The sequence below is a fragment of the Paenibacillus glycinis genome (assembly GCF_009909185.1).
Lineage (GTDB): Bacteria > Bacillota > Bacilli > Paenibacillales > Paenibacillaceae > Paenibacillus_Z > Paenibacillus_Z glycinis.
In genome coordinates, this window is sequence record NZ_JAAAMV010000037.1 from 1 (window position 1) to 57,671 (window position 57,671).

The 57,671-nt window shown below is 50.2% G+C and carries 47 protein-coding genes and 1 pseudogene (1 of these 48 running past the window's edge); 40 read left to right on the plus strand and 8 right to left on the minus strand.

Translation table 11 applies throughout. The features are described 5' to 3' along the window. The first annotated feature begins 547 nt into the window (after nt 1-547). From GT019_RS30320 to GT019_RS30330, 3 genes are all read left to right on the plus strand, one after another. Nucleotides 548-4,975, plus strand: a complete 4,428-nt coding sequence (locus tag GT019_RS30320; RefSeq protein ID WP_161747201.1) for an S-layer homology domain-containing protein — start codon at nt 548-550, stop codon at nt 4,973-4,975. A gap of 275 nt (nt 4,976-5,250) precedes the next feature. Beyond that, nucleotides 5,251-6,207: a 3'-5' exoribonuclease YhaM family protein gene (locus tag GT019_RS30325; RefSeq protein ID WP_161747202.1), complete on the plus strand. Its 957-nt coding sequence runs from the start codon at nt 5,251-5,253 to the stop codon at nt 6,205-6,207. 78 nt (nt 6,208-6,285) lie between these two features. Continuing rightward, a complete protein-coding gene (locus GT019_RS30330) occupies nt 6,286-7,269 on the plus strand; it encodes a Gfo/Idh/MocA family protein (protein ID WP_161747203.1) in 984 nt (327 codons plus the stop codon). Between the two features lie 236 nt (nt 7,270-7,505). On the opposite strand, the gene GT019_RS30335 is transcribed toward GT019_RS30330, so the two are convergent. Then, nucleotides 7,506-8,366, minus strand: a complete 861-nt coding sequence (locus tag GT019_RS30335) for a helix-turn-helix transcriptional regulator (protein ID WP_161747204.1) — start codon at nt 8,364-8,366, stop codon at nt 7,506-7,508. A 165-nt stretch (nt 8,367-8,531) separates the two neighbouring features. Between GT019_RS30335 and GT019_RS30340 the strand changes: the two genes are divergently transcribed. The 12 genes and pseudogenes from GT019_RS30340 (at nt 8,532) to GT019_RS32760 (ending at nt 17,547) form a co-directional block, all read left to right on the plus strand. Further along, nucleotides 8,532-8,855, plus strand: a complete 324-nt coding sequence (locus GT019_RS30340) for a UxaA family hydrolase (RefSeq protein WP_161747205.1) — start codon at nt 8,532-8,534, stop codon at nt 8,853-8,855. A gap of 1 nt (nt 8,856) precedes the next feature. Further along, complete coding sequence (locus tag GT019_RS30345; protein WP_161747206.1) at nt 8,857-10,020, plus strand: UxaA family hydrolase; 1,164 nt, start codon at nt 8,857-8,859, stop codon at nt 10,018-10,020. 24 nt (nt 10,021-10,044) lie between these two features. Further along, a complete protein-coding gene (locus GT019_RS30350; RefSeq protein ID WP_161747207.1) occupies nt 10,045-11,151 on the plus strand; it encodes a Gfo/Idh/MocA family protein in 1,107 nt (368 codons plus the stop codon). A 225-nt stretch (nt 11,152-11,376) separates the two neighbouring features. Next, nucleotides 11,377-12,132, plus strand: a complete 756-nt coding sequence (locus GT019_RS30355) for a YjgB family protein (protein ID WP_161747208.1) — start codon at nt 11,377-11,379, stop codon at nt 12,130-12,132. A 515-nt stretch (nt 12,133-12,647) separates the two neighbouring features. Further along, nucleotides 12,648-12,887, plus strand: coding sequence for a hypothetical protein (locus GT019_RS32185; RefSeq protein WP_328804080.1), 240 nt, complete (start codon nt 12,648-12,650; stop codon nt 12,885-12,887). 113 nt (nt 12,888-13,000) lie between these two features. Then, nucleotides 13,001-13,681, plus strand: coding sequence for a class I SAM-dependent methyltransferase (locus tag GT019_RS30360; RefSeq protein WP_161747209.1), 681 nt, complete (start codon nt 13,001-13,003; stop codon nt 13,679-13,681). A 95-nt stretch (nt 13,682-13,776) separates the two neighbouring features. Beyond that, nucleotides 13,777-14,130 carry an NUDIX hydrolase gene (locus tag GT019_RS30365; RefSeq protein WP_328804081.1) on the plus strand — a complete coding sequence of 118 codons (354 nt, stop codon included), beginning with the start codon at nt 13,777-13,779 and terminating at the stop codon, nt 14,128-14,130. A gap of 189 nt (nt 14,131-14,319) precedes the next feature. Continuing rightward, complete coding sequence (locus GT019_RS30370; protein ID WP_161747210.1) at nt 14,320-15,087, plus strand: hypothetical protein; 768 nt, start codon at nt 14,320-14,322, stop codon at nt 15,085-15,087. Beyond that, complete coding sequence (locus GT019_RS30375) at nt 15,044-15,520, plus strand: hypothetical protein (protein ID WP_161747211.1); 477 nt, start codon at nt 15,044-15,046, stop codon at nt 15,518-15,520. Before GT019_RS30370 ends, GT019_RS30375 begins: the two co-directional genes overlap by 44 nt. A gap of 125 nt (nt 15,521-15,645) precedes the next feature. Next, nucleotides 15,646-15,795: an NUDIX hydrolase gene (locus tag GT019_RS30380; protein WP_161747212.1), complete on the plus strand. Its 150-nt coding sequence runs from the start codon at nt 15,646-15,648 to the stop codon at nt 15,793-15,795. A 75-nt stretch (nt 15,796-15,870) separates the two neighbouring features. Further along, entirely contained in the window at nt 15,871-16,374 is a 504-nt protein-coding gene (locus GT019_RS30385) for an RDD family protein (RefSeq protein ID WP_161747213.1), read from the plus strand. A 688-nt stretch (nt 16,375-17,062) separates the two neighbouring features. After that, a pseudogene (locus GT019_RS32760) lies at nt 17,063-17,547 on the plus strand (GNAT family N-acetyltransferase). 245 nt (nt 17,548-17,792) lie between these two features. On the opposite strand, the gene GT019_RS30395 reads toward GT019_RS32760, so the two are convergent. Continuing rightward, on the minus strand, nt 17,793-18,056 hold the full coding sequence (locus GT019_RS30395) for a hypothetical protein (RefSeq protein WP_161747214.1): 264 nt from the start codon (nt 18,054-18,056) through the stop codon (nt 17,793-17,795). 245 nt (nt 18,057-18,301) lie between these two features. Here GT019_RS30395 and GT019_RS30400 point away from each other — a divergent pair, with 245 nt between their 5' ends. The 10 genes from GT019_RS30400 (at nt 18,302) to sigK (ending at nt 24,872) form a co-directional block, all read left to right on the plus strand. Then, nucleotides 18,302-18,508, plus strand: a complete 207-nt coding sequence (locus GT019_RS30400; protein ID WP_161747215.1) for a DUF4259 domain-containing protein — start codon at nt 18,302-18,304, stop codon at nt 18,506-18,508. Between the two features lie 181 nt (nt 18,509-18,689). Further along, nucleotides 18,690-19,451 (plus strand): DUF3891 family protein, encoded by a 762-nt coding sequence (locus GT019_RS30405; protein ID WP_161747216.1) that lies wholly within the window; start codon nt 18,690-18,692, stop codon nt 19,449-19,451. 17 nt (nt 19,452-19,468) lie between these two features. Further along, nucleotides 19,469-19,918, plus strand: a complete 450-nt coding sequence (locus GT019_RS30410; RefSeq protein ID WP_161747217.1) for a GNAT family N-acetyltransferase — start codon at nt 19,469-19,471, stop codon at nt 19,916-19,918. Further along, nucleotides 19,908-20,570 (plus strand): ribose-5-phosphate isomerase RpiA, encoded by a 663-nt coding sequence (gene rpiA, locus GT019_RS30415; protein ID WP_161747218.1) that lies wholly within the window; start codon nt 19,908-19,910, stop codon nt 20,568-20,570. The genes GT019_RS30410 and rpiA overlap by 11 nt, the downstream gene beginning before the upstream one ends. Before the next feature lie 37 nt (nt 20,571-20,607). After that, nucleotides 20,608-21,363, plus strand: coding sequence for a methyltransferase domain-containing protein (locus GT019_RS30420; protein WP_161747219.1), 756 nt, complete (start codon nt 20,608-20,610; stop codon nt 21,361-21,363). A 128-nt stretch (nt 21,364-21,491) separates the two neighbouring features. Continuing rightward, nucleotides 21,492-22,025 (plus strand): nucleotidyltransferase domain-containing protein, encoded by a 534-nt coding sequence (locus GT019_RS30425; RefSeq protein WP_235949612.1) that lies wholly within the window; start codon nt 21,492-21,494, stop codon nt 22,023-22,025. Then, nucleotides 21,995-22,267: an aminoglycoside adenylyltransferase domain-containing protein gene (locus tag GT019_RS32200; protein WP_328804082.1), complete on the plus strand. Its 273-nt coding sequence runs from the start codon at nt 21,995-21,997 to the stop codon at nt 22,265-22,267. Before GT019_RS30425 ends, GT019_RS32200 begins: the two co-directional genes overlap by 31 nt. Continuing rightward, on the plus strand, nt 22,264-23,142 hold the full coding sequence (locus tag GT019_RS30430; RefSeq protein ID WP_161747220.1) for a methyltransferase domain-containing protein: 879 nt from the start codon (nt 22,264-22,266) through the stop codon (nt 23,140-23,142). Before GT019_RS32200 ends, GT019_RS30430 begins: the two co-directional genes overlap by 4 nt. Nucleotides 23,143-23,147: 5 nt before the next feature. Next, nucleotides 23,148-23,960, plus strand: coding sequence for a class I SAM-dependent methyltransferase (locus GT019_RS30435; RefSeq protein WP_161747221.1), 813 nt, complete (start codon nt 23,148-23,150; stop codon nt 23,958-23,960). A 210-nt stretch (nt 23,961-24,170) separates the two neighbouring features. Further along, nucleotides 24,171-24,872: an RNA polymerase sporulation sigma factor SigK gene (gene sigK / locus GT019_RS30440; protein ID WP_161747249.1), complete on the plus strand. Its 702-nt coding sequence runs from the start codon at nt 24,171-24,173 to the stop codon at nt 24,870-24,872. A 111-nt stretch (nt 24,873-24,983) separates the two neighbouring features. Here the strand turns inward: sigK and GT019_RS30445 are convergent, their stop codons facing one another. After that, nucleotides 24,984-25,841, minus strand: a complete 858-nt coding sequence (locus GT019_RS30445) for an AraC family transcriptional regulator (RefSeq protein WP_161747222.1) — start codon at nt 25,839-25,841, stop codon at nt 24,984-24,986. A 118-nt stretch (nt 25,842-25,959) separates the two neighbouring features. On the opposite strand from GT019_RS30445, the gene GT019_RS30450 reads away from it, so the two are divergent. Further along, on the plus strand, nt 25,960-27,882 hold the full coding sequence (locus GT019_RS30450; RefSeq protein WP_201755659.1) for a beta-L-arabinofuranosidase domain-containing protein: 1,923 nt from the start codon (nt 25,960-25,962) through the stop codon (nt 27,880-27,882). Between the two features lie 195 nt (nt 27,883-28,077). Here the strand turns inward: GT019_RS30450 and GT019_RS30455 are convergent, their stop codons facing one another. Then, nucleotides 28,078-28,968, minus strand: a complete 891-nt coding sequence (locus GT019_RS30455; RefSeq protein ID WP_161747223.1) for an AraC family transcriptional regulator — start codon at nt 28,966-28,968, stop codon at nt 28,078-28,080. Nucleotides 28,969-29,347: 379 nt separating this feature from the next. Here GT019_RS30455 and GT019_RS30460 point away from each other — a divergent pair, with 379 nt between their 5' ends. The 6 genes from GT019_RS30460 to GT019_RS30485 all read left to right on the plus strand — a co-directional run bounded on the left by GT019_RS30460 (nt 29,348) and on the right by GT019_RS30485 (nt 40,789). Further along, complete coding sequence (locus tag GT019_RS30460) at nt 29,348-31,702, plus strand: peptide-binding protein (RefSeq protein WP_161747224.1); 2,355 nt, start codon at nt 29,348-29,350, stop codon at nt 31,700-31,702. Between the two features lie 66 nt (nt 31,703-31,768). Then, on the plus strand, nt 31,769-32,632 hold the full coding sequence (locus tag GT019_RS30465) for a sugar phosphate isomerase/epimerase family protein (RefSeq protein WP_161747251.1): 864 nt from the start codon (nt 31,769-31,771) through the stop codon (nt 32,630-32,632). Between the two features lie 17 nt (nt 32,633-32,649). Beyond that, complete coding sequence (locus tag GT019_RS30470) at nt 32,650-33,681, plus strand: Gfo/Idh/MocA family protein (protein ID WP_161747225.1); 1,032 nt, start codon at nt 32,650-32,652, stop codon at nt 33,679-33,681. Between the two features lie 422 nt (nt 33,682-34,103). Beyond that, nucleotides 34,104-38,894: a glycosyl hydrolase family 95 catalytic domain-containing protein gene (locus tag GT019_RS30475; RefSeq protein WP_161747226.1), complete on the plus strand. Its 4,791-nt coding sequence runs from the start codon at nt 34,104-34,106 to the stop codon at nt 38,892-38,894. Between the two features lie 93 nt (nt 38,895-38,987). Beyond that, nucleotides 38,988-39,488, plus strand: a complete 501-nt coding sequence (locus tag GT019_RS30480; protein WP_161747227.1) for a carboxypeptidase-like regulatory domain-containing protein — start codon at nt 38,988-38,990, stop codon at nt 39,486-39,488. 17 nt (nt 39,489-39,505) lie between these two features. After that, nucleotides 39,506-40,789 (plus strand): glycosyltransferase family 2 protein, encoded by a 1,284-nt coding sequence (locus tag GT019_RS30485; RefSeq protein WP_161747228.1) that lies wholly within the window; start codon nt 39,506-39,508, stop codon nt 40,787-40,789. Between the two features lie 140 nt (nt 40,790-40,929). Here the strand turns inward: GT019_RS30485 and GT019_RS30490 are convergent, their stop codons facing one another. Both GT019_RS30490 and GT019_RS30495 read right to left on the minus strand, forming a co-directional pair. Beyond that, nucleotides 40,930-41,691, minus strand: a complete 762-nt coding sequence (locus tag GT019_RS30490; RefSeq protein WP_161747229.1) for a response regulator transcription factor — start codon at nt 41,689-41,691, stop codon at nt 40,930-40,932. Between the two features lie 4 nt (nt 41,692-41,695). Then, nucleotides 41,696-43,549, minus strand: coding sequence for a sensor histidine kinase (locus tag GT019_RS30495; protein WP_161747230.1), 1,854 nt, complete (start codon nt 43,547-43,549; stop codon nt 41,696-41,698). Nucleotides 43,550-43,761: 212 nt separating this feature from the next. Here GT019_RS30495 and GT019_RS30500 point away from each other — a divergent pair, with 212 nt between their 5' ends. The 3 genes from GT019_RS30500 to GT019_RS30510 all read left to right on the plus strand — a co-directional run bounded on the left by GT019_RS30500 (nt 43,762) and on the right by GT019_RS30510 (nt 46,919). Next, nucleotides 43,762-45,138, plus strand: coding sequence for an ABC transporter substrate-binding protein (locus GT019_RS30500; RefSeq protein ID WP_161747231.1), 1,377 nt, complete (start codon nt 43,762-43,764; stop codon nt 45,136-45,138). Nucleotides 45,139-45,225: 87 nt separating this feature from the next. Continuing rightward, nucleotides 45,226-46,098 (plus strand): carbohydrate ABC transporter permease, encoded by an 873-nt coding sequence (locus GT019_RS30505; protein WP_161747232.1) that lies wholly within the window; start codon nt 45,226-45,228, stop codon nt 46,096-46,098. After that, a complete protein-coding gene (locus GT019_RS30510; protein WP_328804079.1) occupies nt 46,095-46,919 on the plus strand; it encodes a carbohydrate ABC transporter permease in 825 nt (274 codons plus the stop codon). Before GT019_RS30505 ends, GT019_RS30510 begins: the two co-directional genes overlap by 4 nt. A gap of 238 nt (nt 46,920-47,157) precedes the next feature. Here the strand turns inward: GT019_RS30510 and GT019_RS30515 are convergent, their stop codons facing one another. Together GT019_RS30515 and GT019_RS30520 are read right to left on the minus strand one after the other, a co-directional pair. After that, complete coding sequence (locus GT019_RS30515; RefSeq protein WP_161747233.1) at nt 47,158-48,597, minus strand: alpha-L-fucosidase; 1,440 nt, start codon at nt 48,595-48,597, stop codon at nt 47,158-47,160. After that, nucleotides 48,594-50,687 (minus strand): beta-galactosidase, encoded by a 2,094-nt coding sequence (locus GT019_RS30520; RefSeq protein WP_328804083.1) that lies wholly within the window; start codon nt 50,685-50,687, stop codon nt 48,594-48,596. Before GT019_RS30520 ends, GT019_RS30515 begins: the two co-directional genes overlap by 4 nt. Nucleotides 50,688-50,856: 169 nt before the next feature. Between GT019_RS30520 and GT019_RS30525 the strand changes: the two genes are divergently transcribed. The 5 genes from GT019_RS30525 to GT019_RS30545 all read left to right on the plus strand — a co-directional run. Continuing rightward, nucleotides 50,857-52,506, plus strand: a complete 1,650-nt coding sequence (locus tag GT019_RS30525; RefSeq protein ID WP_161747235.1) for an extracellular solute-binding protein — start codon at nt 50,857-50,859, stop codon at nt 52,504-52,506. Nucleotides 52,507-52,593: 87 nt separating this feature from the next. Then, nucleotides 52,594-53,505, plus strand: a complete 912-nt coding sequence (locus GT019_RS30530; RefSeq protein WP_235949614.1) for an ABC transporter permease — start codon at nt 52,594-52,596, stop codon at nt 53,503-53,505. A gap of 18 nt (nt 53,506-53,523) precedes the next feature. After that, a complete protein-coding gene (locus GT019_RS30535; RefSeq protein WP_161747236.1) occupies nt 53,524-54,393 on the plus strand; it encodes a carbohydrate ABC transporter permease in 870 nt (289 codons plus the stop codon). A gap of 30 nt (nt 54,394-54,423) precedes the next feature. After that, nucleotides 54,424-56,178 carry a cache domain-containing sensor histidine kinase gene (locus tag GT019_RS30540; protein ID WP_161747237.1) on the plus strand — a complete coding sequence of 585 codons (1,755 nt, stop codon included), beginning with the start codon at nt 54,424-54,426 and terminating at the stop codon, nt 56,176-56,178. After that, a protein-coding gene (locus GT019_RS30545; protein WP_161747238.1) for a response regulator transcription factor crosses the window boundary here: on the plus strand, nt 56,159-57,671 show its 5' portion. 65 nt of this gene lie beyond the right edge of the window; 1,513 of the gene's 1,578 nt are visible here — the first part of the coding sequence; its start codon is at nt 56,159-56,161; the stop codon falls past the right edge of the window. The genes GT019_RS30540 and GT019_RS30545 overlap by 20 nt, the downstream gene beginning before the upstream one ends.

The window sequence follows — 57,671 nt, forward strand, 5'->3', positions numbered from 1 at the left end:
GAAGCGCGGCAACGTGTGGAGCTGACGAATACTAATCGGTCGAGGGCTTATCCAAAGACATGCGTAACATCAGCTAAGCAAGACACCTTTCGCAAAGGTTCGTATCCAGTTTTCAGGGTGGAAATGCATCGGTAAAAAGGAAGACCAACGGGTTTATTAACCGTTGGTCTTCCTTTTTTTCGTGGAATCAAACGCGTACTAGACGCATTGCATTGAGACATAGCGGCGCCAAGAAGTCTGTGAAAAAATACCTATTTTTATGAAGCGAAACTAGTCCTTTCGTAGTTACTTTTGTAGTTTTGGTAAAAATTTCTGCAGCATTCGTTGAAAAATTCTTAACAATCAAGTAAAATCAAGCTCGATTATAATTCTGAAAATTTATTGTATTCCGTCTAAGATATTTTTTTAAACTTATGTATTACTAATTAAATCTTACATACTACTAAGTAATAATATGAAGCTATCTGCAAATGTTATGAAGCTATCTGTATATGAGCATTTTTTGAAAATGTTTTCATATAACTAAAATCTCTCTAGGAGGTAAGTCATGTATTTTCGCCAGGTTGCCAGAAAAATTTTCGCCTTATCGCTCGGAATCATCGTACTCCTTTGTTCGTTATTCGGCAGCCTGACCTATGCTTCACCAGATTCGGGCTTGAATACCGAGCCTGCGATCACCAAAGCAAATTCGGTCGAACAAGACGCAGCAACAGCTCAGTTCGATACGGTGACGCCAAGCGAGAAGAACGTTACGTTCGCCTTGTCGGAAGCAAATCATGCGTTAACGGTAGAAGCGAAATACAAAGACGGATCAACGAAAGACGTGACGACGCAAGGCGTATGGACGTCGCTGAATCCCCAGATCGCCGCGGTGGAACGCGGCATCATTACGGCAAAAGCCGCCGGTTCGACAGAGGTGCGTTTGAACCTTGGCGATGCCGTCGTCAATGTGCCCGTCACGGTTACCTCCGCGCCTGGTGCGCCGGCAGCGGCGGAACCGACGGAACCGACGCTCGTTACGTTCCTCCTCTCCACGCTGAACGTATTCGTGGAAGCGGACACGAACTATCCGGTTCATCTACAAGGAACGTTCTCGGATGGAGCAACGCGGGATATCACGACCGAAGCCTCTTGGAGCACGGACGACCCTGAAGTCGCGACCGTGTCGCATGGCATGATCAAGGGCGTCAAGGCCGGTGCATCGACATTCATCAAAGTGAAATACGGCGACCTGCCTACGCTGTCGATCGCGGTTACCGTTCAGAAGGACCCGATTCCGCTCCAAACCTTCGGCCTCCTGCTTTCGGAAGACGTGTTGAAGATTATGGAGACCGACGCCCCGCACAAGATGTACGCGGATCTGGAATATCCCGATCAGGATCGGTACGAAGTGACGAATCTGGGCAAATGGTATTCGAGTGACGAATCCATCGCCACCGTCGACCAGAACGGCAACATTTCGCCGGTCGGCAAAGGCATGGCGTATATTTATTTTGAGTATAAGTACACGGCTCCGAGCGGCAATGAAGGCGAGGATGGCTACGATGACGGATTGCTCGTCACGAGCGTACAGGTCTTCGTCGGCGGCCCGTTCAAGCTGGAGCGCTTCACGCCGGACATGATGGAGCAGTTGGAACTTGACTCCCCTCTCACGCTCTCCCCGAGGAGCTATCAGGAAATTACGATCATGGGCGTCTACTCCGAGGATCCTAGGTCCGGCCAGAATTATAACGCGGACGACGTTACGGGCGATATCGAATGGACCGTCGGGGATAAATCCATCGCGACGATCAACGATTCCGGCCGCGTCTTCTCGGGCGACAAGGAAGGCACGACGACGATTACCGGCCGTTATTTGTCGCTCGAACCGTTCACGTTTGAAGTGACGGTCACGAAGGAAGCGGCCGCAAGCGCGATTCTGAATTTGGTGGCAGATCCGGCCTTCGTGGAAATAGCGGACGGAAAGCCCGTTCAGGCACCGGCCATTAAAGCGATTTACAATGACGGCACGGTCAAAGACGTCACCTCCGAAATCGCCAATGCGGATTGGCTCGCGTCCGATGCATCGGTAGCCTATCGGAGCGATAACGGAACCATCGTCGCGGAATCCGTAGGCTCGGCCGTAATCGGCGCGATCTACAACGATGAAATCGCCATTATTCCGGTCATCGTGAAGCAAGCGGCTCCGAAGACGGCGACCTCCATCGCCGTTACGCCGGGTTCGCTGAACTTGCAAATCGGAAAGCGCGAATCGCTGACGGTCGAAGCGGTGATGGAAGACGGAGAGAAGGCAGATAAAACGCTGGCCGCTTCGTATCGCTCGGCCAACCCGCAAGTGGTCTCCGTCAACCGGAAAGGGGAGATCGCGGCAGTCGGAAAAGGAACGGCAGCCATCGAGGTCTCGTACGGCGGTCAGCGGCAATCGGTAACGATCGAGGTGGGTGCAGCCGAAGGCATGCCGACCGATCAGCCGGAGACGCCGAAGCAGATCACGGGCGTAACCGTAAGCGAGCCGCAAATTACGCTTGACGTGACGGCTGGTCCTCGCGCGGTTTCCGTGCAGGCTGCCTATAATGACGGCACGAGCGCGGATGTGACGGCGCAGGGCAAGTGGTCGACGCAGGATGCCGGCGTGGTAACGGTCAAGGATGGCGTTTTGACGCCGGTAGCCCCAGGTTCGACCCGCGTGCATCTGGTGCTGGACGGCGCTGTCGTCGCCGTACTGGTAACGGTTAAGGAAGGCGACTACTCCTCCAACGTCAGAGTGGCGGATGAAGGCGCGGCAGCGGAACCGACGGTCGATGCGCTGCTGTTGTCGACGACGAAGATTATCGTGGCAAAAGGCGCTCAATACCCGGTTCAACTCCTTGCCGTCAAGAGCGACGGCACAACGGAGGACGTGAGCGATCAAGCGCAATGGTCGGTGTACGATACGGAAATTGCCGACGTCGTGAAAGACAACGGCGCGGTCAGCATTCTAGGGAAATCGACCGGAAACGAGAATCCGGAAGGCGGCTATCAGAAATTCGGCAGAACGACCCTCACCGTCGCTTACGGCGATTTTACGCCGACGATCGTGAATGTCTCGGTAACCGAGAAGCCGGGTGAGCCCGACGTGCTCGACATCGGCTTCCGGACATCCGAATATGACTGGTACTTCGACGGAGCATCGTTCAGGTTGTACAAAGGGCAAAACCCGTATGAGCTGAAGCCGTTCGCGTTGGATACGACGGGCGAAACCTTCCCAACGGAAGGCGGCGCATGGACGTTCTCGCAGCCGGGCGTCGTTGACGTCAATGCGGACAGCGCCTTTGAAGCCTTAGGAACCGGCGAAACCGATGCAGTGTTCACCTATGAGCGTTTCGGCATTGCATACACGCGCACGCTGCACTTCGAGGTCGTAGATCTGCAAGGCATCGAAGCCGATGCGGATCAAGTGGACGATGCCTATCAGGTCGACGTTCATCCGCAGGGCTCGTCGCTCGTCGCGTTGAATGAAACTTATACGGATAAAGAAGGCCAATCGCATACCAAGCCTATATCCGGGTTCGTCAATTGGCAGATCGACGATCCTGATCTCGTCGCCGTGTACGATGAGCAGCCCTACGTTCGCTTTGTCGCCGGGACGAAGGAAGGCACGACGCGGGTGACCGGCGAGTACTTCGGCCATACGATCGCCTTCGACGTGACCGTGACCAAGAATCCGATCAAGCCGAAAATCATGACGCTTGTCGCGGATCCGACGTATTACGTATTCGATGACGCCGACGATCAGCCGGTCGTTCCGGTCATTAAAGCGATCTATAGCGATGCAACCGTACAGACGCTGAATAATGCGGAGCTTGAATGGTTTAGCGGCGACCCGACGATCGCCGATCTTACGGAAGACGGCAAAATTGCGCGGACGAACCGCAAAGGCGGAACCAACGTCATCGGTCAGTATAAAGGAGTGCCGGTTAAAGTACCGGTCATCGCGACCTATTCGGATGCGACCCCGGTGGCTACCGATTTGAACATTACGCCGAATCTGACGTCCTTGACGGCCGGCAGCACGCAGCAATTAACGGCAACGGCGACCATGAGCGATCTGAGCAAACCTGACGTGACGAATCTCGCGATGTTCGAATCGAAGAATCCGGACGTCGCGACCGTAAGCAAGGAAGGTCTCGTCACGGCCGTCAAGCCGGGTACGGCAAAATTGCGCGTCTACTATTGGGGCTTCAACGAGTACCTGACGATTACAGTTACGCAGGCGAGTTCGGGCGGAGGTTCGGGGCCGATCGTTACGCCGCCGGCGCCTCCGGTTACCGATCCGGATCAGGATAAGCCTCCGGTCATCACTCCGACGCCGGGAACGCCGGTGCTGGATGCTTCCGTGGACGGGGCAGCGGTGAAAGCGAACCTCGCCAAGGCATTGGCGGATACGACGCCCGTGACCTTCAGCGACGTTCCGGCAAACTCGTGGAGCGCTTCGGCAATTGCTCTGGCCGCCAAGGCCGGATTCGTGAAAGGTTATGCGGACGGATCATTCTTGCCGAAGAAGAACGTGACGCGCGCGGAGTTTGCTTCGATGCTCGCGAAAGCGCTGGGCCTGAGCGATGCGAACCAGGCAGCATTCACGGACGTGAAAGGCGATCATTGGGCGCATGGCGCGATCAGCGCTTTGGGATCGCTGGGCTTCATTAATGGCTACGGCGACGGCAGCTTCAAGCCGAACCAGTCCATCACGCGCGCGGAAATGATCACGATTCTGGCGCGGGTTATCGATTTCGGCAAAGCCGCAGGCACAAGTCCGTTCACGGACGCGAACGGCCACTGGGCAGCCCCGGCAATCGCGGCCTTGACGGAAGCCGGCGTCGTGCAGGGTAAAGGGCCGCATATCTTCGCGCCGAACGCGAACGCGACGCGTGAAGAGGCGGTAGTCCTCATTTTGCGGGCGCTGGAAGCGAGCTTGGATTTGGAGCTTGTCGAATAAACTAGCGGTTGCGCCGCATTTGCTCCCGCTCATGAGCGGAAGCGGCCGAGCTTGACGGCCTTATCTTGACAACATGGTCGTCAAGTCAGGCTATGGCCGAGAGTGCGGCAATTGCAATCGAATAGGCGTGCTCGCGCATGCCCGATTTTTCGGAAGATTCCCCTGACGGTAGACAGCGCCGAAAGAGTTCATGGTATGATGGACTCAGCGCTGCCATCCGCAGGGGATTTTTTCATAGTGTCTATTGAGCGAGGAAGAATCGGGAGGGATTACCTATGACACGTATAATAGAGTTGAGCGATGGCGACGATTTTGTCGGTTATTATTTGATCAAGGAAAGCGAAGTCAAGCAGACGAACACGACGCCGCCGAAGGAATTCATGAATTTGACGTTGTCCGATTCCAGCGGTCAAGTGCCCGCGAAGCTATGGGATGCCGCAGAGAGCGACAAGGAAAACTTCAAAGCGCTGACGCTCGTGAAGGTGCAGGGGATCGTCCAGCTGTACCGGGAGAAATTGCAGGTCAAGATCAACCGCATTCGGAAAACGACGGAAGCGGACGGCGTATCGCTGACCGATTTCGTTCGCGCGGCGCCGGTCGGTCCGGAGTCGCTCGTTGCGCGCATTCATGACGTGAAAGATAGCATCGCGGATACCGATATTCGTACGATCGTGGCGTATTGCCTGGATAAGGCAGGCGATCGGCTGATCCATTCGCCGGCGGCGAAATCGCATCATCACGCGTATTATGCCGGGCTGGCGTACCACATCGTGCGGATGCTCGAGCTCGGGGAATTTATTTGCGCGCAGCGGCCTTTCCTGAATGCGGATCTGGTCAAAGCGGGCATCATCCTGCATGACATCGCGAAGCCGGAGGAAATGGTGTCCGAGCTCGGGATCGTCTCGGATTACAGCATCACGGGGAAATTGATCGGACATATCTCGCTCGCATCGCTTTGGATCGCGGAAGCGGCCATCCATGCCGGCATCGCGACGGATTCGGAGCGCGTCATGGCGCTCCAGCATCTGGTCCTGTCGCATCACAACTTGGGCGAATGGGGCAGTCCGGTTCAGCCGCAGATCGCGGAGGCGGTCGCGCTTCATTATATCGATTCCCTGGACGCGAAGCTGCAGATGATCGAGGACGCGCTAGACACGACGGCGGACCACGAGGAATGGACGACGCCTGTCCGGGGGTTGGAGAACAAGGCGTTTTATCGGCTTAAGCTATGATCGGGTAAGCGCCGGACATGCCGTTGCCCCCGGCACGATAAAAGGGTAAAATGGATTCCGACGAAAGGGGAGTATGGCATGATACGATTCGGCATCATCGGAACGAACTGGATCACGGACCAATTTATCGAGGCGGCGCGGGAAACGCAAGCATTCGCGCTGGCTGCCGTGTACTCGCGGACCTCGGAGCGAGCGGAAGCTTTTGCGTCCAAGCACGGCATCCCGCTGACCTTTACGGATATCGGGGAGATGGCGGCAAGCAGCGAAGTAGATGCGGTCTATATCGCTTCGCCGACGTCGCTCCATGCGGAGCAGGCGATGATCTGCATGAACGCGGGCAAGCACGTGCTGTGCGAGAAGCCGGCCGCATCGAATTCGCGCGAGCTGGAAGCGGTGATCAAGACGGCTCGCGAGCAGGGCGTCGTCTTCATGGAAGCGATGAAGAGCTCGTTTATGCCGGGCTTCGAAGCGATTCGGGAGCTGCTGCCGTCGCTTGGACCGGTCCGCCGTTACACGGCCAGCTACTGCCAATATTCTTCGCGCTACGACAAGTACAAGGCCGGCGAGGTCTTGAACGCGTTCAAGCCGGAATTCTCCAATGGCGCGCTGATGGATCTCGGCGTGTACTGCCTGTATCCGCTTATCCTGCTGTTCGGCAAACCGGAGCGCATTGCCGCCAGCGGCACGATGCTGGCGTCGGGCGTGGATGGGCAGGGCAGCATGATCGCGAGCTACAAGGAGATGGAGGCGACGATAACCTACTCTAAAATCTCCAATTCCGCGCTGCCCGCGGAAATTCAAGGCGAAGACGGGACGATGACGATCGACGCCATCAATTTGCCGCGCAAGCTGACGATTCGTTACCGCGACGGACGGGTGGAAGAAGTCGACGCGCCGGAACAGGGACTCGTCATGAGCTACGAGACGCGGGCATTCATTGCGGCAATCGAAGAAGGGGCAGGGGAGTCGTCGATCAATACGCTCGCCAACTCGCTGGCCGTCATGAACGTACTGGACGAAGCGAGAAGGCAGCAGGGACTTGTATTCCCGGCAGACCGCTAATTCGGGCGTTCGGCTTGGGCAGGGCGCGAGCGTATAACTGGCATGGGTTAAATGAAAAGGGTTCGAAAGACACAAAACGCTGCAGCTGCGCGGAATCGATTCCGACGCGATTGCAGCGTTTTTGCATGCCATTCATTAGGGAGCGAGCGCGGAGTGCCGATAATTCGTTCGCGCGTTAGTGGTTGAATTTGCGGCGAGTGCTTATGGGCCGCGAGCCGGGTCTTCCGAGGAGACAATCACTGTTCCCGCTTGGAGCGGGCTGGCGTGCCTCCGGCGAATTTCTTGAACATGCGGTAGAAATGCGGCAGGCTCTCGAAGCCGCAGGAGGCGGCAATTTCCGCGACGGTGCGGTCGGACTCGGCCAGCAGCTCCTTGGCATGCATGATGCGTTTGGCGATGATGTATTCAGTGACGCCAAGTCCGGTGTACTGCTTGAACATCCGGGAGAAGTACGAAGGGCTGACGGAGGCAAGGGCAGCCAAGGACGTTAAGCTGATCGTGTCGGCCAGACGGCGGTCGATTTCATGCAGCGCGTTCTGGAGCCAGACCGGCCGGGAATCGCTGTGCGCTTGGTTCATCACGCCAGGGTTGATGTTGCGGTTCATGTGCAGCAGGATGGTTTGCAGCAGTAGCAGGATGGCTTGCCGGAATCCCGGTTGTTTGGCCGCAATCTCCGCCTGCATGTCGTCGAAGATCCCCTCGAGCCGCGCGCGTTCCGCCGGGAGAAGTTCCAGTCTGTAGCTGCGGTTCGTTCTCGCCGTATCGAAGCATTGCAGGAAGGAGAAGGAATCCATGCCGATCGCGGATGCCTGCACGTACTGGCCGCTGAAGAACACGACCGAGGACGTAATAGGCGCGTCGGGATGCGGGAGCGTCTTATGGATCGTATTGCCGGGAATGAGATAGAGGTCGCCCGCCTGCATTTCGTAGAACGATTGGTTAATGAAGAAAGAGCCGGCGCCGCCATGGACGTAAATGATCTCGTGCCAGTCGTGCAAATGGTCGGGGAGCTCCGCCTGGAGGTTCTTCGTGTTGCGCAGCGCGAGCTCGATCGGAAGCGCGGCGTCGGAGGCGAATTGCTTGCGCATGGGATCCATTCGGTGCACTTCCTTTTTATCTTGGTAAACGCCTCAATATGTGCAAGAAAAGGTATACTTTCAGCGAAAACCGCAATGTAGATTCTGTTTTTTACGATCTATAATGAAACTATAAGGGACAGCCATTCGAATGTCCATACGTTGAACGAAGGATAGGTGAACAGGGTGGATCATATCATCACTACCGGAGCGGACGCGCTTTATATGGATGAACGCGATCATGTGGTGACGGCGCTTCGGGAAATCATGGCAGGCGAGACGATCACATACCGGAATGGGGCGGGCAGTCAAAACGTCACCGTATCGAACGATATTCCGTTCGGTCACAAAGTAGCGGTCGCGGCGGTCGAGATCGGCGCGGACGTGCGCAAATACGGCGAAGTCATCGGACGCGCCGTGACGCCGATCGCGGTCGGGCAGCATGTGCATGTGCATAATATCGAAGGCATCCGCGGACGCGGCGACCTCGGCGCGAAGGAGAAGAACTAATATGGCACGTACATTCATGGGCTATGAACGGGCGAACGGCGATATCGGAATCCGCAACCATCTGCTTATCATTCCGACGGTCATCTGTTCCAATCAAGTGTGCAGCCGCATCATGCAGCTGGTGCCGGGCGCGGTGGCGATTCCCCATCAGCACGGCTGCAGCCAGATCGGCTCGGACAAAGCCCGGACGTTCGACATGTTGGCAGGCACCGGGAAAAACCCGAACGTAGGCGCGGTTCTTATCATCAGCCTAGGCTGCGAGGTCGTGGATCCTATCGCGCTTGCGGAAGAGATCCGGTCGACGGGCAAACCGGTCGAAGTGTTCGACATCCAGTCCGTCGGCGGCTCGGTGAAAGCGATCTCGCATGGCGCGGAGCTGGCAAAACGATTAATGGCGGATCTCGCGAAGCAGGAAAAGGTGCCGGTACCGTTGAATAAATTGAAGGTTGCCGTGAAATGCGGCGGCTCGGATGCGACTTCTGGCCTCGCTTCCAATCCGGCGCTCGGCGCGGCCGCGGATTCGCTGATCGCGGCAGGCGGCTCCATCGTCATCGGCGAAACGACGGAAATCATCGGTGCCGAGCATCTGCTGGCGGAGCGCTGCGTCACGGCGGAAATTTCCGATAAACTCTATTACATCGTCGACCGTTTCGAGAAAGAAGTCGAGCGGATGGGGGCGGATATGCGCGGCGGCAATCCAAGTCCGGGGAACATCGCGGGCGGCTTGTCCACCATCGAGGAGAAGTCGCTTGGCTGCATCAGCAAATGCGGCAAAGCGCCGATCCAAGGCGTGATCGAATACGCGGAGCGCATTCCGGATCATGGGCTGTACTTCATGGATTCGCCGGGCAACGACATCGAATGCGTATCCGGCATGGCGGCCGGCGGCGCGCATATCGTCTGCTTTACGACGGGACGGGGAACGCCGACGGGCGCGGCGGTGGTGCCGGTCATCAAAATCACCGGCAACAAAATGATGTTCCAGCGCATGGAAGACAATATGGATATCGACGTCAGCGATATGTTGGACGGCAGCGCCAGCCTGGAGCAGGCCGGCGAGCGGATCTGGCAGGAAATCGTCGATGTCGCGGAAGGCAAATGGACGAAAGCGGAAGTGCTGGGGCATACGGAATTCAGCATTAACCGGATCGGTCCTAGCTTGTAAAAGAAGTCGGAGGTGCTACCCTGCATGGGCGCGGTGAAGAGCGATTGGCTAGATCTGGACTATCGTCCGGCCTTGCCGCAAAATAAAGAAATGGGCATCGGCATCATCGGTGCGGGCGAAATCGTGGAGGCTTGCCATCTGCCGGCTTACGAGATGGGCGGGCTGCGCGTCGTCGGCATTTATGATCTCAATCGGGAACGCGCGGAGCAGCTGGCCGCGAAATTCGGAATCGCCAAGGTCTATCGGGACATGGATGAGCTGCTGTCGGATCCCGCGGTGCGCATCGTGGATCTGGCCGTACCGGCGAAGGTGCAGCCGGGCATCGCGGAGCGCGCGGCTGCGGCCGGCAAGCATATTCTCTGTCAGAAGCCGCTCGCGGAGTCGTATGCCGAAGCGGTACGTATTGCCGAAGCTTGCGAGAAACATGGCATTAAGGGTGCGGTGAACCAACAAATGCGCTGGTCGCCGAGCATTCGTGCCAGCCATACGATCATTCAGCGGGGCTGGCTGGGCGAGCTGCTGCAGGCGACGATTCAAGTGAACGTGAAGCAGGATTTTGCCAACTGGGGCTGGCTGCGAACGATGCCGACGCTGGAATTCATGTACCACAGCATTCATTATATCGATGCGATCCGGTTCCTGTTCGGCACGCCGGAGTATATCTATGCGGACGGGGCGAAATTTCCGGGGCAGCGCACGATCGGCGAGACGCGCACGCTGCTGCATATCAAGTTTCCCGGCGAAGCGCGCGGCTTGATCCACGATAACCATAATCACATCGCGGGCGAAGATGACTGGTACGCGACCTATCGTTTCGAAGGCACGGAAGGCATCATCAAAGGAACGAACGGCTCGCTGTATAACTATCCGGTCGGCCGGGAAGATACGCTGAGCTTTCATACGAAGGCGATTCACGAGGATTATTGGTTCCAGCCGCGGCTGCACGGCAAATGGTTCCCGCATGCGTTCATGGGCACGATGGGCGAGCTGATGCGCGCCATCGAAGAAGACCGCGAGCCGGAGAACAGCGTGGCGGACAACCTGAAGACCATGCAGATGGTGTTCGGCGCCTACTTGTCGATGCAAGAAAATCGGCCGGTTACGCTGGAAGAGATCGCGAACCAAACGTAGTTGGTTTTATTGAAGAGGGGAGCGCGATGCGCTTCCTTTTTTTGTTGGGACGGAGGAATGCATTCCCGGTCACATTATAGGCGAGGCATGGCTTGTGTGGTTTATGTCATAGCCTGGCTCACTATGGTGCATGCTAAAGTTTGGAAAAGGAATTGAAACATTTTCATAATCAAGCTCGTTTAGAGGGAGTAGCTTTGCATTCAAGACATACAGGAGATGAACATGATGAACAAGAAACCATCCGTTAAACGGCTTGCGTTTACGGCGCTGCTGGCGGGAGCCATGATGCTGTCCGCTTGCTCCAACGGCAATAACAACGCGACGAACGATTCCAACACCGCGCCGCAAAACAATGCGACGCAGCCGGCGGATTCGACGAATACCGGGAACAATCAGGTGGATCCTGGAAATTCTGGCGACGCTGCAGATACCGGCGACAGCAACGCGAATGGCGGCACTTCGAATAACGGGACTTCGAATGAACCTACCGGAAATGCCGGCAACAGCGACACGGGCAATACGACGGCCCCGTCGAATACGGACAGCCAAACCGCGAGCGACATCAAGGCAATGCTCGAGTTGGCCAAGGACGGCAAAGTCAAGGGGATTCCTTTTGCGGCGGATAAAGGCCTGATCGACGATGTCGAGAAGGACTGGGGCAAAGCCGATAAAACGGAATTCGCCGGCAAAGGTATCTATTCGACCTACGCGAAGAAAGATGCCGTGATCGGTTCCAATAAGGGCAGTCAAATCTTCGATGTCCGGTCCAACGCGCCCGAGCTGCAAAAGCTGACCTTGAAGCAAATCGAAGCCGCGCTGGGCAAGGCGGCGAAGGTGACGAAGAGCGGCAGCGACACCGTCTACACCTATGAAGCGAACAAAACCTTCGAGCTGCGCTTCATCATCCCGGCCGATACGGGCAAAGTGGACCATATCTCGGTGTACGCGCCCGCGGATACCGTGAACAATATGGCCGGATAAGCAGCAAGTTTGAGGTAGCGCTATGTCCTTATGCAGGAAACTGTGGCATTTGCATTTATTTCTGGTCTTGGTAAGCTGATTTTCGAATACGAACCGAAAGCATCGGGAGATTTCTTCGTCCATCTGGGCGGGAGGTCTCCTTTTTGCGTCGGCAGCTACGACTATCGGGCTGGTTTGCGGTTTCCAGTATTTAACTGGACTGTTATACTGAAAGGGTGATCAACGATGAAAATTGCATTGGGCAAACAAAATGTCGAGGTACTCTATGTTGGAGCGGAGCTGCTCCCATTCGCATGTCAATCAAGCGATCAGCGCGATCAGGTTTTATGCGGGGCGCGTGCTTGGCGATCCGGCAGCCGTGCCTCAGGTTAGCAGGCAACGGGGCGTGCGCACCACGGTCCGGCAGAAGGAATTCGGGAAAGTGGAATAAGCTCGACAAGCCTGCACCGCCTAAGTCCGTCCAACTTTAACCAACGTTCTTTTGATTTCAATATCTTACGATTGGAAGTGTTCCTATTAGTAACATAGACAAGCGAAATAGACTAAATGAAGAAGTCTTCACCTATAAAACAACGAAAGACAATAAAGTATTTATTTATTGGAAGGGAAAGCAAGTCACAGTACTATCAGGTAAGGAAAGCGAAAAATTTCTTCAAAGAATTTTGAATAAAGATCATAAAGAAATCCAACTCGTAATGGCTAAGATTACCGGGAATTTTAAGCATGGTAATGAAAAGGACAATAGATCAGACTGACTTGAAAGAGTAGTCCTTTCATTTTAATGAAGAGTAACTTCTTTAATTCTTGCAATGTCACTAGTGATTTTCTTGTTCCAGTAGTCTGTATTTTTTAGATCGGAGGCAGATTAATGAGTGTAGATTGGTACAATTCTATAGCCTTGCGAAACGGCGGTTACAGATCCAATGCTATTTTCACAATAGAAGGTGTGTCTCCCGAGCAGATTTTTGAAGAAGGACTCGTAAGCATGTTACCTAAGTTTGAATCGGTACTTGACGCGGGCTGCGGTCACGGTGATTTCACGTTAAAGATGTCTAAATATACAAAGTCGTTAATCGGGTTTGATAATTCGTCGGAAATGATTAAGCTTGCACAGCAACTGCAGCTAGAGAGTGATCAAGTAAACGTCGTATTTATTGAAGCCAGTACAAAAACAGACTTACCCTTTACCGATGGCCAATTTGATTTAATCTATGATCGGAGAGGCCCAACTTCAATCATTAATCATTCACGGATCTTAAGATCCGGAGGAACCATTTTCGGCATTCATTCCGGTGCATTGGAAACAGTAAAGGAAAGGTTGCATCAGAATCATTTTGTTAGTATCGAAATCAGGGAATTCAACAATTCGAAATACATATTCGAAGATCCAAAAGAGTTTACTACGTTTTTATCCGGGATACCTGGCAATCCCGACTATTCAAAGCCAGCATATGCTGAAGCGCTTGACTTGAAGATTAAGGAACAAACAATCGATGGAAGAATTGAAGTGAAGGAATACAAGTATATATGGAAGGCGATTAAACCATGAGGGTCATTCAAATGAGTTACCTGTTTTATCTAACACCGTGTTCACGCTGTTAACTTTTAGGATAGGGGGAATCCTCAATTATCGCTCAAGCAATCATTTATGATAGGCCAAATTCTTTACTTATGGTTAGACAATACGTAGAGCGTGGAGATATCGTTTGGAATTTTCCAGGCGGAGGTATTGAAGATGGAGAAAGTCCAGAACAAGCATGCGTAAGGGAAGTAGCAGAGGAGACCGGCTTTCAAATTAAAATCATCGAGCTCATAAGTAAGAAAAAAGAAAAATATACATATCGCGCTGAGATCATCGGCGGAACATTGAAAACTGAATTTAATGAACCATATAACGAGGACATAATTGAAGTTCAATGGATTGATATGAAAGATGCTAACTACTTTGATAAGATAACGAAGCCAATAAGAGATGAATTTATAAGAAGAATCGAATAAGTCCCTCAGTCCTGTTGAAATTAAGTGTGAATTTGAACATGAGAGTTTTCAGCGGGGAACAGGAATCAGCCGGAAGTGCCTGCACGACCTAATCGTATCGCGGCAACACGTCGTTGTTCGCATAAGGCAATACGGCTCTTGATTACAAGAACGTTAGGCGAAACGCGAAAATACCAAAGGAACGTGTAGATGATCATACATTTTAACCAGACGAAAACGAATCTTAAAAAAGTAATCGAAGTCGAAGAAGATGGCGAACTAATTTATCAAATCAATATGCCTGCAACGGCGAAGTTTTTTTCAACAACGATGACGTCCAAAGGCGATTTAGTGTATCGTACAAGTTTCCAACTCGGTAACAACTTAAAGAACCTTATTCCGTTTAAGTGGCTCTGGAGTAAACAGATATCCGAAGCCTGTTTGGTTTGTGATCGAAACGGGAACATCATCGGAGCAATGCGGAATGTCCAGGAGGAAGCGCTGCTCAGTTACAACGAAGTGATCTTAAAGGATGAGCATGTGAAAATCTATGAGGTCACCAAAAAGCATAACCTGCATCTTCTTATTTTTTTGGAAGGCAATCAAATTGGACAAATCGAGAAAAGCCTGCGCGTAAGAAATAATCTTGATCGCTATGCGTTGTTTTTGTTAGACGACTTCTTGCGGTTCAAAGACATGCTTATTTTGTTCGTCGGGTACTTTGATAATTGGAATGATTCGAATATCGGCGAGATTGAGGTGGGTAAAAGAGAAGTCGTATGGGAATGGTCATACAGCAAGGCGAATGCGAAATACGATCGGAAATGGCTACAGCATCATTTTGATCTTAGCAAGGGGCATATAGCGGCGATTGAAAACGAGCAAATGAATCTCTTTTTCAAATTATTATTTGTATTCGTAGGAGTAGCTGGCTTTGCAGTTATTTTGTTTTTTTGTTTTTCGGGAATTCGAGAATAGATTCGATAAATCGTTTTCGGTTTCGGATAAGCTGGTCGATTACAAGTCAAACCTTACGATTCCTTATCAGGCAATAACAATTCTGCAAAACGAAAAGGGATTTGAAACGATAAAGAATAACGTTGATTATCTGGACGCTCAACTGGAAAATTGGAAGCTTGCAAACATTGAAATTCAACGCAAAAACGACGAACTAGAAGTGTATTTTAAATACTCGGACTCCTGCGGCAAGCCAATACGGTACGATGCAAGGCATCATTACTTATCCGAGAAAGCCTTCGGACTTCAACGCAGCGAGTACGGAAGAATCACATATAACGGACGATTAGGCTTGCAAATCGTGAATCTTTTCAACGCGCATAGTCATGATAAGGCGGTCTTAACTAAGCGGTCACCAACAAAAGAATATAAACAATTAGAAGTGCTTTATTAGTCGTGCATCCTGAAATGGAACAAAAGCATGCAGCAAGCGTATAAAGAACCGTTACTTAAAACGCTGGTTATTCCCCGCATGTACATAACAGCAGCGATACTATGAATCGGAAGGGATGCCCGAACATGCAAAGAGTCGATGTCACGTATTGTTTGATTACCGATTCCTCGAAGACGAAGGTATTGATGGTTAAGAACGTCGATCATGACAGCGGGTCGCTTCCGGGCGGAGCGGTGGAGCAGGGACGGTTTTCGTCGGCTTATCGATGGAAATGAAATCGCGTATGTAAACGAAGGCGTGAAGTAAGAACCGACTTCTACCCACTATCCAGGCAAGACCAAGGAGCAATCATGAAACTATCCCTGAAGCGCTTAATCGCCTATTGGCTGGATTTTGTCATCCTCGCCGTCGTGCTTGTCGGCGTGCAGCTGCTGCTCTATACCGTAACGTCCGGTTTCCCTTTCGATTACTTCGACAAAGGCTTCGAAATCGAGAGCTGGGTCGTACTGTCGATGTCGCTGCCGGTCTGGGCGTATTTTATCTCCTTCGAGAAGGCAAGACGGCAAACGCTCGGCAAACGATTACTGAAATTGGTAGTCGTCGATGAACGGAAATCAACGTTGAGTTTCGTCCAAGCGTTAGGCAGAACCTTCGTCCGCTTATTGCCGTGGGAGTTGACGCATCTCATTATATTGGTTCCGGATCCTTGGTGGGATGTCGAGGAACCTTCCAATCAGGCGTTGATTTTCATTCCGAATCTGCTGATCGTCGCGTATATCGTGGTGCTCTTTGCCAATAAAGGCCGAAGAGGTATTCATGATTACGTCGCAAGGACGAAAGTGAAGGAGCTATAGACTCTCGGCGAACCGGATAGCTGTTCTAACAATCAGAGAGGTGAAAGGCATTCGGCAACTATAACGGAAATCGACCTTGAGCCAGGCAAATATGCATTGTTTTACGAATATGATGAATCCAAGCAACAATATGGACCCGTCGAAATCACGAAGAGTGATAAACCTGCCGATCCACCATTATCCCCTTCGATCAGCATCACGAACAGCAAGCACGATATCGTCCCGATAGCCGCAAATGCCTCCATGAGCTATACATGGAACAGTCGAAAAGGCGAGTCCTTTGCAGGCTTTCAGGTAAACCGGGCAGATCGTTATACGATCGACATGGGTACGCAAATGCAAGCGTATTCTCCGGCCAAGCTGACGTTGCTGCCGACTTCAGCAAGGAGCTCTTGGCATCGTTCAAGACATTCGGCATATTTGCCCTCTCCGCCGCTCCCTTTGCCTTGGCAGGTTTCTACATGTATCGGAGAGAAGAAAAGAAGCGGAGCTCGAGGTTCGCGCAGAACTGATAAGCCCCGTTTCAATTATAATGGGGAGACGTACGTCGCTTCGGTTCAAGCTGCTTAGGAGAACCGCAGCGGGCTGACCGGACCATCGTTACGGATGAAAAGCAAGGCGTAGATGTCTCGCAGCACGAGTAGCCTCCGAATGATCAGTTCAACGAAAATCGCACGTACAAGGAGAAATGAGCTTGGTTATCTTGGTACCCACAACTAGAAAAAACTGGCAGGCTGCACTGCGCCTGCACGTAGATGCGCAGCAAGTCGATTACGTGCCTTCGGTCGCGGTATCGCTGGCCAAGGTGTCTATTCGTCCGGACGGCGATGCCTATGTATACGCACCGTTTTGCGTCTATACTTTCGACCAAACCTTGGTCGGGTTCGTCATGGTGACGGCGGATGAGACAACCTCCTGGTCCTACTGGCTGAACGGGTTCTTGATCGACGGCAGCAGGGCAAAGGTTACGGATTGGCGGCCATGAATGCGGTGATCGGTTATATTCGCGCCCGCTATCCGCAAAGCGAATGCTTGAACTTGACAGTATATCCGGATAATGCCGCTGCCCGAAAGCTCTACGAAAAATGCGGGTTCAAGCAAACGGGTGAGGTGCACGACGGCGAGCTCGTGTATCGGCTCGTCCTGCGTCCGGGCTCGAGCGGCTCTCAGTAAATCATGTCCACCTCGGCTTCAAATAGCTTGAATGCCCCTTTAAGATTAGCGGAAATCGGTGTAATGATGATCAAATGCGTAAGAAAGCGGGTGATGCAGTGAGCAGCGTACAAGCCGGAATACTCGGTTTATGCGTCGGGGATGCCCTTGGCGTCCCGATGGAGATCGAAAAGTTGGACGAGAAAATGATCCGGCCGAATCTGGCCGCTAAAAAGGGCAGCGCGGCCGCTGCCCTTGGATCCCGATTAGCGTTTCCGCTGCAATAACAAATAGCCGCTGATGCTGGACGTTTTTTTGCTGAAGACGATTTTGAATCCGATATCGTGATCCAACAAGCAGGCTAACGCGGCGCTAAGGAGCGTGCCGGCCGTTAAATGAGACGTGCAGGGTCTGGAACTGCCGATCACGCGCGAGGCCGTGATCCTGCGGGCGGAACCGGAGACAAGCGGATTTCTGGACCAACTGATCAAGACGAGATCCGTTTGTTGAACAGCTTTTGTACGAGCCATTCGTATCACCTCGTTTCTATCAGACTTCTCTATAATAGATGAAGAATTAATAGAGAGTGTGCGTCCGAAATCCATGAAACAAGCTCCTGCCGAAAAAAAATATTAGCCAAGCCCGGAGAGGCCGTGAATACCGTTCGTGATTACGCCAAGCGCCATAAGGAGGAGGCTTCTCTTTGTGGCATTTCAGGCGTTTTTTTAATGCTGGCTTAACTGGAATGGTATATACTACCATATATATTGCTTTTATGGTGTATGTTGAAGTCGATCTGGCTTCCAATGCATTAGGCGCGATCGAGCTGCTGGCGGCAGCGCATGGAAAACCGGGACGGGAAGTCAGAGACAATTCCTCGTTGACGGAGGAATTGGAGGAGTGGCTGGCGGATTATAAAACCGAGGATTACGGGAATTGGCTCGGCGTGGTGGAGGATCTGGAACGCGGGCTGCGGACGTAAACCGCGATCCGGTACAGGGGGCGTTGGATTCAACTGAGTCCGCTCGGCGTAGCTTTAATCGATGACTGGCCGCTTACGCGAAAACGGTAATTTTTGGTCATGCTAAGAATGACTTTGCGCATGCGCCGGCTATGCAAAGAACGAGGTATAATAGGGATGAGATCATGAAGGGAGTGAGGCCATGATTATTCGGGAAACGGAACAAGCGTTCATCATGACCCATCAGCATGAGCACGCCCGGTTGTCGGGCGAAATTGCTAGACGATTTCATACCCATTTGTTCATGGACGAGACCCGAATCGCGGAAGCGCTGACTGCCGTGTACGAGCATGATCGCGGATGGATCCCGATGGACGATACGCCGATTTGGAATGACGGGCAGTCCGCTCCGTTTACGTTCATGGATTATCCGCTGCTGCCGAAGCTTTTGTGCTATCGGCATGGCATCGACGAAGTGGAAGAAGGGCACGATTACGCGGCTTTATTGTGCAGCCTCCATTATTCGACGTTCGAGCTCATCCAGACCTCCCGGCAAGCGGAAGTCGTGCGCTTCCATGACCATGAGACAGCCAGGCAGGATCGGATCCGGGCGAAGCTGGCTCCGCTGGACGAGGATGTGATCCAGCGCCAGCTGCGCATATTGAAGCTTTGCGACGGCTTGTCGCTCTACGTGTGCCTGAACGAGCCCGGAGCCGCGAAGGAGAACGAGCATCCGTGGTACAAGGACGGGTTCACCATTACGCTGGTCCCGGGCGAACGCTATATCGCGAACTGGCTGAACGAGCAGGAAATTCGCGTCGCTCCGTCCTTGTTCGAGCAAGCTTTTACGGCTACGCTCGTGCAGAAGGAGGTGCCAAAAGCGCGCATTCAGCGCGTGGGGCTCCTTGAGGCTTACCAGGAGGCGGAATGGACGGAGCAACAGGTGGCTTTCACGGCAATTTAGAACGAAGGAGCGTCTGCATGGAACTCGCATTCGGCGATTATTTGATCTCGGACCGCAAGGAAAAGCTCGATCGCGCCGTCATCCTGGATTACTTGGCCAGAAGCTACTGGGCGAACGAGCGGGCTCCGGAACGGATTTTGAGATCGATCGAAGCCTCGGTGTGTTATGGCGTCTATCATGGGGATAGGCAGGTTGGATTTGCCCGCATCGTGACGGACGGCGCGACGATGTTCTACCTGTGCGACGTGTTCGTGCTCGAGGCGTATCAAGGCAGCGGGCTGGGGAAGAAGCTGATCGAAACGATCGTGCACGCCCCGGAGTATGAATGGATGACAGGGATTTTGGGCACGAAGGATGCGCATGGCCTGTACGAGAAATACGGATTCGAGTCGATTCCCGGACGGTTCATGCGGCGCTTGGCACAGGCAGTACCATCAGAAAACAGAGGTGATCGCAATGAACGCTAAACAACTGGCGGCCGAAGAAGCCGTCACCCATATCGAAGACGGCATGATCGTCGGACTCGGAACCGGCTCGACGTCGTACTTCGCCATCCTCGGGTTGGCTGCGCGTATGAAGGAAGGACTCCGCATTCAAGCGGTAGCCAGCTCGCAGGGCTCCGAGGATCTGGCCAGGCAGCTTGGGATTCCGATCCTGCCGTTCTCCGATATCGAAGCCATCGACGTAACGATCGACGGCGCCGACGAGGTGGATGAAAACTTCAATCTGATCAAAGGCGGAGGCGGGGCGCTGCTGCGGGAGAAGATTCTGGCGGCGAACAGCCGGAAATTCATCGTCATCGTGGACGACTCGAAGCTGGTTCGCCGGCTGGGCGCATTTTCCCTGCCGGTGGAGATCATCCCGTTCGCGTACGAGCTGACGATGCGGAATTTGGCGGCGCTGGACTGCAAGCCGACGCTTCGCAGCTCCGAAGGGAAACCTTTCGTGACGGATAACGGCAACTACATCGCCGACTGCGCGTTCGGCGTGATCGAAAGTCCGGCGGAGTTGAGCAACCGATTGAAGTCGATCCCCGGCGTCGTGGAGCACGGCTTGTTCGTGAAGATGACCGAAACCGTCATCGTCGGCAGCGGCGAGGGCACGATCGCCTACCTGTAAGCGAACGATCATGGATCCCCGAAAGGAGGCGGCAGCCATGGACCCGAACAACGAGAAGATGCGCGCGTTTATTCTCGACCAGATCGTCATGAAACCGCAAATCGCGATATTGGATCTTGGCTGCGGTCACGGATACGATCTGTTCCAGCTCTCCCGTTCGGCGGATGCCGACAGCCGGTTTGTCGGTCTGGATACGATGGACGAAGCCATCCAGAAGGCGACCGGGCAATACGGCGGCGATGCGCGCCTGCGTTTTGTCCGGCATGATATCGCGCAGGGCCTGCCTTTTCCGGACGGCAGCTTCGATGCGGTCTATTCCAACAACATGCTGGAATGCATCACGGACAAGCAGGCGTTGCTGCGCGAGGCGCACCGCGTGCTGAAGCCCGGCGGGCAGGCGGTCTTCGCGCATTTCGATTGGGACTCGCAATCGGTCGACGGCGACAATAAAGACTTGATTCGGATGATCACGCATGCGTACAACGAATGGAAGCAGGATTGGATGACCGACATCGACTCGTGGATGGGCCGGCGGCTGTGGCGTACCTTTCAGCAGTCCGGCTTGTTTACGGGCAGAATCGAAACCTTCGTGCTGACGAATACGAGATTCGAAGCGCCGTATTACGGGCATGCCATGATCGTGGATTTCGCGGCCCTGGCCAGAAGGAAGATGATCCGGACGGAGGCGTACGAGGAATTGCTCGCGAATCTGACGGCGCTGCACGACCGGGACCAATTCTTTTACAGCATTACGATGTATGTCTACGTCGGAAATAAAAGTCCGGCGTCTTAAAGGGCTCCTAGCGAGTATCCTTATAAATATCCCAGAAGCAGAGCCGCGCATGAGCGGCTTTCTTCATCTGCTTAGACGGGAAACCGCTTGCAAAGCATTGGCTCGAGACGGAGAGGGGGCGGTGCAGCATGGACCAAAGCGTCCGGACGCTGCTGGAAGGCGCGGTGCGACTGCTGCGGGAAGAACTATCGGCCGGCTTGATCGGTATCTACGCGCACGGATCGCTGGCGATGGGAGGCTTCAATCCGATGCGCAGCGACATCGATCTGCTGGTCGTCGTCCGCGAACCGAGCGAGCGGCATACATACAGGCGGATTGCGGATAAGCTGCTCCGGCTGGAGGAAGAACAGCCTGTCGGAGCGGGCATCGAGCTGAGCATCGTGCTGGAAGCGTACGCGGCGGCATTCGTGCATCCGACTCCGTTCGAGTTCCACTACTCCGCGCATCACCGGAGCCGCTACAAGGAAGAGGCGGATTACGTATGCGGCGGAACGGCGGATCCCGATCTGGCCGCTCATTTCGCCGTGACCTATAGCCGGGGAGTCGCGCTCTGGGGCCAGCCGGTTCGGGAATTGACGGGCGGTTTTTTCGGGAGTCGGTACTGTCGGACGTACGCGAGGCGGCCGCCGGCATTACGCGCAATCCCGTCTATTACGTGCTGAATTTATGCCGGACGCTGCAGTACGTGCAGGAATCGGCGATCTCCTCCAAGCGCGAGGGCGGCGAGTGGGCTGCGTCTATCGTGCCCCGGGCTTACCGCGATGTCATCGCTGGCAGCCTGGCGGTCTATCGCGGCGAGCGCGCGGAGATGGCGATCGACGAGGAGCGTCTCCTGTCCTTCGCGTCCTACATGCTGGGGGAGATCGGCAGGCAAACGATCAAGGATGAGGAGCTGAGCGAATGACGGCTTACGAATGGGATGAGCGGATCGCCTATTTGCGCAATACGCGCTGGTTATTCTACAACGACGATTACCTGGAGTTCCTGGTTCGCGGGGTCTGGAAAATCGACAAGCCCGTCAAGCTGGTCGATTACGGCTGCGGCTACGGCTATCTCGGGCTAAAGCTGCTGCCGCTGCTGCCGGAGGGCTCGAGTTACACGGGCATCGACAAGGGAGTGCGGCTGCTCGGCGAAGCGAGAGAGCTGTTCTCGCGCCTGACCTATCCGTCCGCGTTTATCGAAGGAGATATCGAAACGATCGAGATCGCGCGCGAATACGACATCGCCCTGAGCCATGCCTTCCTGCTGCATATGACCGAGCCGGAGCGCATCCTCCGGAAGATGAGGAACAGCGTCGTGAACGGCGGGCGCGTCATTTGCTTCGAGCCGCACTGGATCGGCTGCATGGCTAATTTTGCGTTGGAAGGCGCCGCGCAGTCGTCCATCATTCCGCTTGGCGTGCTGCAGAAGCTGTACGAGACCGATGCGGCGCGAACCAGCAAGGACGGCAACATCGGCATGCGACTGCCGATCCTGATGAGTCAACTGGGAATGAAGCAGGTGGGCTGCAGAATGAGCGACCGGGTGAACTTTCTCGATCAGCATATGGACCCCGAGGGCAAAGAAGCGCTCTACTTCGCTCTGCGGGAGGGCGGCTTCGCGCAAGAGCCGGCAGATCTTGTCGAGATGGTCGCGCGATTAAGGCAGCGGGGACTGGATGAGGAAGAGGCTGCCGAGCAAGCGGAAGCGGAGCGCCGCCTGGCGGAAATTTTCACGTCGTCGTCTTGGCTGACGGGCGCGGACAATATGATGATTTCATTCGGTATCGTGGAGGATTGACGGACATGGACGATATCATTGCCTATTATAACGCGTTCGACGAGTGGGGCAGGCTTGACCGCGAACCGCTGGAATACAAAGTCAATCTCCATCATATCGTGAATCGCCTTCCGGAGCGGGGGAGGATCCTGGATAACGGGGCCGGACCGGGGAAATACGCCATGGCGCTGGCCAAGCTCGGCTACCGGATGACGGTGACCGACTTGACGCCGAGGCTCGTGGAGTTCGCGAGGCAGAAGGCCCAGGAACTGGCGCTGGCACCGCAATTCGACGGCTTCTACCCGGCGGATGCCCGGGATCTGAGCCGATTCCCCGACGCGCATTTCGATGCTTCGCTGATGCTGGGGCCGCTTTATCATCTGCAGGAGGAAGCGGACCGCGAACGCGCCGTCTCCGAGTTGTTTCGCGTGACGAAGCCGGGCGGCCGCGTATTCGTCGCCTTCATGTCGCGGACGCGGTTCCTGGCGACGTCCCTCATGTTTCCGGAAGCGTGGAAACCGAACCACACGGCGGCGGGCATTAGCGGCTTCCTGGAGACGGGCGCCTTCAACCATGCCGATCCCGGACGGTTCACGGGCGCTTATTATTTCGACACCGACGCGATTAAGCCGTTCATGGAAGCGCACGGTTTCCATACCGAGAAATTGATCGGCTCGGGCAGCATTGCAGGCGCGCTGGGTCCGGAGCAATGGGCGTATTGGCGGCAGCGGGGCGACGAGGAATACGACGCGATCATGCAGCTGGTCATGAAGGAGTCGGAGAATCCGTATATTCTCGGCCATTCGTCCCATCTCTTGTACATCGGGCGCAAAGCGTAGCCCGCCTTCGTGCGGTTCAGAAGGATCGCACTTGCGGCGCTAAGCGGACTTTCGAGACAAGAAGACAATCGACAGATTGCGGCTCGTTGCAACATCCTTTTCCGTACAGGCACTTCTAGGCCTGCGCCCACATAGAATGAAGAACAGTCTCGAAAAGTCGGGGAGGGCGTGAATCCTGCCCGGCCATTACATCTTGGGGGTGGCCGTATTATGCCTGGATTTTTTGCCGCAGTCGCGCTGTTCATCAAACAATTGTCGCTTCTTGTCTCCTATGTCAAAAACAACGCTTTTCCCCAGCCGCTGCAAGAAGAAGAGGAGCTCCGGCACCTGCAGTTAATGGCTGAGGGGAATCAACACTCGCGGAATTTGCTGATCGAGCACAACCTGAGATTGGTCGCGCATATCGTCAAAAAATTCGATAACACGGGCGAAGGTCTCGAAGATCTAATCTCCATCGGTACGATCGGATTGATAAAAGCCATCGAGAGCTTCCAGACGGGAAAAGGCACGAAGCTTGCGACGTTCGCGGCGCGCTGCATCGAGAACGAGATCCTGATGCATCTCCGGTCGCTCAAGAAAACGCGCAAGGACGTGTCCCTGCACGATCCGATCGGCACGGATAAGGAAGGCAATGAAATCACCTTGATCGATATCCTTGGGACGGAAGCCGACGAGGTCGCGGATCGAGTGCAATTGAAAATTGAAAAAAGTAAAATATATAAAAATCTCGACATCCTGGATGAACGCGAAAAGGAAGTCGTGGTCGGTCGGTTTGGTCTCATCACCGGTGGGGAAGAGCGGACGCAGCGTGAGATCGCGAAGGAGCTGGGCATCTCGAGGTCGTATGTGTCACGAATCGAGAAGCGGGCGCTGATGAAGCTATATCATGAGTTTTATAAAGTGAAGAAATGAATACGAAAAGTGGTTACCCAAAAGAAACAATAATTGTGTGTTGAACGTGGCACATTCAGTTCAAAGGAGACACGCGACATAGCGATGTCTCCTTTTTGGCTAAAATATTTTCTAGTAGAACCGTTTCCGATATTCTGTCGGGGAGGATCCCAGTATTTTTTTGAAGACCCTGCTGAAATAGAAAGGGTTATGAAAGCCAAGCCGTTCACCGATTTCGGCTATATTTAAGTCGGTTCCGCGCATGAGTTCAATTGCTTTGTTGAGTCGCAGTTTAGTATGCGCTTCGATTATGCTCTGACCCGTCTCCCGGCGGAACACGGACGATAAGTAGCTATAGTTCAAATTAAGATGCCGTCCCAGTACTTCGGAATCGAACGGTCGGTCCGCATGTTCCGCCAAATAGGCCATAACTTGCTTCGAAATGGCATCGGAACGCCCGGAATTTCGGCTACCTAACATCGCCTTATTTAACTGAAGGAATAGGGCATAGGCCTCGATGCTGACCAATGTCATCGCATTGGCTTCAGGCTCCCGAAACTTATGGATAATAGCATCTAGCAGCTGACGAAGTGACAGATGCCAGGGTGATGAACCGTGCTTAGGCAATCGTATGTGATAGGCATAGTGGTCGGGAAAATAAGCGCCAAGTCCCTGCAGTGGTTCATACTCGTTCAACGCGGCTACATTTGAAGCCGGCGTATCGAAATGGATCCAATACCAGCTCGTTCCGGGCGTAAAGAACGGTTCTCCCCAATGATGAAGCCCTTTGCGAAGAAAGAGATGCTCCCCTTCCTGGACAAAGAATTCACGACCTTCCTCGATTACCTGCATATTGCCTTCTACCACATAGAAGAAAACATCGAAATCCAGTGTTCGATCATGGTGCGCGTAGGTTCCCTCCACACGATGATAACCTACGTCCCTGACCAACGGGAATCTGTCGGCAGTCAGGTATACGTCCGTAATCATTCCGTTCCTCCCTTCTCTAGCAAAACGCGGCATGCAGAAAGTATAATTCCTAAAAAAAGTGTATGCAATCACAAATAAGCTGCATTCTCCCTTCATACTTCAGCATTTACAATATTGTTTGAAATATAAAACGAAGAATGGAGGCTTATCTGTGATAGGAAGCGACATATTCAAAGAACTGCCGTCGGGCAGGTCGAAGCTGGTTCCTGGCCCCTTGACCAACAGATTCGAATTGAATACCAAATACGTCATGAGTTTGACCAACGATAACCTGCTTCGCAATTTTTACCTGGAGGCCGGTCTATGGAGCTACAGCGGCAATGGTGGAACGACGACTTCTACGACGAGACCGGTTGGCCCCGAGCACTGGCACTGGGGTTGGGAATCTCCGACCTGTGAGCTGCGAGGCCATATCATGGGGCACTGGCTCTCTGCGGCGGCCAGAATATATGCGCAAAGCAATGACCGGCTCATCAAGGCGAAGGCCGATACGATCGTAGACGAATTGGCACGCTGCCAGAAAGCGAACGGAGGAGAGTGGCTAGCCGCCTTTCCCGAGACTTACATGCACCGGATCGCGCAAGGTAAATGGGTATGGGCGCCTCACTATACAATTCATAAGCTGCTAATGGGGCTGCTCGAGATGTATACGCTCGCCGGCAGCGAACCTGCGCTCACTGTCATGCAAGGAATAGCTGCTTGGTTTCATCGTTGGACGGGCTCGTTCAGCCGGGAAGAAATGGACGATTTGCTCGATTTGGAGACGGGAGGCATGCTGGAGACGTGGGCTGAGCTTTACGGGATAACCGGGGAGCCCCGCCATTTGGAGCTCATTCACCGCTACGATCGGCGGCGTTTCTTTGATGCGCTTATTGAAGGCAAGGATGTATTGACCAATAAACATGCAAATACACAAATTCCCGAAATCCTAGGAGCGGCAAGAGCTTGGGAAGTCACAGGCTTGGAACGGTATAGGCAGGCAGTTGAAGCCTTCTGGGCGCAGGCAGTTACAACTAGAGGATATGTTTGTACTGGAGCCGGCGACAACGCAGAATTGTGGATGCCTCCAGAAAAGATGGCTTTGCGTTTGGGGGTCGGTCAAGAGCACTGCTGCACTTATAATATGATGCGGCTGGCGCATATCCTTCTTCGATGGACCGGCGATGCGAAATATGCGGATTATTGGGAGAGAAGATTCTACAATGGCGTACTTGCCCAGCAGCATGGTGAGAATGGGATGATCGCTTACTTCCTCGGCGTAGGGGCGGGAAGCCAGAAAACCTGGGGAACGCCAACACAGCACTTTTGGTGCTGCCACGGCACGCTGATGCAAGCAAACGCATCCTATGAGCGCCAAATTTTTCTGGAGCACCAGGATGGTATCGCGATCAGTCAGTGGATTCCGGCAGAGACCTCACTGGTCCTCTCTGGCGTGAAGGTCGGTTTACGATTGGAACAGGATGCCCAATTCGGCGTTCATCCCTTGAACGGCTGGTCGGTTGAAGGCATGCGCGCGATTACGGAAGTACATGTTCCCTCGATCCCTGAATCCCGGCCTGACCGTTACGTCTATACGATTCGAGTGCAAACGGACTCTTCAGTTTCCTTCTCGCTCAAACTCCGACTTCCTTGGTGGCTTAGCGGCACGCCTCGTATCCAGATGAACGCACAAACATTGGACATCGAAGGTACCCCAACCTCTTTCTTGGAACTGAAGCGGGAGTGGAAGGATGGCGATCGGGTAAACATCGAATTTCCGAAGCGTCTGACTGCCGAGCCATTACCGGGGGAGACAAAGACGTTTGCCTTTATGGACGGACCAATCGTGTTGGCAGGGCTGGTCGACGAGGAGCGTCGCCTAACAGGCGATTCGGAATTGCCCTCTTCCATGCTCGTACCGGATCGCGAACGTCATCATGGTTGGTGGAATGTTGGCAATTATCGAACGATTGGCCAGGCGCGGGGGATACGTTTTGTCCCCTTGTACGAAATTAGGGATGAGGCCTATACGGTCTACTTCCCGGTTGAATCAATTACTTAATCTTGGGGAATGCAGGCGACGGCGACGAAAGTTAACCTCTTTCTCGTGAGAGGCTGTCGGTCTCTTCTTTGAACAGCACCCCGTCAAGAAGACAGTACAAATAATTTAAAGTAATTAAGAGGCCTTCGTCCTGATCTCCACAGGACTGAGGCCGTTTTTTTGAAAGGTCGTTGTTGTTTATTCACCAGGACGATTTTATACCCCAGTTGAGTACATGTTTTTATACGCTGATGGTGTCATATTCATGTAAATTTTAAACCATTTTGAAAAGTAACTAACGTTTTGATAACCAGCTTCTAATGAAGCTTCTATTACATTGTAAGAACCAGTTCGTAACAAAGTTGCAGCCTTATTGATCCGAATAAAGTTCAAATACTCCATTGGCCGCATTCCGGTTCGTTCTTTGAAAAATTTACAAAAGTGGGACTTGCTTAAAGATATGATTGACGATAGTTGATTTAAATCCAGCTTATTGAAGGAGTTGTCCTCCATGTAAGCCAGAACATGTTTTATTTGTCGATTTTCTTGACCATGCCGTTTTTTTGAAATTGTTTTAGACTCAACCAATTCAAATTGATAGCTATCTGCGATAAATAAAAGCATATTGGCCTTCAAACTCATTTCGTAAGCGAGGGATCGACATGCAAAACTTGAAAGTACTTGCCGAATATAAAATAGCAGTTCAAGATGCTCTTTTTTGTGTGTAGATAAAAAAGTAGGCAATCTGGAAACCCCGCTCAGAATCGGAATTAAAAATTGTTCCTGTATCCGATCCCTGTGAAGGGAGGATAACCAGGATAATTTAAACACAATCGAATAAAACAAGACCCCCTCACAATCATCGCTTACACCTGAGTGTAATTCGCCAGGATGAACAATTACTGCTTCTCCCGTGGTTATTTTGTAATCCTGATTCTCGATTTTAAATACGGCGCTCCCCTCTTTCATGTAAATAAACTCCATTTCATTATGCCAATGAATAGGTAGGATTGTATGGATATTGCCCGGATGTTCAATGGTATAAATATGAAATGGAAAGTCTGGAAATCCATGATGCGAATTCTCCCGATAACGATGTTCGTACATGGATACGCCACCTCCAATAAGAACAATTATAAAATTGTGTTAAGTATACACAATTTTATGTTTAATTTCATGCACGTAAGAAATTAACTAGGGAATCGTACGAACGAGCGACAAGATGAATTGCTCTACTCAACAGGATATACAAACTGCATGCGGCATTTCTTACAATACCTTAACCTGAACTTAAGCGCGCACATAGATACACCTTGGATAATAATATTGTGTTAGTAAAACGTGATTTTCTGTTAGATTTCGTAGGCTTATTAATAATATAATTTCTATACCTAATCAATAACAATAACTGTTGGAGGGCGGAACCAAATAAGGAATCAGATGAAAGTAAATAAGAGCGGTCGTTTCGACCAGAAAAGGAGCACAAATGAAAAATTCCACGGTAAATATATATGTCTCTTCCAACGGTAATGATTTTGCCGACGGAACCGAAGGAAATCCTTTCGCAACATTGCAACGAGCGCAAATCGAAGCACGATCCGCAGCGGGACAAGGAAAGCCGGTCCATGTCTGGGTGCATGGGGGCATATATTATCTTTCGGAAACCATGCTTTTTTTGCCGGAGGATTCGGGATCTGCGGATGCTCTTGTGATTTATGAAGCGGTTCCCGGCGAGAACGTTACGATTAGCGGAGGGGAGAAGCTGGATCTTCAATGGCGTTCGTATGAAGGAGGTATTATGCAAACGCATTCACTTTCGCCTGGTTTGAAAATGGATCAGTTATTCATAAATAATCGACAGATGCATATGGCGAGGTATCCGAGCTTTAATGAGCATACCCGAATCATGAACGGATACGCCAAGGATTGCATGAGTCCGGAGCGTGTCGCACGGTGGGCAAATCCCGCGGGCGGATATGTGCATGCCATGCATAAGCACTTGTGGGGAGACTATCGTTATCTGATAAAAGGAAAGGACAAGAACGACCGGCTTATCCTTGATGGCGGCTGGCAAAACAACCGAAAGATGGGTATGCATGATGACTACCGTTACATTGAAAATATTTTTGAAGAGCTGGACTCGCCAGGGGAATGGTTCTATGACGAGAAAGTCGGAACGCTTTATGTATATCCGTACCCGGATACGATCCTTCAAGAGTCATCAATCGAAGGCATTCGATTAGCTCATTTAGTTGAGTTTCGGGGCAGCGAGGATTCCCCAGTTCGTTATATTGCGCTTAAGGGGTTTACCTTTAAACATGCTGCAAGAACCTTTATGGACAATCGCGAGCCTCTCTTGCGCAGCGATTGGACCACGTATCGTGGCGGGGCAATCGTATTGCACGGATCCGAGAATTGTTCGATTGATGATTGTGGTTTTGTTCAATTGGGCGGAAATGCGATATTCGTCGATGATTATAATCGCAATGCGATGATTAGAGGATGTCTGATTCGCGATGTAGGGGCAAATGGTATTGCTTTTGTCGGTAATCCGGATTCGGTCCGCAGCCCGCTATTTGAATATAACGAACGTCAAATGCTGAAGGACATGGACCAAACCCCTGGACCCCGAACAAATCATTATCCTGCCCAGTGTCTGGTCGAGGATTGCCTGATATCCAGAGTAGGGCAGGTGGAAAAACAATCCGCTCCCATCCAAATATCCATGTCTTTGGATATAACGGTCCGGCATTGCAGTATTTATGAAGTTCCCAGAGCGGGAATTAATATTTCCGAAGGGACATTCGGAGGACATATCATCGAATTTTGCGATGTATTCGATACTGTGCTGGAAACCGGCGATCATGGTTCATTCAACGCGTGGGGAAGAGATCGGTACTGGTTGCTGGAAGACGCGGATATGGACAAAATTAACCCGGACAACGAAACGGCTGACAGTATATTGCCTATATTGGACATGGTAAGGCCGATTACGATTCGGAATAACAGATGGCGTTGCGACTACGGATGGGATATCGATCTTGACGATGGCTGCACATGGTACCAAATTTACAATAACTTGTGCCTAGGCGGAGGCATTAAGTTAAGAGAGGGTTTTTACCGTACATGCGAAAACAATATCATGGTAAACAACACGTTTCATCCCCATGTTTGGTTTAAGGGGAGCAGGGACATTTTTCGCTGCAATATCGTGTTTAGCGAATATGCACCGATTCGCGTACCGAAGCCGTGGGGGAAAGAATGCGATTGGAACCTGATTCATCAAGCTGACCTGCTGGAAAAGAAACCTGCATTGACGGTCCAAGTGCAGAGCGGATCGGATAACCATTCGATCATTGCGGATGCGCTATTTGTTCATACGGCTTCTGGAAATTATCAGGTTCGGGAAGAATCTCCTGCGCTTGATTTGGGATTCCGTAATTTCCCGATGGATCAGTTCGGAGTGCACAAACCGAGATTGAAAAAGATCGCCAAAACGCCAAAGCTTCCTGAACTCGGCGTTATTATGAGCGAATCCGGCCGTCTTCCGCAGACTGCGCTTTGGGGAAGATGCAAAGTTAAGAACATTGTGGGGATGGGGGAAGTATCCGCAGCCGGTTTACCGGCAGAAGTAGGGATTATCATTGAATCTCTCCCCTGGGGCAGTTGGCAGATGGAAAAAGGTTTTCAGGTTGCGGACGTAGTCTTGGGGATAAATGAAAAAAAAGTAGATACGGTTGATGATCTTTTGCAATTATACGAAGCCTGCCCTTCAGGCGAGAGTTTTGGTGTAACCATTTTTCGTGGACAGAAAGAAATAGAACTAACGGTGAGTAAATGAATCAAAGATGGCTATTTTTATTTCAGACAGGGGAGTTTCGCCGTGCAAATTTTACGTATTGGAACAATGGTCTGGGGTGAAGATGCATTAAATGTCATCCCGCAAATTCTTCCTCACGGGTTTGAATGTTTTGAGCTCGCATTCTGGCAGACGACAGGTAACACTGATCTTGAGGACTTGGCCAAACGGCTGCAAGCTAAATTAGCCGAGCAAAATTGTATTATCTCTTGTCTTACGATATTTGGGAACCCGCTCACTAACGAAGGAAGCAACGCGGACGCGATTGCCAGTTGGGAACGTTTAATCGATCATGCTCATCTTTTTGGCGTTGACCTCATAACCGGCTTCACGGGACGTCTGACAGACCGGCCGATCGACGAATCCATTCCTCGATTCAAAGAGGTTTTTGGAGAACTATCCAAAAGAGCAATGGATAAGGGCATCCGGCTTGCATTTGAAAATTGCGACATGGATGGCGACTGGAAGAAAGGCGACTGGAATATCGCGCTTAATCCGACTGCATGGGAAATGATGTTCGATGCAGTTCCGATGGATAATATAGGTTTGGAGTGGGAGCCTGCTCACCAAATGGTCAGCCTGATCGATCCGATCCCGCAGCTGCGCAAATGGGTTGATAGAATATTCCATGTTCATGGAAAAGACGCCACGATAGCGTGGGATATCGTTAGAGAACATGGTATCCATGGTCCCAAGCCGTTTGTCTGGCATCGTACTCCAGGATTCGGAGATAGCAATTGGACCGACATTATTACCATATTACGGCAAGCGGGCTATACGGGCACGATTGATATCGAAGGCTGGCACGATCCCGTATACCGGGGGGATTTGGAAATGACAGGCCAAGTGCATGCATTGAATTATTTGAAGCATTGTCGCGGGGGCGCTTGGATCCCCAATCCCAAAAATTAAAGGAGGGGATATTTGAAATGGTAAAATTTAAAGTCGTATCCGTAGGCTGCGGCATTATTGCGAACGAATGGATGAAAAATGTGCTCTCCCGAACAGACATGGAAATCGTTGCATTGGTGGACATCAGAAAAGATTCAGCAGATGCAATGGCTGAACGCTATGGGTTAACATGCCCTACGTTTACGGATACAGCTACTGCCATTTCCCAGACGAACGCCGATGTCGTGTTTGACTTGACAATACCTGCGAGTCATTTCAGCGTATGTACGACTGCATTGAAGCTTGGTTGCAGCGTCTTCAGCGAGAAACCGTTAGCGGCATCGATGGCGGAAGCTCATGAGATGATTCTCCAGTCCGAACGAAGCGGGAAGTCATTCTCGGTTATGCAAAACCGTAGATACGATCCGAACATTCGCGCTTATCGTAATCTTGTACATTCGGGCACGATTGGCAAACCTGGTTATATTGGCGCCGATTTCTTCATCGGTGCCCATTTCGATGGGTTTCGTGCCGTGATGGACAGTCCTCTGGTGCTTGATATGGCCATTCATACTTTTGACCAAGCGCGCTTTATTACCGACACCGATCCCGTCTCCGTATATTGCCATGAATACAATCCGCCCGGATCGTGGTACAAGGGCAATGCGTCAGCTATATGCATATTTGAAATGTCGGATGGTTCCGTTTTCTGTTACCGGGGCTCCTGGTGTGCGGAGGGGGTTCCTACTTCATGGGAAGCTTCCTGGCGGGTTACAGGTGAACGAGGGACAGCGATCTGGGATGGCTTCACGGCACCGTATGCCGAGATCGTTGCTCCGAGGGAACAAAAGGACAAATTTATTTATGAATATTCTCGCGTTGAGAGCGATTATACATGGGAAGGAAACTTGGGTCATGCCGGCTGCCTCGACGAGATGTTCGCTGCCCTGAAGGAAGGGCGACCCGCCGAAACAGATTGCCGGGATAATATCAAGAGTATTGAAATGGTTCTGGGCGCTGTAGAGAGCGCAAGAACAGGCAGGAAAATCTATCTTAAAGATTTCAGTTAAAATAAACACAATCATCAGATTCAGAGAGACAATTTAATGTTAATGTTGCGACAAAATGGCTCGTTATTCAGAAAGCCTACCATAGAGGCAATCGTCTTGATGGTGAGGCTTTCTTTGTTGTGTTTTGCAAGATACCTATACATCCGTGGAAAAAATGTGCAAATAAACACACAAACATCTGCATGGAAAGCATGAAAGCGCTTAGCTATAATAAAAACGCTATCAAATGAATGCGTTTTCAAAATGTTGTTTGCGATGCCATTAATGCAAACGATGTTAATTTCATGTTTTCCCAACCACCAAAAAAAGGGGATGTAGCGATATTTTCTAAGAGATTTGGTAAGTAGAATGTCTACAGGACAAATACCCGATGCGGAATGATGATTTCGGAGAGGCTTGCTTAATTTAGAGGAGGTACCAGAATGGCAAAAAAACGAACCCTATCAATTTTATCTCAATTGCTTACTTCAATCATGATATTGCAAACGGTTACAGCCTTTCCGACATGGACGCAAGCGGAAGGCGCAACCCCGTCAACCTCAGTTCCCGACGCGGTTTACGGTGACGAATCAGCCTCTGTGTCCAGCCTGGTTTACAGCGACCCAACAACTCCTGTCTTCCCTGATTCGAACAATGGAGTAACCCCTATATTCAATCCGGATTACAGCAAGCTGATCGGGCGGTCCGACCTTGCTTATACGGGAAGAATTACAACGGGTACCCAGGGAATGCCCATAGCGAACGGAAGGTTCGGCGGGCCTGTTTGGCAGAACAGCGGCAATACGCTTTCCATGCAGCTGAACGACACGGACAGCTTTATGTTCAATGATGCCTCCTCGGCTTCCAAAGATCATGCGAACTCGGGCGGAGGCGCCGTGGGGAGGGTCCATGTCGGCTTTGGGACAGGTACGGTTTTTAACGACGCCACGAAGCAGCATTTATCTTTGTATGACGGCAAACTGAGCATTAATGGCGCCGGAGTGGACGTCAATGTAATCGCAAACATGAGCTCGGATGCGATTGCGCTCCAAATAACGGATTATCGTCCCGCGCCTCAGGGAATCACCGTTGATTTGACCATGCTTCGCGATGCGAATCAAGTCTGGGGAAATCATTCCGCGGTTTCCACGCTGACCAAGGCAGCGGACAATAAAACGGTTGTACTGGAACAGGTTATTCAGGAACCCAGCGATACGGGCATGGCCGTGAATGATTTTTACAACCACACAGCCGTTGCGGCAACCGTGCAAGGCAGAGACGTTTCATCGGTTTCCAACAGCATGGTCGGTAACCGTCAAGCGCTTAGATTGAATTTGCCCGCGCAGAGCGGCACCTTCACCGTCATCATCGGCGGAGGCTCAACCATGGATAAGACGGTGGACGTGAAAGCTCGCGCAATCGCGAATGCGGCCGATTCCCCGGACTATGGCAGCATATATGCGGCCACTCGGGCATGGTGGAGCGACTTCTGGCAGAAATCATATGTTTATCTGCCATCGCAGGCGGATTTTGAACAGAGGCGGAACTATTACATGTATCTGTCCGCCATTTCCAGCAGAGGCTCATATCCTTCCAAGTATAACGGCGGCATCTGGATTGGCGAGGAGGATCGGCGGGACTGGGGCAGCTATTATTGGAACTGGAACCAGGATTCCTTGTATCAACCTCTGATGTCAGCCAACCATATCGATTTGATGGAACCGATGTTTAAAATGCGGGATTCAAGCTATGAACAATACGAAACCGCCGCAAAGCAAATGTGGGGCAGCGATGGCATTTTCATCGGCGAGACGGGCGGAGTATTGGGCTGGGAAACGTTGCCGGATAATATTGCCGATGCCGTGAAGCAGTATTATACGTTCCAAACCAACACCCGGACGCAGGAATTCACCGATTTTACAAAGAAAAGAAACACCTTCCTCCCTGCATGGAACTGGAACGTTTTTGGCAGCGGCAATAACCAGGCAAGTTATGTCTCGCATACCATGATGGCGACCCAGGAAACCGCCGAGTATTACTGGCAGGTGTACGATTACACAAAGGACCTCGACTGGCTGCGGGAACAGGCCTATCCTTTCATCAAGGGCGCGGCGGAGCTTTACGACACCTATCCCGGTTTTAAAAAAGACGCCGACGGAAAGTATCATATCTACAATACCAATCTCCATGAGCATATCTGGGCCGGTAAAGACGTAATCGATGACTTGTCCATGGCAAGGGGCGTTTTTGCGGCTGCGATCAAGTCTTCCGAGCTGCTTGGCGTAGACGCGGACATGCGTTCGCAGTGGCAGGAGATTCTCGACAATCTCGCGGACTATCCGTTACGTACTGACCCCGGCGCTCTGTGGGCGGCAACCACCGATTCGTCGATGGCTTCCAAGCTCGCGACAGATAAGCCCGCATTTGCGCAGGGCCTTTCGCCTGCATACTTCACAAGGGATTTACAAGGCACTGAAAGCCCGATCTTCAAGATGCTTGAAAAATATGACGTGCTCAACCTGGAGACAAGGGACGAAGGTCTGGACAACGGCGATTGGGATATCGCGCTTAATACGTATTTGCATTCTCCCGGTTACCTGAACCAGTACAAAAATCAGGTGATTGACAGAAACGGTTCCAGCCGCTTTCATGTGGACGCCGCCAAACTTGGGCGCGCAGATGATATGGAGATGATATTAAATACGCAATACGGCGTGTTCAGCACCAACGGCGAACACCCTAACCTGCTTTTTGACCAAGGAGATTATTATTCGGCGGAAGGCTACGGAACTTTCTCCGCCGCGATTCAGGAAGCGCTCAATCAAAGCCTCAGCGCCACGACTGGCGGAGAACCGGTGATTCGGGTGTTCCCGGCATGGCCTAAAGCGTGGGACGCCAAATACAAGCTGCTGGGCAAGGATGGTTTCCTGGTATCCTCCTCCATGGAGTCGGGTGATATTCAATATGTGGAAATCGAGTCGCAGCTTGGAGGAGTCGGCCGCATCAGAAGCCCGTGGGATTCCGATATTGTTCTGTACCGTAACGGGGTAAAGGCGGAAACGATATCCGCCACGGAGAATCAATTGCTAGCGTTTAATACAGAGCAAGGCGAGGATATCGTGCTGGTGAGGGCAGGTACAACCCCTGACACGTATAGAACCTCCGACCTGGCTGACTCCGTATACACCGTGGCGAACGATACGAACAAAAATATTGCCTACACAGGCTCATGGGAAGTCGGCAGCGGCACAGAAGTCGATTACGGGAACGACATTCATTATACCGAAACCGATGGCGACTCCGCCGAGTTCACGTTTTACGGAGCCGGCATCGACTACATCACGGAAATGGGTCCAGATATGGGCGAAGTCGAGGTATATATCGATGGCAAACTCGATAAAACCGTAAACTGTTACTCGGAGGAATCCTTAGGCCAGCAGACCGCTTATGTCAACATAGGCTTGGACTATGGCAGACACAAGATCAAGCTTGTCAAGAAGTCCGGGGAGCGTATGATCGTCGATGCCTTCGGAATCCGGCGCAATACCGGTCTCAACGCGACCACGATAAATGACAACGATCCAGGTGCCGTATCCTACGTTAATGCGTCCGGGGCAACTTCACAGGCTAACGGCGCTTGGTTTTACACAAGCAACAGATCGGGCGAAGGCGCGTATAAGGGCGACGCCCATATTTCCGGCAACGCTTCCAGCGGCGGTATCGGCAACTATATCGAATTTCCGTTTCACGGAACCGGCGTTGCGTATCTCACCGAAAGAAACAATGATATGGGCGAGGTAAGAGTCTATCTTGACGGTGAGGACAAGGGGACGGTAACCGCTTATAAAACCGGAGGCCGGGATTCCCAGTACCCGCTTTATTCCATTACCGGACTGCCCCTTGGAGATCATACGCTCAAGCTTGTCAAGCAAACCGGTCAGTATATGATCGTTGATGCTTTTAAGGTCTGGGGTCCAACCAGCGATCCGGAAGTGACTTATATCAAGGTCGATAAGCAGCCAAAGCTGACTTACCTTGATGGATCGGCATTGGATCTTTCCGGAATGGAGATTACCGCGGCATATTCAGACGGCAGCATGAAAACACTCGCCTATAACGATGACGGAGTATCGGTTCATCTTACAAGCGGCGAGGCAATCGAGAACGGAAGTGCGCTTACACAAGCGGAAAGCGATAGTAAAACACTTACGGTCAGCTACGGAGGAAGAACCGCAAAAACAACTGCACTGCAAGTAGATTCGCTAACTGATGTGCCAGATCTCCTTAATTTGCAACTAGCGCAATTTTACGCGAGCCAAGGCAATGCGTATAACGCTGTGTATTACTATCAATTGGCCATCGGCAATGGAGATACGGAACTCGAAACAGAGATGGGCGCTGCAGCACGGCAACTCCAGCGGCAAGCGAGCAACGCTATGAAAGCAGGGGAGTTCACGCGGGCCTATTCGGACTACCAGCTCTTGGCCACGAGTCCAGCCATTCCTTCCGATGTTGCGGATGATGCGACGAAGAGTATGAGCTCCAATGACAACATAGGCGTTGCCTGGTATTACTTCAATCAGAACAATTTCTACAACACCGTGTACTTTTTGAGCCAAGAAGTAGTAAACGGCAATCAAAGTACAGGTATCAGTGCTCTGATTGGCTATGTAGCGGCAAAGTTGCAAGTACAAGCGCAAAGCGAGATGCAGCAAGGGCAGTTTGAAAGCGCCTATACGGATTATCAATTATTGGCGAGCAGTCAAGGCGTTCCAATGGACGTAGCACAGGATGCGACAAATAGTCTGGCTACCGATGAGAGTTTAGGGCAGGCGTGGTTCTATCTGTCAACGAACAATTGGTATAACGCCGTATACTATTTAGGCAGTGCAATGCAGACGAACGCCAGTACCGGCGTGACCGCGTTGATGGATTTTGCAGCACAAAAGCTGCATCAGCAGGCACAAAGTCAAACGGCTTCGCAGGGTTCGTTTGAGCAGAGTTATAACGCTTATTTCTCGCTGTCAACCACGACAGGCGTCCCGGCAGCGATTGCAGAGGACGCGGGTAAGAGTATTGACGTGAGCGATAGCGATTATGGGGATGCGCTGTGGTACTTGGATCAAAAGAATTACGACAACGCCAAATATTATTTGCAACAAATTGCAGCAAAGGGCAATGACAGCACGGGCGTTAACGCATTGTTAGCATTTGTTACCGGTAAATCAGGCTAGTAACTGTCTCTCTGAATTGAGGGAAGAAGCTCAGGCGGCTTCCCTCTGCAGAGAGATTTTACTAGACGACAAGATAGAGAGGCTGAAGAAAATATGCAATCAGAAAAAGTTTCCGTGAAGAAAACGCTGAAGAAGGGCAAAACCTTTTTGGCTATGATGTCTCTGGGTATGGCGGTGTTAGTCTTCGCGCTTTTCGGGCTGAATCAAACGGCATTTGAAGCGTACGGTGCGGCGAGTGCAACAAGCACGTATGTAACGATGTCGGGGCATGTGACGAACGAAAGCGGTAAGCTGGTACCGAATGTGCAGGTCAGTATCGCAACGCAAGTGGATGTGATAGACAAAAAGACCCATAAGCACACGCTTGTATGGAAAACGGCAGGTACGGCTTTAACGGATAAGAAGGGCTATTATTATCTCAGTGTAAAACGCCCGGCCACGGATCTCGTCATTGTGAAATGGATCCGCAAAGGTACGACGAAACCGGTCATTAAGCATACATTCAAAATTAAAAGGAACAGTCCAGGCTTCTCGTTCAGTTTAAAAACGAACAAGTCCTTTACTCAACTCGCGACGCTTGCGTTCAGCTACTAAACCTAAGGTGGGAGCAAATGTCTGTAAACGCGGATATTTTCATTGTGATTTTCGGATTAATCTCTCTCTATTACTTGGTGATGTATATATGGTCGTTTAAGAAGTTCAAGACGCCTGCTCCCGATCACGATGCATTCGGATTCGTTTTGCTTGTACCTGCTTTGAATGAGGCCATGGTTATTGGCGATACATGCGCGCAGATGAAGAAACTTCGTGCTCGATTGCATGTTGTGGTTATTGACGATGGCTCCGATGATGGAACGGGTGACATGGTTCGCGCGCACGCAGGGGATCGGATTCATTTGTTCGAACGTAGGAGTCCCGAAGCGCGCCAAGGGAAGGGAATGGCCCTAAACATGGCGTATGCGTGGGCTCAAACGCAATTTAAGGACTGGTTTCCGGATTTGAATGACGATCAAATCATTGTTGGCGTAACGGATGCAGACGTATACTTACATCAGAATGTAATCAGCGAGGTAACGGCCGCGTTTCAATCCGCATCGGACGTCGGAGCCGTACAAGCTCCAGTGTCGATTAAAGGAGCGAACGAGAGTCTGTGGTTGCTTATGCAGGACATTGAATTTCGGGCGTTTTTTCATTTTATTCAGAAAGCTCGAAACTGGATTTCTTCGGTCGCGATGGGGGGGAATGGGCAGTTTACCCGCTATCGTGCGATGAAGACGTTGGGTGATCGTCCATGGAGTCGAGCTTTAACGGAAGACATTGACTTGGGCATGGCCTTGACGGGTCAAGGCCAACGCATTTGTTTTACTGGTCAAACACCTGTGGTACAGCATGGGTTAACTAATTTCAGGAGCTTATTGAAGCAGCGATCAAGGTGGGTTCAAGGGCACTATCAAGTATGGAAACGAATCGGCGCATTGTGGCGCAGCGATAGCCGCCTCATAACCAAGCTGGATGCTACGCTTTATCTAATGATGATTGTCATCCCTTTAATTCTGGCAGCTGATTATGCCGTGGGGATCGCTTCTATATTCGGCTGGGTTTACACCTACAGTGACACGATGAGTTGGCTTGGACAGTTTGGCAGTTGGGTTCCGGTAACCGTTCAGCTTCTCATGGCGTTCTCCATTCAGCTGATCTTCCTACCGTCATACGGCAGAGCAGCCGGAATTAAAATTCCTTGGTATGCCGCTCCTGGATTAGTGGCTGCCTTTTCGATCTACACGGCGGCCGTATGGATAGCGGCCTCAGGTATCGCCTTCTATAGAATGGCAACGGGTCAATGGGAGTGGATTAAAACGGAGCGCGAGGCAATTTCGACGAAAATGTCGGCATAAGGAAGATTGAAAATACAGCCCTCTTAACGGATGATTAAACATCTGTTAAGAGGGCTCTTCAGGATCGAATTCCGATTTTCGTGGCGTACCGCGACAGTGAGAGATGAAACGGTAACAGCTGTCAGGAGAGTGACCGATCTTCATTGTTCTAAGCGATTTCTATACTCTTTAGGCGCTAATCCGGTCAATTGTTTAAAGATGCGGCTGAAATAAAACGGGTCGGGATAGCCAACCGCTGCTCCGACTTCTTTCACGGAGAGTTCTTTTTTCAATGACAGTAAATGTTTCGCTTCGTTTATTCTAAGCGACATAATGTACTTTGAAGGCGTTTCTCCTGCGTATTTTAAGAAAGACTTGCTTAAATGCGGCGCGTTAATGTTGAATTGCTTTGCTATATCTTCCAAACTCAATTCTCGGGAGTAGTTGGATTTAATAAACTCCGCTACGGTATTTACGATGTCCTCTGGGGAGTATTTCCGATTCGCTAATGGATTCGGTGATTTTAACGCCATTCTTTCGTTCTCAAAAATCATTTTTAACTTTGAAAGAACCTGTTCAAGTTCTTTCTTTTTGACGGGTTTGAGGAGGTAATCAATAACGTTCATTTTTAAAGCTTGTCGCGCGTATTCAAACTCACTGAAACCGCTGATGATAACTTTTTTTACCTGAGGGTAGTCTCTTTCCACTATGTTTATCAATTCGATTCCATCCATAACCGGCATGGTAATATCGGTCACGATCATATCGGGCACTTGGACATTTTTCATATGGTTAAGAGCATATTCTCCATCTCTTGCGGCACAAATCACACGAAATAATTCATCTGTACGCTGAATTTGGTCAACAAGAGTTTTAAGCAATAAAGGTTCGTCTTCGGCTACGATTACATGAATCGGATTCATGCAATTACACCTCCTTTTTCTTGAAATATAGCGGTCCACCGATTGTAACAACGGCGCCGCGATCCGGTAAATTACGAACATCGAAATACATTTGATTTCCGAAATGCAATTTTAATCGAATGAATACGTTAAGCAATCCCATACCTTGCAACTTTAGCGCCGGAAGAACATTGGTTTGTTCAATATGGCGAAGTTGCGCATAGAACCGAGAGAGTTCTTGCTCATCGAAACCATGGCCATTATCTTTGACTTCAATAATCCAACGATTTTCAACAACTTTGCCGTTGACGGAAATCAGCCAAGGAGGGCTTGTTTTTGTGCCGTATTTCAGGGCATTTTCGACTAGCGGTTGAATGATAATTTTAGGGATATGAATGTGTTGAAGCGAAGTATTGAAATCAATCTTGCAAGTAAGCATATCGCCGTAACGAAGCTTCATGCATGTCAGATACATTTCGGTATAGTGAATCTCTGTTTGCATTTCCACCAAGGAACTATCATCGGCTGCAATATATCTCATCATGTCAGAAAGGTTGTCACACATGAGAATTATTTGGTCATGCATCTTTTCATAGGCCATCGCGCTTATTGTCGCTAAAGAGTTATATAGAAAATGAGGATTCATTTGCGACTGAAGTGCGGTCATCTTGGCTTGGAGTTCTTGCGTGCGCGAAAGCAGCAACTGCTCGAACGATTCTTTCAACCGAGAATTCATCTTAATGAACGATGCGTTCAGCCTGTCCCACTCATTCATTCCGCTATTCAGTTCAACGGTTGCTCCTGAAACGAGAGATTCCAAACTCATTGCTTTTATGGTCTTATTGAGTGAATGTAAAGGTCCTGTAATTTTTTTTGAAGCGTAGTAAGACAAAATAATTAGAAATAATAAGATAATGAATGTCACGAAGATGGCGATTTTTGTGAATTTATTAAGGGGGGACAACAAAGACTTGTTGGAAATCATGACTGCGATACTCCAGTTGGTCAAGTCGGAATGTTCCATCGTCAATAGAATCTTGTCATTCGTGACGGGGTCGTTAATAAACGTTTGTTTATCTGATGAGTTGTTGATGGAAGAATTTTTCTGGATCTGATCTACGATTTGTTGATCTTGTTTAGTTGGAACACGAGGATATACGATTTCCCCGGAATTGGAGTATATGAGTACGCTTTTGAGCGAGGGGTTGTTTTTCTTCAACTGGATAAAGCTTCCAAATATTTTGTCGTAGCTTTGCTTTACTTCTACAATACCCTTGGGCGTGTTGTATTTATCGGAGAAATAACGAAATAAGGATAATGAAACATTGTTTTTCAGACTCAGGGAACCGGTGTCCGAAACTGATACCCTGAATAGTTTCTGTTTCTTGTTTTCATTAACGGCATGAAACCACGGTTGAGAGGGTAAGTCGATGCGCCTCTGGCTATTATCAAAGCCTACCCCGATAGAAACACCGGAAAATAAGTGCAGATACACTTGTTGTACCGGATAAGAAGGACCAACGAGGGCAACCAAAATATCGTAAAGATCCGTTTTAGATTTGTTTAGGCGATTGAGGTCCTGTTCCGGTCCGTAGGGGAGATCCGTATTCGTGCTCGGAAGATCGTACTCTGAGATTCGATCTGAAATCAGATTTGAATACAAGATGCTGACGGATACGGAATCCAGTTTCTGTACCTCTAAATCCAACTGTTTTTGCAGCGACGCGGATAATTCGGAAATGGAGTTAAAAGCTTCCTTTTTCAACAAATTAGATGACCACAAATAAAAAAGCACAAATAATAAAGCGATTCCAATTAATATAATCGACGAGTAAGTAAGAAACAATATCGAACGGATGGAACGCGGTTTTCGTATCAAAATTCATCCCCCGTTCATATAAAACGAATTGCTTCCAATTATGCATCCAGCATGATTTACATGTCAACCCCTAGGCAAGCCTGTCAACTCCCTCGGCAAATTAGTACAAAAAAAATACACAAGCGTGTGCATGGAGCCATTGATAGCGCTTTATTATAATGAAAAGGCAATATGCTGAATGCGGTTACAATACTGAAAAGGGGAGATTGGTTTTGAAAAAAATAGCAAGCACGCTTTTGGTACTTGGTCTAGTTAGCGGCATTCTCGGCGCTTGCGGCACAAATGGAAACAACGAAAATTCGAATTCACCTTCGGATTCCTCGGCTAACCCGACTAATGAATCCGGCACGTCATCGAATGAGAACTCGGCTCCTGCCAAAAAGGACGTAACGTTGTCTTATCTGGCGAGCCAAGACTGGATTAAAGATTCGGAAATGAAGTTGGCCGAAAAATTCGAAGAGCAAACGGGGGTTCACATCGACTACCAGATCGTTCCTTCGGATCAATACTCCAATGTACTTAAAGCGAAGATGGCCGCAGGCGAAGCGCCGGATATATTCGGCGGTCAGAGCGGTAAATTTGATTTGGGACCGCTATACGATGTTGAGAATAATGCAGTCGATTTAACCAACGAAGAATGGGTGAAGCGGGAAGATCCTCTTTACATTGAACAAGCAACTTGGAATTCGAAAGTGTATGCGTTAACAATTTGGGATCCTAGCTCCAGTTGGATTATGGTATACAACAAAAAAATATTTGCAGACCTCGGTCTAAACGTTCCTCATAGCTATGCGGAATTTCTCGCCGCATGCGAAAAAATCAAAGCTTCCGGCGTGACGCCGATTTATGAACCGGTCTCCGACGGTTGGCATCATGTCCTTTGGTTCCCTGAACTTGGCGTAAGATACCAAGAGCAAGATCCCGGCCTCGCCGACAAGTTGATCAAGAATCAAGAAAAGTTCGAGGATGCAGCAGTGCTTGAGCAGTCGCTTACGCAATTTAACGAACTTACGCAAAAGGGGTATTTCGGTGAAAATGCACTTTCCAATACCTACGTCGATACGGAAAAGAATATGGCTGCCGGCAAGTATGCAATGACGCTGTACACGATAGGCTTGCCTGCCCAAATTGAAAGCGCGGTTCCCGGCAGCCATGCATCCGACTACGGGTTCTTCCCAATCCCGCTCAATGACAACCAGGATCTTAATGTCAATCCGGCGGCACCGAGCAAGTTTATTTCCAGCACATCCAAGCATATCGAAGAAGCCAAGCAATATTTCGCTTTCTTGGCACAACCCGAGAATATGCAATATTACCTGGACAACGAGCCGAAATTTACGGCGCTTAACTTTCCAGGAGTCAAAGCCAAATTCAACGCTGACCAACAAGAATTTTTTGATACCTATGGCAAGAAGACAGGAACTGTCTATCAAACGGCTATCAATTACTTCAATCCGCAATGGACAGATATTGGAAAAGACATGTCCGCAATGATGGTCAAACAACTAACACCGAAAGATGTATTGAAGAACATTGATAAAAGAAGGGAACAGCAAGCGAAAACTGCAAAGGACGCGAACTGGAAATAAGAAATGAGACGAGAAAGGGCTCGATCATGACCATGGTTATATCGAGCCTTGTTTCTTGTCTTCTGTAGGGAGGAACGGGACTAATTCATGACTAAACGTATGTATCCTTTTTATTTCATTGCGATTGCATTGGTTTTTTATCTGGTATTCGCCGTAATTCCAAGCTTGATGGGAATTTTTTTGTCCTTTACGGATTGGAACAGCTATTCGAGAGTGACCCATTTTATCGGATTCGATAACTTTGCCACCATCTTTTCTTCCGACGAGAATTACTTGCATGGCATTAAAAATACCATTGTGTTTACGATTTCTACGATCATTTTAAAAACCGTTATTGGTTTGTTTCTAGCTGAGCTCGTGAATAAAAAAATCAAATTTAAAAATCTTCATCGTGTCCTCATATTTATGCCCGCTATAATCCCAATGCTTGTTGTAGGCATCATTTTCAAATCCATTTTTAATCCGGAGTATGGATTGATCAACGAGGCTCTAAGGACGATCGGTTTGGGCCAATGGACGCAACAATGGCTGACGGACGTGCAATGGGCATTTAAATCCATCATTGCGGTCGACGTGTGGAAAGGCACAGGATACATCATGGTTATCTTGTTGGCAGGCCTTCAGTCCATTTCGCATTCATATTATGAGGCGGCGGAAATTGACGGGGCAACTGCAATGATGAAGTTCAGATTTATCACGCTCCCCCTGCTCTTGCCTGCACTAACCGTTACAACGGTATTAAATCTACTTTACGGCCTTAAAATTTTCGATACGGTTTATGTGCTTACAAATGGAGGACCAGGTTACACGACGGATGTCGTATATACGCAGGTGTTCAGTCAGTTTTCTCTCGGGAGCTACGGTGTAGGTACGGCTTTAATTACGGTGTTGTTTGTCATTATGACGATTTTAGGATATGTAGCGATCAGGTTAATGTCGAGAGAGGAGTACAACGGGTGATAAAAAGCATAGTTATAAAAAGTCTGATTCAGAATATTACCGTATGGATTATCAGCCTTATTGCTGTTATCCCTGTTTTGCTCATCTTTATAAATGCAGTGAAAACCGTTTCCGAATCCAGTTCGATGAATTTTGCTTTGCCACGCCGGATACAGTTTGAAAATTTCACGACAGTTATAGAAAAAGGGAAGCTGAGCCACTCGTTTTTGAATAGTTTGATGTATTCGAGTATCTCTTCATTCGTTTGTATTTTCATTTCCGCAATGGCTGCTTTTGTTCTGGTTCGCAATAGAACGCGTTTGAACCGATTTTTATATTTATTTATTATCATGGGGATCGCGTTACCGTTAAACTATTTCACTTTAATCGATGTTATGAAATGGACTGAATTACTTAATACCAGAGCGGGGATTATCGTGCTTTATATGGTAACCCAAATTCCGTTTAGTGTATTTATTATTTATGGTTTTATCGGATCATTGCCGAAAGAACTTGACGAGGCGGGCGTTATCGATGGCTGCGGTCCGAAAAGATTGTTCTTTTCAGTGATCTTCCCCATGCTTCAACCGGCAGTAGTTACGGTCTTTATACTTTCCTTCCTTAATACGTGGAATGAGTTTGTATTGCCGCTCTACTACTTGAATAGCGCCCAAAAATGGCCGATGACCTTGGCTGTTTATAATTTCTTCGGACAATTCCAGCAATCGTGGAATCTGGTGAGTGCGGATATTCTATTGACGATTTTGCCGATCGTAATTATTTATTTGCTTGGGCAGCGGTTCATAATTGCAGGTATGACTAACGGGTCCGTAAAAGGTTGAATTAGTTGAAGATCTGTGGTGCGAGAAGAAAGAAAGCAACGACGCCTTTCTGATGCAAGCGGATAAATGCTTCCGTAGAACCGTACCAATGAAGCTCCAGTTCATCTGGAGTTTTTATTTTTTAAAAGGAGTATAGCCTGTATAGGTCTAAGAAAAAAACGACCGCTCCCCAGTAGAATACCGAGAAGCAGTCGCAACTTAGAAGCTATTAATTGATGTCTACTTGACTAGTGGATGGTTATGATGCCGTAACGCTCCGGGGACTCAGATAAACTTCGAATGCCGAGAGAGTAGGGAACCAGCGGGATTCCTCGATCGTCAGTCGAATATGTCTTGCCGAGACCGGCGTGAATCGGCAGATGCGCTTGTAGCCGATGGTCGTGCATTCGATGAGAGGTTTCCAAATACCTTGATCCAGATATTCCAGTCTCACTTTTTCGATTCGTTGACCGGATAACACCTGCTCTTTTAGGACGATCGTATCAAAGGTCTGCTCCTCTTTGAGATCAATCTCGATCGAGGCATGCTCCGTCCCTTCGCGGGGGCACCAAAAGGTATCCTTGTTGCCGTCGAATAGTCGATCAACCGCATGGTTCTCGTTGAGGACTTCCGTTGCCGATGCGTGTGCATTAGAAGCGAGATTATGCTGGAACGTAGAACGGATCGTCTGTCCGAGCTCTGCCATTCGCCTCGCGTCGTTTTCATGAATTAGTCCACGCATATCAGGAGGGAGATTCAGCAGAAACGTCGCATTTCCGCCGACTGATTTATAATAAATATTCAATAGCTCCTCCAAGCTCCGAACCTGCTCGTCCTCGGAGGCATGATAGAACCAGCCTGGCCGAATCGACGTATTCACCTCGGCTGGATACCAGATCAGCTTGTCTTTCCCAGCGATGGCATCTCTGCTGCCTAAATTCTCATCGCGGGAATTCGCGCGTTTAGAGAATTCGCCGTCGTCTACATGCTGCGAATTTTCTTGAATTTTCTCGCAATCCTGAAGCTCCGCAGGAACGACGCTCCATTCGGACTCTCGGGTGTGCCCCGCCTCGTTGCCGCACCATCGAACATCGGGACCGCAGACCGATATCACTGCGTTAGGTTGACATTCGCGGATGACCTCATAGTAACCGTCCCAATCATAAACCTGCTTCAGACCATTCGGTCCCTCGCCGCACGCGCCATCGAACCAGACGCAGAAGATATCTCCATATTGAGTCAGTAATTCGCGTAATTGATCTTTGAAATAGTCATTGTACGACGAAGAACCGTAACGCTGATCATGGCGGTCCCATGGAGACAGATAAACCCCGAACCGGATCCCGCCTTCGCGGCAAGCATCGGCGACTTCTTTGACGAGATCTCCGTTCCCGCCGCGCCACGGGCTGTTTTTAACCGAATGCTCCGTGAAGGCGCTGGGCCAGAGGCAGAAGCCGTCATGGTGTTTGCAAGTCAGAATCAACCCTTTCATTCCCGCTGACTTGCAGACGTCCACCCATTGTTTCGCGTCAAACTCCACGGGATTAAAGATCGTTGGATCCTCGTCTCCAAGCCCCCATTCTTTGTCCGTGTAGGTGTTGACACCAAAGTGAATAAAGGAATAAAACTCGAGTTCCTGCCAGGCAAGCTGTCTTGCGGACGGAACGATTCGGGCTGCGTTTTGGATCGGTGAATTCATAGTCGACTCTCCTTTTCGATAGCTGTTTGATTACTCAATAATAGCTCCACTTCATAAGCGTCCAACGTTAACGAATTCACGAAGCTTGTGCCGGATAGAAGCCCGGAGCCCGGGGTTTCGAGCTTCACGGTTTGAGCGGCACCGGTTGTATTCACATAGAGTATAGAGCCGTCTTCCAACGTACGCGCGACTACGCCGATTGGAGTGGCCGGACCGGGCTGTATTCCAAGCGCTGGATAGAAAGACTTTAGGAGTAGTTCAAGAAAATGCGTATTTGCAGGGATAGCAACGTAGACAGCTTCACCCTTACCGTACCGGTTCCGCGTTACAGCCGGTGATTTCTCCAATGTGTTGGAGAATGTCGCCAGAATTTCGGCTGTGCGGATTTCAAGTATTTCATAATAATCGATATCCGGTTGATATTCGCATCCGTCAAGGAAAATGCTCGGTTTCTCACGTTCCAGGCCGAGCTCCGTTTTCTCCAGACCCCCAGCATTTTCTGCAGGGGTATGGCTTCGGGTTCTCATGAATGCGCCGCTGCGAATGCCGAATACGTCGCTAAGCTCTCCGGGCAGCGGCGTGTCGAACACGCGGTTGTGCTCGTTGACTTTTGCAGAATAGGCAGTCATGATAACGGTGCCGCCGTTCTCGGCGAAGGAGCGGATCGTGGCTGCCGATGCCGGGTCCATAACGGCGTGTCCAGGCACGATAAGGATTTTATAGTCCTTACGCAGCTGGCGCAAATTTACGATATTGCAGTCGAGATTGGCAAGCGTAAGGGCTTCATAGGCGTGCAAAACTTGCTGCGTATATTCCGTCTTGTAGAAGCTTCGGTTGCCTGCCATCACTTTCAAGCTTTCGAACGAATAGGCGATGGCGATCTCGGGCTTAATCTTTCTCGGAAGACCGCGATCCTCTAACAGATTAAATTCCTCGGCAATCTGTTTGAACTCCTCGTACTTCCATCCCGGAACGCCGTCATGGTCCACTAGACCAAACAAGTACTGTTCCTCGCCGCCCAGCATCGAGCGCCAGGTCCAGGCGCACACCGCTTGAGCTCTGTGAACGAGGGAGAGGTAAGCGTACATTCTCATAGCTTTTCGAGGTGAACCGTAACCTCCGAAGTCTCCAGTTTGGAATTCAAGGCACCAGATCGGCCGGTCGAGTTCCCCTATCCGGTGATCCATAAAGAAGCATGCCGCTATCAAAGCTCTGCGATCTTCCGGATTGGTGCCAGGATAGAATCCGATCCCGGGAAGATCGATTATGTCCTCGTATTGCTTCAAATAGTCGAACCCGTACCCTGGGTTTTCGGACCAATGATTCGTCGATTCCCGCACATCCGGCGCCAATTGTCTGACAAGCTTGCTTAAATCGTGCATATAGGTTAAGGTTTCGTCGGAATAGAAGCGCCACATATCCAGTAATCGTTCCGGAGAGCCTTGAATGGAGCCGGAGACGGGCAATACGACGTCGTTAAAGCTGCTCAGCTTGCGGGACCATCGTTGAGTCGTCCACGCCAGATTCAGTTGTTCGATGGTGTTATATTTGTTCCTTAACCAAGCCTCGAATCGGTCTCGGGCCTTGTAGGAATAAGACGGCGAGCCCGAGCCGAGTTCGTTGCATAAGCCGAAGGCATAAAGCGCCGGGTGATTGCGATAGCGACGTACTAGTCGTTCTGCGAACTTGAAAGCATATTCCTGAAAAGTCGGATGGCCGATGTCATCCATATATCTCGTTTGCGCTTCTAAGCGAATACCGCTCGGATCCGAAAGATCAATCTCGGGATATTTCTTATGCAGCCATGTCGGCGCGGGGCGGGTCGCGATATCAAGGACGACCCGGATACCTGCTTCATGGAAAAGATCCATCACCTCATCGAACCACTCGAATGTATAATTTCCCTCGGCAGGTTCAAAGCTATCCCAGCACAAATGCCCAAGCCGAACGATCTTGAACGAAGCCTTTCGCATGAGATCAATATCCTGGCTCCATCTTTCCGGAGGCCAATCATGCGGATGGTAATTGGTTCCTGCAAATAACAAAGCTATCACCGCCATATAAAAATATTCAAATACATGAGGTATCATAATCTGTGTAATTATGAAATGAAATATAAGATTTGGCGTGAAGCATATAAAAAAATGAGTTTGATTAATATTAGCCAATATATTTATATAATTCTCTTATTTTTGATATATATGAATTCTGGCGAGGAAAGATATACTAAACCCAGATTCGTTAATGGGAGGTCTTTGGATGAAAAAAAGGTTGACGAAGCGGGCGTGGGTTGGGCTTGTAACGGGAATTGCCCTCATGTCCGTTGTAGGTTGCAGTTCGGCTTCGAACTCTGAGCAAAATGCCCAATCGAACAATGAGGATACGGGAAGCCCCAAAGAGGTGACGATCTCCTTGGGAAGAGTCGTAGGCTCCGATAACAAATTCAAAAACGGAGAGACCATCGAAGATAATGTTCACACCAGATGGGCCAAAGAAAAATTCGGTATCAACTTTAAGGAGGATTGGGCCGTAGGAACCGGAGAAGCGTACACGACTAAGCTTCGTCTTCTGCTTACCTCGAACGAAAAGCTGCCGGACGTCTTTACGTTGAATGATCCGGCGCTGGAGAATCAGATGGTCGATTCCGGAAGAGTCATGGATATTGGCGAAGCCTTCGACAAATACGCTTCGCCTCGAATCAAAGAGCTATACGCCAAGTACCCCGAAGTTTGGAACACCGTATCGTACGACGGCAAACATTACGGCCTTCCTACGTTTAATGCCGTGAGCTCCTTTAGCGTTCTATGGATTCGCAAGGATTGGCTGGATAAACTGGGACTGCAGCCGCCGAAGACCATCGAGGATATGGAGAAGGTTATGGACGCGTTCGTCAACCAGGATCCCGACGGCAACGGAGTCAAAGATACCATCGGATTGTCCATGTCCCTAAAAAAAGGCGTAACGGCCGTAAAGGATTCCTACATGGCATCAAGCGATTTCTTATTCGGCCATTCGGCCATTCCGACATATTGGTCCGAGGGAACTGACGGAAAGCTTCAGTATGGCTCCGTACAGCCGACGGTCAAGGAAGGGCTAGCCAAGCTTAGCGAGTGGATGAAGAAAGGTTATCTCGACAAGGACGCGGGAACGATGGATGAAGCCAAAGCGGCGGAAAGCTTTGTACAAGGTAAATCCGGCATGGTTTTCGGACCTACCTGGATGGCCCAATATCCATTCAACGGCGATATGAAGTTCGATTATGAACCGGTGCCAATCCCGGCGGGTGTTGACGGAAAGATGGGATTCGGCAGCGAGCCGCAATCTTCCGTGCGTTTCTACTTCAGTAAAGATTTCAAAAATATGAAGGCCTTCTTCGACTATTTGGATGCCATAATGGGGCCAGGCTTCTACGATCCATCCTCTGAATTCGCCAACGGTTGGGCGGAGGGATACGATTATGTCCTCGTGGATGGCAAGCCTGTATATGATCCAGCTAAAATTCCGGGCGGTTGGGTTGATGTGAAGAAGTACACGATCTATGGAAACGATATCCAAACGCCGAAAAAAGAGCTTGAAATCATGGCGAAGCTTGGCCGGGGAGAAGCGCCTGAAACCCCGTACGAAAAGTATTTCTCTAGCAGGCCGAAGAAGTGGGCCCAAGCGGCCGCGGTCTTGCAAACCTATATCGACCAAGCCTCGGTCTTCGATCAGTTTACCGGACATCCGACGAAAACAATGGCTCAAAAGGGAGAATTGCTCCGCAAAATGGAGGACGAAACCTTCCTGAAAATTATCTACGGCCAAGAGCCCGTTGATTCGTTCGACAGCTTCGTAGCCAAGTGGAAGGCGTCCGGAGGGGACGACATTACCAAAGAAGCGAACGAGTGGTTCCAAGAGGTACACGAATAAGGAGATGATTTATGGTAGGCTTTACGGTCCTCGTTCGACGTAAGCCTACTGTTTTTTCTTAACGTTGATATGAAGGAGATGTCTTGCATGATGGAGACGAAGAAGGGCAGGAGTAAGATGATTCGGCAACTTCCTCTGCATTTGCTCATCCTGCCGTCCATAATTGGTTTGTTCCTGTTTAATTATTACCCGATGGCTGGGCTCGTCATGGCCTTTGAGGACTTTAAGCCTCGACTCGGTTATCTCCATTCCCCATGGGTCGGGTTGAGCCATTTTGAATACATGTTTACTTATCCGGACAGCGTTCAAGTGATTTGGAATACGCTGCTTATCGCTTCTCTCAAGATAGCGGCCAATATTGCGGTACCAATCGTTTTCGCCCTGCTCCTCAATGAAGTTCGCGCTTTGTTTTTTAAGCGATTCGTCCAGACGCTCGTTTACCTTCCGCATTTTCTTTCCTGGGTTATTTTAGGCGGCATCTTGACGGATATGCTGGGCAACAAAGGGATCGTAAATCACTTATTATTTAATCTGGGTGCCGATCCTGTCTTTTTCCTGGGGAACGGGACTTGGTTCAGAATTACGGTCGTGGTTAGCGATATTTGGAAAGAATTCGGATTCTCCACGATTATCTATCTTGCGGCGATGAGCGGCATCAATATGTCGTTGTACGAAGCAGCGGAAATGGACGGCGCGAGCCGCTTCAAACAAACATTTCATGTCACCTTGCCGGCGCTGGTACCGGTAATTCTGGTAGTCGGAACGTTGGCGCTGGGCAACATCCTGAATGCCGGCTTCGACCAAATTTTCAATTTGTACAATCCGCTCGTTTATCGAGAAGGAGATATTATCGATACCTTCGTATATCGGATCGGCCTCATGAACGGTTCGTTCAGCTTCGCGACTGCCGTTGGCTTGTTCAAGTCCGCCGTCGGTCTCGTTCTGATCGTCCTGGCTTATCGGCTTGCCTACCGCTTTGGCAATTACCGAATTTTTTGAGTAAAGGAGGCTAATCGTATGTATCGAAAAACAATCGCATATCGTTGGTTTACTGGTTTTAACGCGACATTGCTCACTTTAATCTCCATTCTGTGTATATTGCCGCTTGTCCATGTTGCAGCCGTATCGCTCAGTTCAAGCTCGGCTGCAAGCGCCAACCAAGTTTTTTTTTGGCCGGTCGGCTTTAATGCGGAAGCCTATACTCGAACGCTTGAGAATCCTATATTCCTGCATTCGCTGCTCAAATCCGTGGAGAGAACGCTGTCAGGGACTCTACTCTCTATGGCTTTGACCGTGACGGCGGCATATGTTCTATCGCGAACGTTTTCCGGACGAGCTTTTTATTCCTGGTTTTTCGTCTTTACGATGCTGTTTAACGGTGGTTTAATCCCCACTTATTTGGTTGTGACGAATCTTAACTTGACCAATACGATGTGGGCGCTGATCCTGCCTTCTGCCGTGAACGTTTATAACACGATCCTGATGATGCAATTTTTCCGCGCTATACCCAAGGAACTGGAGGAAGCGGCCCATATGGACGGAGCTGGATATTTGCGATCTTTGGTGACCATTTATCTCCCGCTATCTCTACCTTCCTTGGCCACCTTATCGTTGTTTGCGATGGTCTGGCACTGGAATTCGTGGTTTGACGGATTGATTTATATCACCGATTATCGACATTACCCGCTTGCAACGTTTTTACAGACGATCATCCAGGGCGGCGACATGCGAAATACGAACATCGATCCCGGGACGCTGCAGGTCTTGTCTGAAAGAACGGTTCGTTCTTCTCAAATTCTGATCGGAGCACTACCGATCTTGCTTGTTTATCCGTTCTTGCAACGCTTTTTCGTTCACGGGTTGACGATGGGGGCCGTCAAGGAATAAAGTTAGGCAAAAACCAGGGAGCCGAAGAGAATGAACAGCCAGGAACGCAGTCTTTTTTCCAAGCTAGTCGTTTCGCTCATTTTATTGCTACTTCCCGTATTGATTTTGTTATTGTATTCCAATAGAGTCAATGAAAAAGTAATAACCGGGCAAATTAAGCAGTCGAGTATCGGTCAGCTGTCGACCTTGGCCGTGCAGATGGATAATGTACTTCTGCAACTCGAGACCTTCTCGCGAATTTTGATTCGCGATCCGAACGTCATTGAATTTCAGGATTTATCCTTGCTTGATTCCGGATATTACGATCGAATCAAAAAAATCAAAACCATTCAGGATAAGCTATACCTGCAAAGCGCCTCTGCGGATTGGGTTCACGATATTACCGTGTATTCTCCTCGATCAGGCCAAACGATATCGACCGTTGACGGCGCTGCATTCGATCCGGAGCGTCTGCAGAAGCTGAGCGAGAAAAATTGGAATTTTGTTTTGCACGATGGGAAGGCCGACGAGCAGGCCAAGCTGATCCACCTGACTGTCGAACCGTACGTTAAGGAAGGCGGGATCAGAAAGGCGAATTCGATTATCGAGATCAGCTTTGACTTGCGCAATATCATCCGGGCTTTAGATCAATTCAAGTCTCAAGGCAACGGTGATGCCTTATTTTATAAGCCGAACGAAGTTTCGTTATCGTCAAGTTCTTGCCCTCCGGATCTTCTTCGGGAAGCTGTGTTCGCATTGAAGCGAACGCAGCTGGCGGATCAGGGCGACATTACATTTCAATGGAATGGCATTTCCTATCTCCTTGCTTATTCCGAGGTGCGGGAACTCGAGGGATATGTAGTAGGCATGGTTCCGCTATCCGAGATTCTGACGCCGTTGCATATGACCAATCGCTTCACCTATCTTGTCCTTGGATTGCTGCTCATCGTTGGCATAGCCGTATCCTGGGTGCTTTACCGCAATGTCCAGGTCCCTTTGCGCGCGCTCGTCAAGGGTGTGCAATTCATCAAAATGGGGAATTACAAACATAGGATCTCGCTACGGGCCAATAATGAATTCCGGCTTATTATCTCCAGATTCAATGAGATGGCAGAGCAGATCCAGCAGCTCATCGAGAACGTGCTGAAGCAGCGCATTCATGCTCGGGAAGCAGAGCTCAAACAATTGCAATCGCAAATCAATCCGCATTTTTTATACAACAGCTTGTCGTACATGATCAGCATGACCAAGCTCAATCGAAAAGATGCGATCTTGGAGATGGCTTATCATTTGTCCGATTATTATCGCTACTCGACCAGGGTGGAGAATCAATTGGTCAAGCTCGAGGAGGAACTTAAGAACGCGGCGGACTATTTAAGCATTCATCGAATGCGGATGAATCGAATTCGCTTTGAAATAGATGTGGAAAACGACATGATGGGCATTGTCGTTCCTCGATTAATCCTTCAACCCATTGTAGAGAATGCATTGATTCACGGAATCGAAGCGCTGGAGGGTGAAGGGGATATCTCGATAACGGGCTATCACTCGGATCATCGGTATTCGCTGATCGTAGACGATAACGGAAGTGCTATGACCAAGGAGCGGCTTTCTATTTTGCAGAAGATGTTAGCAGGTTCCAACGACGAATGGTCGAATAGCTGCGGCTTGCGAAACGTGCATCGACGGCTTCAGCTTCGTTATGGAAACGAATCCGGTTTAAGGCTTTCGATAAACGCTGCATCGGGACTTCGGGTAGAGCTTCTATGGAGAGAGGAGGGCGACGGTGAAACTGCTGATTGTTGACGATGAGGAGCATATGGTTGAGAGCATGATCGCAAGCATAGCTTGGGAAGAGACGGGCATTACCGACGTCTTTCCCGCCTATTCCGGCAGGCAGGCACTTGACGTCATCGACAGGGAGGAGCCGGACATTGTCATAACCGATGTTCGAATGCCCGGCATGAGCGGCATTGAGCTCATACGCGCAATCAATAGCAAACGGCCCCATATTAGATGCATGCTGCTTACAGGCCATGCAGAGTTTGAATACGCTCAAGAGGGGTTGAAGCACAAGGCTTCACATTATTTGCTCAAGCCCGTCAAGGATGCCGAGTTGCTCGCTGCCGTGAAAGAAACGGTAGATACGTTGCTATCGGAACGGGAGCGGATGAGGGAATACGTACAGTCGAAGGCGATGGTGCACCGCAACCTGCCTTCCTTGCGTTCCAATTTACTGAACAATCTGATTCAGGGTCGATCTTGGCCGGAACGAAAATTAGCCGAGCAATTGCTTTTATACCGTATCCCGATCCGGATCGGCGACACCGTATCGTTGATCCTGATTCGCATCGAGGATTACGACCATCGTTACCGTCCTGCAGATATGATGGTAATGGGCTTTGCCGTGACGAACATTATCGAGGAAATGCTGGCTGACGTTTACGAGAGCTGGAACTGCGAGGATTTGTATGGCCATATCTTGTTCGTCGTGAACCGCAGAGCGGAGATGAGGAACGAGCGAGATCTAGAACGACTCGCAGACGAGATGCGGCGAATCGTCAGTCAATTGCTTCATCTGACCATTTCCGTCATTCTGTCACCGCTAGGAACGTTTCCCGCTTTCGTCGAAGATCTGTACCAACGCTGCGTGGCCACGGTACGTTCTCAAATCGGTTACGACAGCGATCTTGTGGTCCGGCTTAGCGGAGATAGCGAGAAGCCGGTGTCCCATGTCGTTGCCTCGTTATATTCACCGCCTTTGTTAGCGCACTTGCTCGAAGCAGGAAATTGGAGTGCCGCAAGCCAAAAGCTGGAGGAAATATTTTGCGAATGGCGGAGGAAGTATTCTGGTTCGAAGGAGCATTTGTCCGAGATTCATTATTCGTTAAAGTCTGCGTACTCCTACTTTGTGCATAAATGCGGCAGACTGCTCGCGGATTATGATTTGCAGGCGGAAATGGATATAAAAGGCGCGGGCGAACTGGAGTATTGGGCCAAAAGCTTGCTGGACAGGCTGCAGGGAGAGATGAACACGGAGTTATCCGAATCCCGTCATTCGCTTGTGGCTCAAATTCAGCAATTCGTCCAGGAGCATTTATCGGAAGATGTCTCGCTTCAGGCAATAGCCAATCACGTCTATATGCATCCCACGCATGTATCGAAAGTATTCAAACGAGAAACAGGGGAGAATCTTTCCGACTGCTTGCTGCGATTGCGGATGGAGAGGGCCGTATTTTTGCTGAAGGAAAGCCGACACAAAATTTATGAAGTGGCGAGCCTTTCAGGCTATAGAAACC

Coding starts and splice junctions, on each gene's coding strand:
- GT019_RS30405 (WP_161747216.1), top strand. CDS start 18,690: ATGATTATTCGGGAAACGGAACAAGCGTTCATCATGACCCATCAGCAT.
- GT019_RS30480 (WP_161747227.1), top strand. CDS start 38,988: ATGCAATCAGAAAAAGTTTCCGTGAAGAAAACGCTGAAGAAGGGCAAA.
- GT019_RS30420 (WP_161747219.1), top strand. CDS start 20,608: ATGGACCCGAACAACGAGAAGATGCGCGCGTTTATTCTCGACCAGATC.
- GT019_RS30470 (WP_161747225.1), top strand. CDS start 32,650: ATGGTAAAATTTAAAGTCGTATCCGTAGGCTGCGGCATTATTGCGAAC.
- GT019_RS30445 (WP_161747222.1), bottom strand. CDS start 25,841: ATGATTACGGACGTATACCTGACTGCCGACAGATTCCCGTTGGTCAGG.
- GT019_RS30330 (WP_161747203.1), top strand. CDS start 6,286: ATGATACGATTCGGCATCATCGGAACGAACTGGATCACGGACCAATTT.
- GT019_RS30460 (WP_161747224.1), top strand. CDS start 29,348: ATGAAAAATTCCACGGTAAATATATATGTCTCTTCCAACGGTAATGAT.
- sigK (WP_161747249.1), top strand. CDS start 24,171: ATGCCTGGATTTTTTGCCGCAGTCGCGCTGTTCATCAAACAATTGTCG.
- GT019_RS30360 (WP_161747209.1), top strand. CDS start 13,001: ATGAGTGTAGATTGGTACAATTCTATAGCCTTGCGAAACGGCGGTTAC.
- GT019_RS30345 (WP_161747206.1), top strand. CDS start 8,857: ATGGCACGTACATTCATGGGCTATGAACGGGCGAACGGCGATATCGGA.
- GT019_RS30520 (WP_328804083.1), bottom strand. CDS start 50,687: ATGATACCTCATGTATTTGAATATTTTTATATGGCGGTGATAGCTTTG.
- GT019_RS30395 (WP_161747214.1), bottom strand. CDS start 18,056: ATGGCTCGTACAAAAGCTGTTCAACAAACGGATCTCGTCTTGATCAGT.
- GT019_RS30325 (WP_161747202.1), top strand. CDS start 5,251: ATGACACGTATAATAGAGTTGAGCGATGGCGACGATTTTGTCGGTTAT.
- GT019_RS30485 (WP_161747228.1), top strand. CDS start 39,506: ATGTCTGTAAACGCGGATATTTTCATTGTGATTTTCGGATTAATCTCT.
- GT019_RS30540 (WP_161747237.1), top strand. CDS start 54,424: ATGAACAGCCAGGAACGCAGTCTTTTTTCCAAGCTAGTCGTTTCGCTC.
- GT019_RS30530 (WP_235949614.1), top strand. CDS start 52,594: ATGATGGAGACGAAGAAGGGCAGGAGTAAGATGATTCGGCAACTTCCT.
- GT019_RS30370 (WP_161747210.1), top strand. CDS start 14,320: ATGATCATACATTTTAACCAGACGAAAACGAATCTTAAAAAAGTAATC.
- GT019_RS30380 (WP_161747212.1), top strand. CDS start 15,646: ATGCAAAGAGTCGATGTCACGTATTGTTTGATTACCGATTCCTCGAAG.
- GT019_RS30505 (WP_161747232.1), top strand. CDS start 45,226: ATGACTAAACGTATGTATCCTTTTTATTTCATTGCGATTGCATTGGTT.
- GT019_RS30490 (WP_161747229.1), bottom strand. CDS start 41,691: ATGAATCCGATTCATGTAATCGTAGCCGAAGACGAACCTTTATTGCTT.
- rpiA (WP_161747218.1), top strand. CDS start 19,908: ATGAACGCTAAACAACTGGCGGCCGAAGAAGCCGTCACCCATATCGAA.
- GT019_RS30435 (WP_161747221.1), top strand. CDS start 23,148: ATGGACGATATCATTGCCTATTATAACGCGTTCGACGAGTGGGGCAGG.
- GT019_RS30410 (WP_161747217.1), top strand. CDS start 19,469: ATGGAACTCGCATTCGGCGATTATTTGATCTCGGACCGCAAGGAAAAG.
- GT019_RS30335 (WP_161747204.1), bottom strand. CDS start 8,366: ATGGATCCCATGCGCAAGCAATTCGCCTCCGACGCCGCGCTTCCGATC.
- GT019_RS30355 (WP_161747208.1), top strand. CDS start 11,377: ATGAACAAGAAACCATCCGTTAAACGGCTTGCGTTTACGGCGCTGCTG.
- GT019_RS30455 (WP_161747223.1), bottom strand. CDS start 28,968: ATGTACGAACATCGTTATCGGGAGAATTCGCATCATGGATTTCCAGAC.
- GT019_RS30385 (WP_161747213.1), top strand. CDS start 15,871: ATGAAACTATCCCTGAAGCGCTTAATCGCCTATTGGCTGGATTTTGTC.
- GT019_RS30320 (WP_161747201.1), top strand. CDS start 548: ATGTATTTTCGCCAGGTTGCCAGAAAAATTTTCGCCTTATCGCTCGGA.
- GT019_RS30430 (WP_161747220.1), top strand. CDS start 22,264: ATGACGGCTTACGAATGGGATGAGCGGATCGCCTATTTGCGCAATACG.
- GT019_RS30475 (WP_161747226.1), top strand. CDS start 34,104: ATGGCAAAAAAACGAACCCTATCAATTTTATCTCAATTGCTTACTTCA.
- GT019_RS30515 (WP_161747233.1), bottom strand. CDS start 48,597: ATGAATTCACCGATCCAAAACGCAGCCCGAATCGTTCCGTCCGCAAGA.
- GT019_RS30525 (WP_161747235.1), top strand. CDS start 50,857: ATGAAAAAAAGGTTGACGAAGCGGGCGTGGGTTGGGCTTGTAACGGGA.
- GT019_RS30400 (WP_161747215.1), top strand. CDS start 18,302: ATGGTGTATGTTGAAGTCGATCTGGCTTCCAATGCATTAGGCGCGATC.
- GT019_RS30465 (WP_161747251.1), top strand. CDS start 31,769: ATGGTCTGGGGTGAAGATGCATTAAATGTCATCCCGCAAATTCTTCCT.
- GT019_RS30350 (WP_161747207.1), top strand. CDS start 10,045: ATGGGCGCGGTGAAGAGCGATTGGCTAGATCTGGACTATCGTCCGGCC.
- GT019_RS30425 (WP_235949612.1), top strand. CDS start 21,492: ATGGACCAAAGCGTCCGGACGCTGCTGGAAGGCGCGGTGCGACTGCTG.
- GT019_RS30535 (WP_161747236.1), top strand. CDS start 53,524: ATGTATCGAAAAACAATCGCATATCGTTGGTTTACTGGTTTTAACGCG.